This is a genomic window from Paenibacillus sp. EB106-04-04-XG159 (assembly GCF_058791835.1).
In genome coordinates this window covers 301,893-358,696 of the sequence record NZ_JBYTDY010000004.1, presented here as the reverse complement: position 1 = coordinate 358,696, position 56,804 = coordinate 301,893, and the positions used below count along the sequence as shown (strand labels likewise).

The window sequence follows — 56,804 nt, the reverse complement described above, 5'->3', positions numbered from 1 at the left end:
TTGCTCATTTGTATTGCTGACGAGTTTAACTCGTTATTTTCTAACATTCGCTCGTTGTTCAGTTTTCAAAGAACAATATTGATTCTCTGTCGCTTCAGTGCTTCAAACCATTCACTTAGCAACAGGAATTAATGTTATCACATTCAGTTGAAGATTGTCAACATTTTTTTCAAACTTTCTTGAAGCTGTTCAAGCTGACATTCATCGTTTCATCCTGTGTCCGACTCGCTATCTCGCGACCGGATTTATAATATATCACGGCATGTCCTATTCTAGCAACAGGAAATATCAACCACAATAACAATTGATCATTATGGTTGATCGGTTCCTGTTGCGTATCATTTATCTATTAATCCAAGGCGTACTGCTCCGATTCAATCGAGACGCAGTATGACTGCGCACCTTCGCCTTCTTCTTGCCTGTCTTAAAGCCCTTCTTTGACTGTTCTCTCTTCGTTTCCGCCGAAGTTGGTGCCGCGTCAGCATCTGTTTGCTGCAGTTTACTTACTTGAGAACCATCCAAGAGATCCATACTATAGATCCCATGTTCTCGCGGTGTGATCATATTAACTCCATTGTCTTTCGGTTGATTCGAAACAATCGGGGTTGACATTGGCGAATAGCTCATCCCTTTGACATTGCCCATTGCACTATATCCGCTGTTTGATGCTGAATGCATATTTTCATATGGATAAGGAAAGTTTGAATTGTCATATCCCGCACTCGGTGTATAACCAGTGGAAGATGGTTGGATCAAAGGCGGCGCAGGAACGACTGGTGCGTTGTAGGGATTATATTGCGCATACATGGTGTTTGCAGGCATCACGCTCCAATTCCCTATAGGAACAGTACCTGGAGGACAATTGCCTAGATACACCCCATGCCCATGCTTGCAAGGCTTTCCCTTCATATAGCCATAACCGTACATCCCAGTTCCGTGCACAGGGTATTGCATTGATGGCATCATCTGTGAATAGCCCTGCCCCATCAGCATATTCATCGAATATCCGTCGCACGGAACGAGATTATTCATTGGAAATGCGGCAGCCTCTTTGCTCTCATTGCCGCCAGCACCTTTACCAGGAAGAGGTTGAGCCTCAGACATTGCCGTCATATTAGGAACCGCTGTTTGTGCGAAAGGTGTTACTGCCTTGGATAATGGTGCGGGAGCAGATGGTGCAGTCGGCATAACTGGCATATTCATTTTAGGTGCTGGATGTACAGGGAGATTTGGAGCAGCAGATTGAAATGGCATAAATTCAGCATTTAAAGCGGAAGGTTGATTAAACTGTGCAGGGGCGATTGGGGCAGCTGGTTTATATTCCATCATCATTTCAGGCTTCATCTGGGGTTTCATTTCGGGTTTCATCTCATGCTTCATCTCGGGTTTCATTTCTGGCTTCATCCCAGGTTTCATTTCGGGCTTCATTTCCGGCTTCATTTCAGGTTTCATTTCGGGTTTCATCTCTGGTTTCATCTCTGGATTCATCTCTGGTTTCATCTCTGGCTTCATCTCAGGTTTCATTTCGGGCTTAGCTTCTTCCGCTTGCTGAATGATCTCAGTTTTTGGTGGTTTCATTTCCGCTTTCGGCTTCGGTGCAGTCAACTTCTTCTTAATATTCTCCGCGAAGGACTGTTCAACTACTTCCTCTTCCACCTTCTGGCTTCCTAGCTTCGGAATGTTGATGACCTGCCCGACCAGCAGCACGTTAGGATTTTTCAATTGAGGATTCGCCGCGATCATAACATTCAATGGCACGCCCCAAGCCCTGGACAGCTTCCATAACGTATCGCCTTCTTTGACGACATGCTTATGGATGATTTCGTAACCGCCCGTCGGGTAAGTAGAAGAAGGCACTTTAATCTTCATGCCGACAGACAACTGATTAGGATCCTTCAATTGTGGATTCATAGCGATAAGCTGGTCTAATGAGACACCATATTTTTTCGATAAAGAGTAGAGGGTGTCTCCTTTTTTGACAATATGAATTTTCACGTGTTGTTACCTCCTAAGCATTCGTCGTGAATGCCGTTTATTCCATCCAATAATGACAGCTTTTCAAACGAACTCCCGGATATAGTGAATATCCGGCTTCCTCCTCGTGGCAGGACATTCGCCCGCCCAATCAATACTACATCGTATGCAGCAACTGGGCATTTGACATCCCTATGTACAAAAAAAGTGCTCTCACAGCACCTAAACACATATTCGATCTGAATACAGCGTCAGTGTTAATGAGCAAAATAACAAAGGGACTGGCCCCTAGGAAAACATCCCTAAAGAACAGTCCCTTTATATTCGATCAACTCTGTAGTGCTAATAACCGTTAACGGCAATCACCATTCTCACCCTATAACTTGAGCTGGTGCGGTCTCCCTTGTACCCAATTGTCGCTGGAATAGCTTGGGTAAGAGCCCAATACACGCACCTGACAACCGAGTGCTTCGATCTCTTCAAGAGCGGATGGCAGCAGTACGGAGTCGAGCGACATTTCGATATCCATGTAAAAATAATAGCTTCCAAGCTTAAGCTTCGTCGGACGCGACTCAATCCGCGACAAGTTGATGCGTCTCCATGAAAATGCGGACAGCACTTGATGCAGCGCACCCGGAAAGTCTTCCGGCAGCGTCACCAGAATGGTCGTCTTCATCGTCGCTGAAGGTGCCGCTGCAATCGGCTCCTTGCCTATCAGCACGAAGCGTGTAAAGTTGTTATTATGATCCGTAACAGCTGATTCGAGAACATCCAGCTGGTGTGTCTTGGCGCCTAAGATCGTGCCGATGGCAACCCAGCCTTTGTCTGGATTGTTCTTCACAATTCGAATCGCTTCTGACGTGCTGCTGACATGCTCCTGCTCAGCATGGGGCAGATGTGTTCGCAGAAACTGCGTACACTGCGCCATTGCCACCGGATGCGACAGCACCTTCGTCACACGGGACCAGTCACCCTCCAATTCATCGCGGCGGCCGACCAGATTCTGAATCGATGGATAGACCCATTCCGCTCGGAACGGCAGATCCACCTCGTGCACGATCCAATCCATATGCAAGTTGACAGAGCCTTCAATTGTATTCTCAATCGGAATAACACTGTAATCGGTTAAACCATTAACCGTAGATATAAATACATCCGATATCAGCTTGCTGTGCACATATTCATGCTCTTCTCCAAGCAAGTGCACAGCCGCTTCATGCGATACGGATCCTTCTGGAAGCAAAGCAATACGCGCCATGAGAAGTGAAGCTCCTTTATGTCTTAGTCATCTTCATACAATAAGACTTCATAACCCTTTAGTTTATGTTTATCGAGCACTCTCCGACATAGAAGGAATAACTGAAGAAATGTCCTCTCCTTCGATATACACAGCGCCCTCCATACAAGGATTTAATTCGTATACATCCGCTTCAACACCATGATCAGCCAATGTTCGCTGCATGAATTCGATCAATTCAGCCGATGGCTTGCTCTTATCGATCAAGGCAAGCAATGTTGGGCCAGCACCGCTCAATGCCGCTCCCAAAGCGCCATGCTGATTCGCTTCAGCAAGCAGATTGCTCATTCCAGGAATGAGCGGCGCACGATATGGCTGGTGCACACAGTCCTTCATCGCTTCATGCAGCAAGCCGAATTGTCCCGTGCATAAGGCCGCGACGAGCAAGGATGAGCGGCTTACATTATGGACAACATCGGATAGCTTGTATTGCTTAGGAAGCACGCTTCGCGCTTGCTTCGTCTCCAATTGGAAGCGCGGAATCGCTACTACCGTCCCTAGCTCAGCGCATGGCTCAAGCCGGACATAATGAGCTTTGCTTCCATCCCATGATGCAACGACAATACCTCCAAGCAGAGAAGCCCCCACATTATCAGGATGCTTCTCAATCGCTGTGGCCATGTCGAACAACTGTTGATCCGAGAATGGCTTGCCCAATAGCCCATTCGCGGCAACCAATGCTCCTACAATAGCGGACGCGCTGCTGCCGAGCCCTCGCGTTAACGGAATTTCACTGTACATATCGACTTCCAACGGAACGGCAGGCACTCCCGCTTCCGCAAACACCCGTTGAGCTACCTTCACGATCAGATTCGTCTCATCCGTTGGAATACCGGACAGTTCCGTTCCATATAGTCGCACAATCGTCTTGGATGCAGGCTTCATCGCAACCCATATATACTGGGATAGTGCCATTCCTATGGTGTCAAAGCCTGGTCCTAGATTGGCTGTGCTGGCCGGCACTTTCACCAGCACGCCTTCCTGCCGCAACATTATTGTCCACCCTCTAATTGACGAATGGCCTCCATAACAGCCTCTTCGTTATCTTCAACGACAACGGGCTCGATTCCCGCTGTTTTAAGCGCAACATTCGGATCTTTCAGACCGTTGCCTGTCAGTACGCAGACAACAGATTCACCGCCTGCGAAGTAACCTTCACCATGCAGCTTCATTACACCTGCCAACGATGCGGCCGATGCAGGCTCACAGAATACGCCTTCTTGGGAAGCAAGCATCTGATAAGCAGCAAGTATCTGCTCGTCCGTCACATAGTTGATCTGACCGCCAGATTGGTCTGCCGCTTCAACCGCGGTCTTCCAGCTTGCCGGATTGCCGATACGAATCGCTGTTGCGATCGTCTCCGGCTCCAGAATCGGCTCGCCTTTCACAATCGCCATAGCACCTTCCGCTTCGAAGCCAATCATCTTCGGCAATTTCTTCGACTTGCCCGCTTCGTGGAACTCCTTGAATCCTTTCCAGTAGGCAGTGATGTTTCCGGCATTGCCGACAGGAATCGCCAGCACGTCCGGCGCATCTCCAAGTTGGTCGCACACTTCGAATGCAGCCGTCTTCTGACCTTCGATTCGATAAGGGTTAACAGAGTTCACTAATGTGATCGGATGCTTCGCCGTAATCTCGCGCACAATCTCAAGCGCGCGGTCAAAGTTACCCTCGATCGCGATCACCTTTGCACCGTAGATCATCGCTTGAGCCAGCTTGCCAAGCGCGATGTTATTGTTCGGAATGAGGACGATGCAGTTCAATCCGCCGCGCGCTGCATATGCGGCTGCCGCTGCCGAAGTATTGCCAGTTGAAGCGCACATGATCGTCTGGCTGCCCTCTTCCATCGCTTTGGCAACTGCCATGACCATTCCCCGATCCTTGAAGGAACCGGTCGGATTTAACCCCTCGTACTTCAAGTATACATTCAAGCCGAGCTCAGCAGAGATCCGCTCTGCGCGGATAAGAGGCGTATTGCCTTCATGCAGTGTAAGCTTCGGCGTAGCTTCAGTTATTGGTAAATAAGAACGGTATGTTTCGAGTAATCCCATGTATCTCATCGTGGTTTCTCCTTCCGGACCAAATCGGCCGTGCTCTTTATCCTTCTACGCGATAAACGCTCTTAATCATCTTGATTACTTCGAGGCTCTCAAAGTAATCAAGTACTCGATTCATATTCGCTTGGCTTGCATGATGAGTAACGATGACGATCTCCGCGTCAGGATTGTATGGATTCGGCTGTTGAACTACAGACTCCAAGCTGACATTGTACTTCGCAAATGCCTGTGTAATCTGCGCCAACACTCCCGCTTTATCATGTACATGCAGCAATATAAAGTTCTTAGAAGTGATATTCTCTTCCGTCTTAAGCTTCTTCTCATTATAGGCTTGATGCGCTTGTTTGCCGTTTACGCCAAGACGCATATTTTTGATAACAGCTACCAGGTCCGCTACAACAGATGTTGCCGTCGGCATTTCCCCTGCGCCAGGACCGTAGAACATCGTCTCGCCGACTGCCTCGCCGTATACATATACTGCATTGAATACCCCGTTAACAGAGGCAAGCGGATGAGAAGTACTCACCATGGTAGGCTGAACGACGACGCTGATCTGATCATCCTGACGTTCTGCGATACCGAGAAGCTTCATTTCATAGCCAAGACGCTTGGCATATAGGATATCTTCTTTCTTTACACAAGAGATACCGCGGACATCTACATCTTCAAGGCTCACGTTCGTATGGAAGCCTAGTGTAGCTAGAATCGTCATCTTGCGAGCGGCATCCAGCCCCTCTACATCAGAAGTCGGATCCGCTTCAGCGTAGCCGAGTTCCTGCGCTTCCTTCAGCACATCTTCGTAAGCTGCGCCTTCCTTGCTCATTTTCGTCAAGATGTAATTCGTTGTACCGTTCACAATCCCCATAATCTTCGTGATCCGATCCGAAGAGAAGCCTTCAGTCAGCGTGCGAATGATCGGAATGCCTCCGGCCACACTCGCTTCAAAGAGCACGTCGCAGTTGTTGGCATGCGCTTTAGCCATTATTTCTTGACCGTGCAGAGCCATCAGATCCTTGTTCGCTGTCACGATATGCTTGCCCTGCTCGAGTGCCGCCAGCATGTATTCCTTGGTCGGATCGATACCGCCCATCACTTCAATAATAATATCGATTTCTGGATCATTAATGACTTCCCAAGCATCCTCAGTCATCAGATCCTGATCTATTGGAAGATTGCGCTGCTTATGCGCATCTTTAACGAGCACTTTGCGAATATGAATAGGAGAACCGACTTGACTGCTCAAGTCCTCTTGATGTCCTTCAACTATACGTACCACACCAGTTCCCACAGTCCCCAAACCCAATAACCCCACATTAATCGGTTTCATCCCTATTCCTCCCTTATCTTATGCCCATATATGTCAGCCTTGACCTATTACATTGACGCGCTTAACGCCTGGAATATCTCTTAACATATCCAGCATCCGTCCAAACGGCTCGGCTATAAGCGAAGTTTCCACTGACAGCACGACGTTTGCAATTCCTTGAAGCGGAATCGTCTGATGTATAGTCAATACGTTCCCTTCAAAGTTAGCAACAGACCCGAGCACTTTCGATAGAATGCCGGATCGGTGATCCAAGTCAAGCGATATCGTTACAATTCTCTCCCGCTCCAATTGATTCAGAGGGAAGATTCCATCCTTATATTTATAAAATGCGCTCCGGCTCAAGTCCACACGCTCCGCAGCTTCATGTACCGTCTTAACCTCACCTGCTGCAAGCAGCTGCTTAGCTCTAACGGTCTTCACTACCGCTTCTGGCAGGATGTCTTCTCTGACTAAGTAATATCGATCGGTCATGTTTCGTCCTCCGTAAGAATACTTTTGTTTCCTCTAGAAGGACATTATAGCGAATCATGTGAGATTGTGCAATAGGTTGAAGGTAAAGTTGAGTCCATTATACATGAAAAAGTGAACAAGCATTGCGATCGTACAAAAAAAGAAATATTCACCAGATCGAAAACAAAAGAGAGACTAGCCCCTAAGATCGAATGACCTCTTGAGGAACAGCCTCTCGCATCAAAACTATTTTCATACTGCTATCACGCAGCTTGCTCCATACTCAGCCCACGATACCCGTTCGCTCCACACTTTCTACAAAGTACCTTTGCACAAACAGGTACATTATAATTAATGGCGCGGTCATGAGCAGCACCCCTGTATTCAGTAACATCGACTGATACACAGGATCAGGCTCCTTCAGTCCGATGCCCATATTCATAAGCTGAGTCGCGAGTACCTTAACGTCATTTAAGAACAATCCTACATAATAACTATCATTCCACTGCCAGACAAACGAGAACAGCGCAACTGTCACAATGGCCGGGACGGCGTTGGGCAGCATAATGCGCAGAAACGTGCGCGGCACTCCCGCTCCATCCACAAGCGATGCTTCCTCTAATTCCTTCGGTATCCCGCGAAAGAACTGCCTGAATATATAGATGTACAATCCATTCTTCAAGCCCATCGCCGTTGAGGATGAAATGATAAACGGCCAGAAGGTGTCGATTAAGTTAAAGTTTGCTTTACCGGTCAGCAGCGGCACTAATCCGAACAGATCGAAGTACCGATACGTCAAGTACAATGGAATCATAATCGTTTGCGGCGGTACGATGATCGTAAAAATAACGACTGCGAACAAGAGCCCGCTCCCTCTGAATTTCAATCTTGCAAAGGCATACGCCCCCAATGCGCAGGACATAAGCTGAATGACTGTCGTTCCGCCAGATATCAATATCGTATTGAGCATGGCGCCGAAGTAGTCGGTCGTCTCAATCGCGATGCGAAGATTATCCCAAGTGAAATTTCGGGGAATCCACAGCACAGTCGGATCATAGATATCGGCACGGTCACGAAATGCTACGGACAAACGAAGAAAGAGCGGGAATAAGATGATGAAGCAGAAGCCCGCGACGAGCAAGCCTCTCAGCCATACCCATACCCACTTCTTCCCTTTCTCTACTGGATTGAAGCGAATAACGATGGCATCCGCTCGATCTGACAGCGAGGTTCTCACAGCAATCCGCCTCCTTAGTCGTAATAGAACACTTTTCGCGACAGAATTCCCGCAGCTACGGAGAGCAATACAGCGACTACTATAAAGTATATCCACGCCATCGCTGCACTCAATCCGAAGTCAAACACCTTGAATGCGGTTTCCGAGACGAGCTTATTGATCTTATCCCCGCTGAATGAATCGATGATCGAGTAGACCATATTCGTCAAGATGAGCGGCGTCATCATCGGAAAGGTGACTTTCCAGAACGTCTCGTATCCTGTAGCGCCTTCTATCTTGGACGCTTCATACAGAGAAGGCGAGATCGACTGCAGGCCAGCTAGGAAGATCAGCATCTGCACGCCAGATGAGCTGATAATCTCATAGATGCGATCCACAGCACCCGTTAAATAATCGACAAATATTTGCCCCATCCCCGCTTCGAGCATCATTTTCTTCAATTCAAAGCTCTCCAATATCGTTCCGCTCTCTCCAGCATTACTCCCAGAGATTGAGCCGCCGACGAAGGAACTGATGTCCATACCAGCGATAGCGCTGGATGCCAATATAACAGGCAGGAAGAATACCGCGCGCGCGAAGGCGCGGCCTCTAAACTTTTGATTAAGCAGCACTGCGGCAAACAAGCTGAAAATAATGATGATCGGAACATTAATGATCATATTCACGACCGACTCCGTTAATTGGCGCACATAATCCGGATTCGATACCAATAAGCTGCGGTAGTTGTCAAACCCTTCAGGTATGAGCTCGAAGCCTCCTTCTACTAGCTCCAGACTGCTCAAGCTGTATCTGAAGGATTGGATAAGCGGCAGGATAAAGAGCATGATCAGCCCGATGATTAGCGGCAGCGCGAACAAAACTCCCCACCAGGCCTTTCGCTGACTCAACGACATCATTCTCTTCATCTCGTTTCACCGCCTGTTCCGATTGCGAAGCTGAGCCCCTCAATAGTTATGTTATCAATCTGTACGGCGGAGTCGTTGTAATTAACGACTACCGTTATCCCGTTCGCATACTGAGTCCAGGTCACACCCTCTGCCAGCTTGCGATGCCCTGTAATCGGCTGCTCGCGTGTTAAAGTGCTTAATTCGTACAGCTCCTTATATTGGGAAACGGCCTGTTCGAACCAGATCTGATAATGATTCGACATGTATTGGTCATAATCCGTCTCCTTAACAGTCGCCGCGTCGGCATAGAACCAGTCTACGAACACGTTCATACCTGTTTCGGCGGCCCGCAGCAGTGCTGAACGATCATGGTCCGCGCCGCCTTGATTGAACGGCGTACCAGCCAGATCCACATATCCATGCAGCACAATCTGATACAGGGGAACATCTTCATCCGTCAGGTTCATACGGCTGCTGCGCTCAGGAGCGTTAACAATCGCGGCTGCATATGGCAGACTATAAGCATTGCCTCCATTGAACATCAGCTTAGGCACCTGCTTATGAAGTTCCTCCGCAGCAGTTGTCGCTTGAAGAAGCGCCTCCTGTCTAGAGACAGCTTGTGACGGATCAAAGTCTGAGTACACCATCTCGCCGAGGTCACGGAGCGATAGAGCTCCCGTATTCCATTCCTTATATTCATCCAGAAAGGCAGAGGTAGTATTCATAAGCCTACTTGGCGTTAAGAGCAGATAGTCCCGCTCCGCATCATCCTGCTGCTTCATCACCGAATCATATTTATAGATTCGCGCTTTATCCTGAGTTAAGAAGAATGCGGCATCTCGGGATCGATAGTACTGCTGCATCAAGGCTGTATCGGGATATAAAGTAACCCCCTTGCTGCTGTAATCTATCAACTGCCTGAATCCGCTCGCTCCGCCCAACACAGAATCAATCCGGATGGAATCAGGCGATTTATGACGAATTCCTCCATTAAACCAACCTACATAACGCAGATCGATCCTGCTGATCCCGTTATCCTGCAGCAAGCCAACAATCTGTTCCGCCTCTGAAAATGAAGTAAGCGCAGTATCTGACTCATACGGAATGCCTAGTAACGATCGCTGAATCGGTATGGCTCCCTTGAGCTCCAGCATGAAAGGCGCTTCCGCCTTCTCCAGCAGGCGCATTCCTTTCTTATCTTCTAGGAATGACCTGTACACTTCGCCCATGCCAACATAATTCGCGCGATCACCTGTCGTGAATCCGTAACGTATAGCAAGATCACCTCGATACGGATTCTCTTCAAACATCGGCACTGAGCTCGATTTCGTTCCAGATGTCAACGTATAGTAGTCCATCGCCACAATACGAAACCGTGAAGCTGCGCTGTTATAATTATGGTTGCGGCCGCTTATATCCGCCATTACGCTGGCCAGCGCATCTCCCTGCTCGATCATGCCGATCCAAGCTCTCTGATCCGCCATCAAGCCGAATATAGGCAGCCTCGCCTTCTCGTTCTGCTGCCACTTCTCTTTCACGTTAAAGGCATCATCCTCGCCGTATATCGATATGACATAGGGCTCGGCATTCCATTTGCGATTATTCAGATGAATGAGAGCGCCAGAGCCGTCGGGCACGAGCATGTAGCCCTTTGAATCGAGCCCAGCCGCACCGAAGTGCGGCAGCACGTCAATATATGCCGCGGGATAGGCTTCTGTATAGGACAGTTCCGCAAGCGGAACCGACACCGTCAGCTGCTCGCCGTCCAAGCGATAGATGAGCGGCACCGTAAACTGGACACGCTCCTTCTCCGCTGCCGCCTCGCCTTGTTCAATCCCTTCATCGCTTCTTGCATCCTCGGCTGTATAGCCGATGGTTTGCAGCAGCTCTCTCATTTCCACCATCACATAATCCTGCAGCTTCCGCACTCGATACACCTGTGCCGCTTCATCCAGCTTATAGCGCGCCGCAAAGCGCTCACGCTCTGCTGAATCGGCAATCTTGCTGAGAATTGCTGCCTCCATACGCTCCTTGCTAATCACCTTCGGAATGGAGTCATCTCCTTTAGGAGCTTCGCCAAACGTATACGTGATCTTCAGCTGTTCAGCAGAAGCATCGATGACAAACTGCTTCTTCGCCGTACTCTCCGTGTAGCTGTTCATTCGATTCAGCTGACCCTTATCATTGTAATAGGATAGGATGATCTGAGATGACAGCTCTGACTTATAGAGCGGGGACGCCAACGCATCCTGCTCTCTGCCCTGAGGATTGGAGAACCAGGTATACTTCTGCTCCTTAATCGTTACAGCCGTTTCCGCCGTTTCTCGGTTGATATACAGCGCTAATTTCTCATTCTCCAGCACCTTCTCCATTTTCCCGAGCGATTGCAGCTCCTCAGCCGTATTGTCCCGCGGTTTCAACTCTTCTCGCTTCACAGCATCAGGGAGCAAGGAATCATTCACTTTCAGCACTTCCCTTACGGAAGCTGACTTCGGAACTGTGTTTACTTGTGTAGTCGATGACAAAGATCCTGCAGCCTGCTTGATATCGCTCCATAGGAACACGATGAGGAGAAGAGAGATTGCGATCACCATGAGGCTGACGACCCGCTTAATCCTATTCGATCGTAATATCACGTTAACACCTCACAATCGGAACGATAGTTCGTGGTAGATGGATATAGCAAAGTTAATCATTTGCTGCATCATACTGAAGAACAATATACCGATAAACAGGATAATGCCGATAACGATAAGCGTGAGCAGCATCGTTGCAACCGTCTTCCCCGGGCTGTATTGATGAACGGTCATGGTCCCGACGAACAGCAGCCAGAGCGACCAACCATAAGCAATAACATCCAGCAAGTAATAGAAGGGACTCTCTCCGTTGGTCATCAACGTACTGATTAGCGTCTGAGGCAGGAAGATGATAACGAGCGGCAGCATCGCATACCCTGTTGCCATCAGGATATCCTTGAACTTGCCTTCGCCGTCCATCAGTGTAGTCAACGACCAATTCGCAACGCACCACAGCAGAAACGGAAGTACGATATACATCAGCTCTTCCAGACTGTTCAGCTCGGAAGACTGGTTATAATTCACGACAAAGCCGCTGAACTGCTGTTTAATGATCGTGAATATCGTCAGCAGCGCCAATAAGAGAAATGCGATAGATAGGCGACCCTTCTGTTCGTACTTCATCTCCCAGAAACCGTTGAACGGATGGATCATCGTATAGAAGGGATTGCGGGCGATTCCCACATTGTCATAATGTCTAACCGCGATTTGCTGCCGGCTCATGCGAATAGCCGTCACGCATGCTGCTGCGCCCAGCATGACCATGAGCACAATCGTACCGAAATGATCGATGACAATCTCTTTGCGATATCGCTTGAACGCTTCGGAGTAGTTCTCCCGATGATTGCCCAGCTTGAAGTATTTCATCGCGGCTTCATTATCGCCCTTCTTCATCAGTGTCTTGCCGATGCCGATATAGGCGACATCGAAGTTGCTGTTCATGGCTAATACTCTCTGCCAATCAAGCGTAGCTTCATCCACTCGGCCTTCGTACATGTGCTGCACAGCGCCTCGTATCGCACGGCCGTACTCGGTAGGAGCCAGCTCCGTTATTCGCGCTAGATCCTTATCCAATACGAGCATACGATCATCCTTCATCGCCACAGCAATAGGCGTGCGGAACTTTCCTTGTTGGCTTCCGCGTCCGCCGGAAACATACAGCAGATTGCCATCCTTGTCATACGAGAATATTCGCCCCCGCTTCGAATCCAGTGCATGGTAGATGCCCCCTTTATCGGAGGCGACGTCTACGAAGATCGAGCTGCCAGGCGCAGAGCTCGTCTGCGAGACCGACAGATCTCCCTTGGGAACGGAATACCCTTTGCTGCGCAAGATGTCTACACCCGAAGGATTCAACCGCTTAATCGGCTTATCTGATGTTTCTTCCGAAGTAGTCGTAAACAGGAAGCCTTCCGAATCAAGATCGATGTTGTTAAATTCGAGCGGTATGAACTGCTGCATCTGATCACGCTGTTCTTTCGTGGATATGCGCTTCCACAATAGATCAATAGGATCGAACCTTACGCGGTTCGTTCCAATAAAGCCTTCAAACATTCCATCCGCATTAAACTCCATGACCCCTTCATAGGAACCTCTGCTGATCACGTATACCTGTCCTTCAGCATCCGCAGCCACCTTGATCGGCGTATAGTCGAAACCTGCACGGATCAGACTTGAATCCGGAGCTTCAATCGCCTTCACAAATTGCCCATCGGCGTTCAGCTGGACGATGCGGCGATTGTTCGTATCCGCTACATACAGCTGACCTACGGAATCAACGAACACACCTTCAGGTTGATTAAAGACATCCGTCTGACCATCATGATCAAACGACTCAATCACGCGCTGAACTTTCCACTGTTCATCCGCAATAATGATTCGATTGTTGCCGGTATCCGCGATCACGACTTGGCCTTGCGGACTGACGAACAGATCCTGCGGCACGTTCAGATCACCCACAAGGAGATCATTCCCATACCGTATGCTTGCAGCTGTATACGGAGCTGGAGCCGGTACAGGTTCCCCCCAGTAAGAATACGTATAACTTTCATCAGGATCGGCATAAGCGGCTGATGCCGTCGCGAGGCCGATGAAGAACGCGCAGCACAAGGCAATGGCTTTCTTGATTATCATCTCGATGCCTCCCTGTTATTCCTTCAGTCCCGACGTCGACATCGTCTTGATGACATTGCTTTGCGTTATGATGAATACCGTAATCGGGACGAGCATCATTAATAAGGTAACGGCAGCAACAGCTCCGGTTCGGGCAATACCGCCGTTCGCGATCTGGCCGAAGACAGCATCAACCGTCTTTAATTGCTCGCTATAGATGTATCGAGTCCCTGCTACATTTCCCGACCATAGACCCTGAAGTGAGAATATGATCAGCGTCAGCCAAGCCGGCCTCACGATCGGCATCACGATCTGCCAGAAGATGCGGTATTCGCTCGCTCCATCTACCTTCGCCGCTTCAATGAGCGCGTCTGGAATCTGCTCCATAAATTGCTTCATAAGATACAGCCCTAGCGCCATTCCGAATGCAGGCACAATAACAGCCCATTGTGTATCAACCAAGCCTAGGAATGTCATCGTCATATAGTTCGGCACTTGCGTTACATAGGGCGTAAACATCAAGGCCATAACGACAATACTAAACAGCAGCTTCCTGCCTCTAAACCGCACCTTGGCAAGCGGATATGCAGCCGCAGACGCGATCAGCACATGTCCAACCGTACCTAAGATCGCAATAAAGAACGTGTTGAATAAGTACCTTGAGAACGGAATCCATGAATCGGAAAACAAACTCCCAAGCATCCTAAAATTATCAAGCGTCGGATTGCGCACAAAAAACTTGGGCGGAAATATGAGAATCTCATCCAATGGTTTAAAAGCATTGCTGATCGTAAACACGAGCGGCGCCGCCATAAATGTGGCAATTGCCCCAAGGAACATCATCAATAGAAGGTCAGCAAGCCATGAGCGATTCTCTCGTTTACTGCGCAGCCTCCATATCTTCATTTGCGTTATTCACCTACTTTGCGCAGCATCTTCTGCGTGATCAAGTTGGTCGTCAGCATTAATGTGAACAGCACCGTCGCAATTGCAGAGGCGTAGCCCATCTCATAGCGGATCATACCGTAGTCGATCAGATGCGTCACAATCGTATGCGCCGCATAATCTACACTTGGGAATCCAATCAGATAGATCGAGATTTCCGCTACGGTAAAGGCGTTCGTAATCTGAATGACAGCGCCGAACATCAGCTGCGGGCGCATAGCGGGCAGAGTGATAAACCATAGCTCCTGCCAGCGATTGCGAATTCCGTCGATCGCTCCTGCTTCATATAAGGAGGGGTCTACATTTTGCAATCCCGCGATAAAGGCCAGAAATGAAGTTCCTAAGCTGAGCCATAGTTGAACAAGAATGAGAATAGCAAGCATGTATCGCGGATCCTGCAACCATTGAATCGGCTCAAGAATAGCTCCATATTTCATCAAAAAGGAGTTGATAAAGCCATAGGAATCGCTACTGAACAGCAGATTCCAGATCAGATAGGTGTTGCCCGCAATTGACGGGGCGTACAGGATAAGCGTCAGCACAGCCCGCAGCTTAGGAGGCAGACCATTGATCAACCAGGCAAAGAAGAAGCAAGCCATGTAGCTCAACGGACCGGTAATGGCTGCGAACAGCAGCGTGTTCTTTAAGGCGATGAGGAATACATCGTCTTGGGCAAACAATCGCGCATAATTGTACCATCCTACCCATCTGGGAGCCTCCAGCATATTAAAGTAGGTAAAGCTAAGCACGAGCGATATAACGACCGGAAGCACCGTAAACGTACCGAAAATTATGAAGTACGGCGCCATTAGCACATATGCCTGGCGATTATTCTTCCATTCGCGCTTCAACGCATTCTTCATCCTGCGGAGCCATCCCGCTGTGATTCCTTGCTTCGTTCGGATACCCGCTTCAGGCGCAAGCTCCGATTCTGGACTAGCATTCATGAATGATCCCCTCATTCCTTATAGGGAAGATTGAATTCTTTGCGTTTTAGCGTTATTTCTTCATTAATATAGCGGACGTAGTAGTCAAGGGACTCTCTGGCATCTTCCCCCTGCACCACTACTCTGCGAAATGCATTATCCAGATGCCGGCCTGTAAAGTACCCTCCTGGTACTTCAGGAACTCCTTTCACCCACTGCATCTGACTTTGCAGCTTCTTCAATTCACTAGACTGCCATGGCAGCTCGGCGAAGGCTTCCTGATTCGCTGTCGGATACCGCGCTGCGGCGCCCATGCGAATCTCCATCTCCCGTCCAAACTGCAGCTGCGCGTCTTTACTCGTCCACCACTTGATAAATTCCCATGCAGACGCTTGATCTGACGTCGAGTTGAAGATCATCGCCGCGGTACCTCCGCTGCCTGTTTCGCGTCGGATAGTCCCGTCAGGTTGACGAACACCCGGCACTGGCGCGAAATCCCACAAGCCTTTCAGCTCTGGAGCGAATACATTCAACTTGTTGAATAAGGTGTAATCTTCAATCCCAATCGGCATTTCGCCCGTGCGGAATCGATTGCCGAAGTCCGCTCTGATAGGCAGCTTATAGTTGATGTACATATCCGTCCAACTCTTAAACATCTGGATAGCTATTTCCGACTCCAGACCGCTCATTAACCCTTCATCCTGATAATAGCTGCCCCCATTCTGGTATAAGAGCATCGTATAAGCAGGATTAGGAGCAATGCTGACGATATCCGTATTCGCAGATTCGTTGCCTAGGGCATTCAGCGTCCGTTCAGGCAAACTAATCTGCAGGTGCTGCCTCTGCAGCTTCGGAATGAGAGCTTTCAGCTCATCCCAAGTCTCCGGCACTCCCAGCTTGAGCTCATCAATCAGAATATCCTTGCGATAGAACATGACTGGAAATGTCTGTGTCTCAGGCAGCGCATAGACTTTGCCGTTGAATTCAAATGGAACGATCGCGCTTGGCAGGAACCGCTTCGTGACTTCCTCAAAGTCCGGGAATTGTGACAAATCCAGCATTGCGTTGCGACTCGCATAATTAACCGGAAGATCATTGCCGACTTGAATCGCGACGTCAGGACCCTTGCCTGAGAACGTTGACGGCAGCAGTACGTTAGAAGGCACCAACTTAAGCCGCACCTGTATTCCTGTCTCGCTTGTAAAGCGGTCATCAATAAGCCGCTTCAGGATTAGCGCTTGGTCGCGAGCTGAAGTCAACCACACATCTATTACCTTTTGCTGAGCTTCTCCAGTTGTGCCGAATTGATCGTAGTTTTCAATAAAGGATGCTCCAAACGATTGTGCCCCTGCCCACCCTTGCTCCAACCTAGAGGCTTCCGCCTCAGGAAGCGTGACATCCGGCGATGCGAGAACCAGATAATCAATGACTAGAGGCTGTTCATTCATCGATGGGAGCCATGCACCAAGTGCACCCACATTGGACTTGAAGCTCTCTACTCGTGAAGGAACTGTTTCAGGTCGCTCCGCCATGTCTTTAAGCTGATAGGCAAGTGTATTCAGGATCGCCGTTCGATCCTTGCTTCCGCTTGGCCCTTCAATCATCTGCGCAATTTCAGTGAGCAGCTTGTACTGTTCAGCGAAGGTCTCCGCCATCTCAGGAATGCGCGTTTCCAATTGATAATCGCGGAATGTATCTGGCACAGTTCCTGTAAAGCTGATGATCTTCCGGTACATCCCGTTCAGCTCTAGAATGCTTGATTCCACCGCACGAATGATTGGCGCAAGCTCACCTAAGGTTACTTCCAGCCGAATCGTATGCTTGCCTTGTGACAATGGAAGCAAATACGGCTCACCATCACTTCCACCAACCGTCTTCATCTGCCATTCCGTACTATAAGGAAACCCAATTCGGTCCGCCTCTTGATACGGCAACTCTCCGTCTATGGTGAGTGTTCGCAGTGAGGACATACCCGGTAAGTAATTTTGCAAATGCTTGAAAGATAACGTATATAGTCCTGATTCAGGCACATCGACTTCCCATTCGAGCCACTGTCCCGGAATTCGCCACGCATACGCGCCCATGATATTGTTGCGCAGCTTGGACACATGATACGGCTCAACCGCAGGGCTCGCGCGATGATTGGCAGGCAGCAGGGTCGGGGATGATTTGTATCGCGCATCTTCACCCTGCACCTTGATGAACACGCCGCTTGTCGGCTTCATGCCTTCTTCCTTGTATAGGTTCGCCAACTCCTCATAGGTCGGCGCTGCTTGCGGATTATAGAGCTTGATACCAGCAATAGCCATTGGCTCCCTCACAGAAGTAAGGCTAAGCGTATGAGTACCCTCGCTAAAATAAAAAAGGAACGGCTTCGGCTCATATCCCGTTGCATCTTCCAGCAGCACCTTTTGCCATACTTGATGCTCTATTTGCCGCGGTGTCAGATCATTGCCATTCGCATCTCGCTCCACTTGCACTTGTTCATTCATCCATATTCGCTGAAACATGATGCTTCTCGCTTCTGCGAAAGGCACCATACCGTCAATCTGCAGCTCGCGCTCAATATCTGAATCCTTGCCCTTCATAGGCATCACATTCATCTCGATATGATATAAGCCCGATTCCGGGACCTGAAAGCTCCATGATATTGACCCTTCTGCCCCAGTGATGATAGCATGATCCACTGAACCTTTTGGCCGCTCCAGCCTAGGTTCCGGCATTCCAGCAGCATGGTCATAGCTATCCGCCTGAATAATCACTTCCTTATCAGGAAGCGTCATACTCTTATACTGCTGAATATACGACTGATAACCGCCCTTCTTCGCTGCGTTGGTGATCTGCATTAATCTCGAGCTATCAATGGGGTAATCTATTCCTGATGAGGCACTACTTCCACCCATCAACAGGAAAGCCCCGGAGACTACCACAACCGTAATCACCAGTACGGATATCGCTCTACGGTATCGCTGCCGCATGGACTCCCCCCTCACATACCGCTCCGTCCCTGTCTTGATACTGAATGAACAGGGACGGAGTATCAGTGTGTACTACTTTCACTTACTATCGTTAGCTATTGCATGTTATTTCTTGGTATCTTCCTGGAGCTTCTTAAGATTAGCTTCGAACTGTGGCTTTACCTTTTCTATCGCCGTTGCTGGAGTCACTTTGCCTGTCGTAATATCGGTAACAACCGATTCAAACAGCTTGCCGGAGTCTGGGATCGCGTAGTAGCCGCCGAGATAGCCGATCTTGTCATACATCTGCTTGCGTGTATCAAGCATTTCTTTCGTAGGATATGAAGTTTCCCATGCTTGGAACGAAATCTCGCGGCCCTTTTCGTGGAGGTTAATTTCATCAAAGATATGGATAGCTGCTTCCGCATGCTTGGAATGCTTTGCTACCATGTACATATTGCCGAATGGAGTATAGGACTTATAGTCAGTTGCATTAGGCGCTTTCGGGAAAAACACCCAGCCAAGCGTCTTGTCTGGCATTTTCTCAATGAGGCCGCCGAGCTCCCAGCTGAAGCCTGCATATATGGCACCCTTGCCGGAAATGAACTCTTTCGTAGCATCTTCCGGTATTGGCTGCATAATGGATTTGTCTACATTGTAGAGGTCAGACACGAACTGCAAAGCGTCTAACGCATTCTTGCTACCCAGTGAGTAATTCAGTTCACCCTTCTCGTCTCGATCCACAGAGCCATTATTCGTATAAATGAATTGCTCCGTCACAGCGTTCATCTTGCCGTAGCTGCCGGCAAATCCATATACATCAACTTGACCGTCGCCGTTCGTATCCTTTGTTGCTTTCTTGGTGAATTCACGGAATTTATCCCAGGTCCATTCTCCCTTTTGCTGCAATTCATAAGGATCTTCAAGTCCCATCTCCTGAACGAGCGTCTTGTTATAGAACATGCCATAAGGTGACGGAGCGGAGTCATAGAAGCCGTATTGCTTGCCATTGAAAGAACCGCCAGTCTTCATCCAGTTGTTATACTTCGGATCCTTCATGTCGAGCCATTCATCAATCGGAGCGATAAAGCCTTTGTTCACAAGCTGCGGGAATGCCCAGAACAACTCAAGCACAACGATGTCGGCGAATGGTTCGCCAGCTAGCGATGTCGTCGTAAAGTTCTCTACATACTTTTCGTAATCCGCGAACTTCACGAACTCAATTGTGGTATTGTACTTCTTCTCAGCGGCATCGATGAGCTTAATCTGCTCCTCAACACCGATGTCGCGGTCCGCTTCTGGCACACTGCGCGGGTCGGCGCCGTCCCACCACAAGCCGATCTTGATCTTTTCGCCTTTCAGATCAAACTTGGCTGCGTTCGGGTCGGGCTGAGCTGGAGGCGGGTCCTTCTTCTCTTCAGCAGGCGGTGTAGGCGTGGTTGTCTTAGGCGTATCCGTGTTCTTAGGAGGTTCACTTGCATTGTTACCGCTAGCACAAGCGACCAAAGAGGCGAGAAAAAAGAAGGATACAAGCATCAACTTAAGCGCTTTCATAAAAATCCCCCATCCGATTCATTTTTGAAGCACTACTCGTGAAATGATATAACCGCATCATTCATTTTGCCGAGTCCCTGCTACGAATCGTGCTGCCATATGGACAAAACTTCTAATTTGGTATACCAAAAAGTGGTTACACGATGTATTATAACTGCTCATTTTTCAATTGTAAATAATGGATATTCGACTAATAATCTGTTCATTTTACATAAAACTGCCCAAAGTTCATCTCAGATGTACCCTAGGCAGCTTCGTTCGACAAAATCGATATTAAACTATCACCGTTCGCCAATAGCATTATCTATAGACGCGGAAGAAAGCCTTCTCTTCATCTCAACGGGAATCATAGCTAAGTTCGTGTTAGGGTTTGTAGTAGACGGATCGTTAAACTGGTTAATCAATAGCTGCGCCGCGCATTTGCCTATTTCATAATAATTCTGGGTGACAGTCGAAAGAGGAATTTCATAGTGGGAGGCCATATCGATATCATCAAATCCGACAAAGGATAGCTGCTCAGGAATTCGTATTCCACCTTTCAGACACGCGCTCATCATCGTCAGCGCCAGCTGGTCATGCTCAGTCACGACCGCAGTTGCTCCACTAACAATCAAGGCTCTCGCCATATTCTGATAGAAGCTCATCTCGTTATCGCTTGACAGTTGGCGGTAGAAATCACAGATGACCAGCTCTGGGACAAACCTTACGCTATGTTCCTTAAGCGCCTGACAATAGCCGAAGTAGCGGTCGCGCACAGAGGTGCGATATTCGATGCCAATGCTGGATACATAAGCAATGCGACGATGGCCCAGCTCGATTAAGTGCTGAGCGGCGAGATAGCCGCCTTGGCGATTATCTGAGACTACGCTTGGCAAAGGGATGCCGTTATAATATTGGTCGATCGTCACCAGCGGGTACCCGTTCAAGTAGTGCATATGAACGATATCAAGATTATACATAGACCCTAACGGATACAGAATAATACCGTCAAAGCCATGCTTCGGAAGGCGGATAAGCAGTTCCCTCTCTTTCTCCGCATCCCAATCGCTGGAATGAAGGCTGAGGTAATAGCCCTTAGATTCCAACAGATCGGAGATACCCTTTAAGTATCCAACATGGCCGTTCTCCACCATATAAGGCAAGATGATCGAAATAATTCGCTTGGAGGGCAGCATCTCTGCCGAGCGCTGAATGTATGGTTGCTCGGATTGCTGACGCTCTTTCACATAGCTCCCGCTGCCGCGTTTGCGGTAGATCAAGCCGCTTCGTTCAAGCTCTACCAGTGCGCGCTTGGTCGTAATGCGGCTGACGCCAAACTGCTCTGCCAGCTCCATCTCAGTCGGAATCTGTTCATGTGGAAGAAACTTGCCTTCTTCGATCTGACGTTGAATATGTTCAATGATGAGGGCGTACAATGGTTTGTTTGGGGTGTCCAATACGCACAACTCCAATTCGTTCGCTTATTTGGATGCCGTTTCTTATGTTTATAAATTCCATATTATAGCATTTTTGGGCACTCGACAAGAAGAAGATATACCTAATTATTAAAATATTTTACTAGTAAATATACCAAATGATAAACAAAACTTATAATCGTCTCTATCAACTTGCGTTCATTGCCAGCTTGACTTGTTATGAGCACTTTGATATATTGTGGACGATAGTTAAAATATGGTTCGCTTACGATGGTAGCACCCGTAAGATATGGTCGATATCGACCTGTCTTGCGGGTGCTTTTGTCGTTGTAGCGACGATGAGGGAGGTACGTTCATGATCAAGAGGAGTATTATGATGTTCATGGCTTGCGTAATGTTCCTGCTGGCTCCGCTTAGTGCGGCGGCAGCATCAGTCGAACTGTCAGCCACGATGAAGAAAGCGTTCGACAAGCTTATGGAGGATGCAGAGCCCACTCAGGCTAAGTCCATGCAAGCACTCTATCAGCAAGCGCTCGATTATCAGCGCCAGATCACGCAGCTTGATCAGAGCATCAAGTCGCTTAGCAGCGAGAATGATGCTGCGGAAAGCAAGCTACGAAAGGAGATCATGCAGATCGACGCCGCTAAGCTGGCTGCACTTGATGCCAAGCTGCAGCAGACGAAGGAGCGCTACAAGCCGCTGTTCAATTCCTACACCTTAATCAACCAACAGCTGGCAGCCGCCCGCAAGCTGAAGGATAAAGATTTGACCGCGATCCTTAGCCTTCAGGCGGAACAGGTCAAGCTGCTGGTTCAGCTCGCGCGCGAGGATATCAAGTCGAAGGAAGCCTCGCTTAAGACAGCCAAGGATCAGGCAGCGAGCCTCATGAAGCGAATCCGCGACACGCTGACAGGAATCGACAAGCTTGAAGCGCGTATCTCAAGTGAACGAAGCTCCGTCACAGCGCTTAATAAGCTGACGTCCGCGATGAAGAACAATGTGTATCAGTCCATTAAGCTGAAGGACGTCAAGCTGTTGAATAAGTCGCTCTCCACATTAGCCGCGCATGTTCGCACTATTGTCACGCATAAAGAAGCGGTCATCAAGCTCGAGCAAGAAATTAAGGGCGTCATCTCGAGAGCGAGAGCGATGCTGCCACCTGGTTCCGCTGCATAAGTAAAAAAACAGTAGCCCAAGGACATACTCTGGGCTACTGTTTTTGCGTTGCAGCACGCTTATCTCATCAATAATAGCTGCTGCCTTCGACGAATTCGAATTCAAAGTCGGCAATTCGGATGATCGTGCCGTCCTTCGCTCCGCGCTTGCGCAATGCATCATCAACACCCATACGGCGCAATGTGCGCGCAAAGAGCAGGATCGCGTCATGCGAATTCATCTGCATGCGTTTCAGCATATTCTCGATCGCCACGCTCTCTACAACGAAGATATCGTTCTCCCGGCGAATCGTGAACTCCGTCTCTTCCTTCTTCTCGAGACGGTAGATCTTCCGTTCTTCCACCTCAGCTACTTCCTCAACCTCTGGCGCCACTGGGAGCTGTTCCAGCGTGCTCATCGCTTTATACAGCAGCTCCTGCACACCCTTCTTCGTTAAGGACGAGATTGGCATAATCTCGATATCTGGGCGAACTTCCTTTAATTGCTCGCGGAAGCTCTCCAAGTATTCTGCCGCTTCCGGCATATCCATCTTGTTCGCGGCAACGATCTGCGGACGTTCAGCCAGCTTCGCATTGTACAGTCTAAGCTCGTCATTAATCTTCTGCCAGTCCTCGAATGGATCGCGCCCTTCCGTACCCGCCATATCCACGACGTGGATGATGACTCGTGTCCGCTCGACGTGGCGCAGGAACTCATGACCGAGCCCAACGCCGGTATGAGCGCCTTCGATCAATCCTGGCAGATCCGCCATCACGAAGCTTCTGCCGTCTCCTACTTCCACCACACCCAAGTTAGGCGTGATCGTTGTGAAGTGGTATGCTCCGATCTTCGGCTGAGCGCTGGATACGACCGACAACAGCGTTGATTTCCCAACGCTTGGGAACCCCACCAGTCCTACATCCGCCATCACCTTCAGCTCAAGCACGATCCAACGCTCTTGTCCTTCTTGACCGTGTTCCGCCAGTTCAGGCGCCGGATTCGTCGGTGTCGCGAAGCGAGTATTGCCTCGTCCGCCTCGTCCGCCCTTCGCAATGACAACCTGTTGGCCGTGACGAGTTAGATCTGCAATAACATCATTCGTATCATCATCAACGATAACGGTTCCAGGTGGAACACGCACGATCATATGCTCTGCATTCGCGCCGTGCTGACTCTTATTGCGTCCTTTCACCCCGCGCTCTGCCTTGAAGTGCTTCTGATATCGAAAGTCTACGAGTGTTCTCAGTCCCTCATCGACTCGGAAGATGACGTCACCGCCATTCCCCCCGTCACCGCCAGCAGGACCGCCATTCGGGACGTATTTCTCACGACGAAACGCAACGAGACCATCGCCTCCGTCGCCGCCTTTAACATATATCTTCGCTTTATCTACAAACATGCTGTCACCTCATTCAGTCATGCAGGGCAACATCCACTGCAATGCAGGGAAATTACCGTTTGCATCCTGTTCCTTGTTCGACAACTGCTCCAGCCGCACGCCGCGTTCAGTTGCCATTTGTTCATATTGATACTTCACATCGTCCGGCCGAAGCAGTTTCCCACCGTATTCATAGCGTATGATGAATTGATCTTCCTGTCTGATCAACGATAGCCTAAGCGGTGCATAACAGTCATAGCTGTCTTGAGGCTTCGGTGCAGTTCGAAATATCATTACGCTTTTCGCAATCATATCCATCAGCTCTTCAGAGCTTAAGCTTAACTTCAGCTTGGAAAGCTCGATCGCTTCAGGGATATGCACTTCAGTCGGCATCGTGCTGCCTGATAGCCGCAGCTGCATCAGAAATAGTATGAGCTCCGAATGCCCAAGCTTAGCGATCCGACTCTCTTCCTCCATGCGTAGCTTGATCTGCTCCACACATTGAGGGAGCTTGTCTAACTTGTTCAACCGCACATAACCATATAACAACTGCAGGTCGTTCATCCAATCATGACGTTGGTGGTTCAAGATGTCCACCGCTTGCCTGGAAGCGGCCTGAATTAGACGCTGCTGCTGCCGCATCTTCTCTTGATCGAAGATTCTAACTCCGGTACCTATGCTTATGATGAGTAGTGCGACAGCGATTATACGCCATAACAGCAGGATATCCCATCCGATTAACGCTGCGGCTGAACCGAGCGCAACGAGAAGGCATAACCCCATCCCAATACGGGTACTGCTTAACATATGCTCACCGCTCCATTTCACGTATACATACCAATTCCAAGCTATAGTATAGCATGTCTGCGCATCCTCGTCATGCAATCCATATACCAAAAAACCCTCGGCGTTAGCCGAGGGTTTCAGAAGACGTCTTATGCTTCCACAGCTGCTGCAACCGGTGCAGCGTCAACTGGGTAGACGCTCACTTTCTTGCGATCGCGACCCCAACGTTCGAATTTAACAACGCCTTCTACTTTAGCGAAAAGCGTGTCGTCTTTACCAATACCAACGTTGTTGCCTGGGTGAATCTTAGTTCCGCGTTGGCGAACCAAGATGCTTCCAGCTGTAACGCCTTGACCGTCTGCACGCTTAACGCCTAGGCGCTTAGAATGAGAGTCACGTCCGTTCTTTGTGGAACCAACACCCTTTTTGGATGCGAATAACTGAAGGTTCAGCTTCAACATGTTGTCTACCTCCTTTATTTATTGTGCTTCTCTTGTATCTGAAGATACGAACCGTATGAATCTTCAATAGACCTTAAGCTAACAATCATGGATTCTAACAGGAGTTGAACCTGCTCTGAAGTCCGTTCATCCTCAAGCTGCGGTACGCCGCCGCTTAGAAATCCATCCTTCATTCGGCTGTCCATAGTTACACCCGTTAGAGCTTCAATCGCGTTTACGACGCCCACGGTTACGGCTGACACACCTGCGCACACAATATCTTCGCCATGCTTGGCATAGTTTGCGTGTCCTTTGACGGAGAAGCTGTCAATCGAACCATCTCGTTTCCGTGTGATAATGACACGAATCATGTCACACCTCTTATGCGTTGATGCTTTCGATTGTTACTTTAGTGAATGGTTGACGGTGACCTTGCTTGCGACGGTAGTTTTTCTTAGCTTTGTACTTGTACACGATAATTTTCGCGCCTTTTCCATGCTTTTCAACTTTCGCCGTAACAGCAGCACCTGCTACCACTGGAGCACCTGTAACAAGACCTCCGTCTTTGGATACTGCCAATACGCGGTCAAATGTTACACTTTCTCCTTCAGCAGCGTTCAGCTTCTCGATGTACAATACATCGCCTTGTTGAACCTTGTATTGCTTACCGCCTGTTTCGATAATTGCGTACATTGTGTTGCACCTCCTCATGTCTCAGACTCGCCATAATCAGGTGATGACCATAAGCCATACTTGTGAACCTGTTCCGAGCGGTTACAGCATGTGTGCAGGTAATTAAACTTGACACATACTCAATGATAATAGCACAAGCCACTTGATAAATCAATAATGAATTACACTTGCCAGCTTGCTTGTGCTTTCTTACCCGTACCTTCACATACAGGACATGCCGAATACAACTGATTCATCACCTGTTCACGCACTTTTTTGCGCGTGATCTCAAGCAAGCCCAGTTTGGTCCATCCTACGACTAGACATTTAGTGCGGTCTTTCTTAATCGTCGTTTCTAGACGTTCCTCAACATGCTGCCGATGCTCTTCTGTATTCATATCGATAAAATCGATAATAATAATGCCGCCGATATCTCTTAAACGAATGAGACGCGCGATTTCTTCCGCCGCTTCCATATTCGTCAAGTAAACGGTATCTTCCAAGTGCGTCGTACCGGTATATTTGCCCGTGTTCACATCTACGACCGTCAGCGCTTCTGTCTGGTCCCATACGAGGTAACCACCGCTCTTAAGCCATGTTTTACGCTGGAAGGCTATTTCCAGCTGCTCTGTTATACCATAGCGTTTGAAGATGGGCACCCGGTCATGATACACACGAACACGTTCACTTAATTCCGGATCAAAGGTGCGAACATACGAAATGACATGTGTAAGCTCACGTTCATCATCAATCAGCAGCTCATCCACATGACGTGAGAAAGCATCTCGTATAAGCCGTTCCACCATGTTAAGGTCATGATGCAGGAGCGAAGGAACTCCAGCAGATAGCGACCGCTGCTTAATCCTTACCCACTGCTTGCGCAATGATTCGATATCCGCTTCCAGCATCTCCGTCGGCACATCCTGCGCTACCGTCCGGATAATGATTCCTTCCTCGTCCTTACGAATACGATCGCCAAGCTGCTTCAATCGTGAACGCTCAGACTCTCGATCGATCTTCTTCGACACACCTACGTAATCTGCTTTAGGCATATAAACTACATATCGCCCCGGCAGCGAGTAATGTGTCGTCACGCGAGCTCCTTTGCCGCCTAGCGGCTCTTTCATCACTTGTACGATTAGTTCTTGTCCGACACGAAGCAAGCTTGATATCGGCGGTTTCTGTTTCGGTTGCTTCTCCAGGTGAGGGTGCAAACAATCGTCAACATATAAGAATGCATTCTTCTTATGCCCGATATCGACGAATGCAGCTTGCATCCCAGGAAGCACATTCACGACGCGTCCTTTGAAAAAGCTGCCCACTAGCATTGTTTTCTCTGCGCGTTCTACTGCATATTCGATCAACTGACCTTGCTCCAGCAACGCCATCTGCGTTATCTGTTCCTCACAGTGAACGATTATCTGATTCATGGCATCACTCCCGTTCAAGCGCGTCAACATTTATTCTATCATGAAGAAGGAAACAGTGAACATGTCGGTTTGTGGAACATAGATGCATTTCAGCCTATATCATAGAAAATGGTTCTGAGTTTCTAATTGGAGATTGCAGGCGGCTTAGGCTTAGGCTGATCCCAACTCGAAGAATCCTGAAAGTAAGCGTCAATTAACTGCTGTTCCGGAATAATTCTCCGTATCTGCCCGTCCTGTCCCATAACATAGATTAGGTGATAGCAGTCACGGCGAAAATTCTTCAAGATATCGGTCATTGGCCTTCCAGCTTGTGCAACGATCGGTGTTCCTAATTGCCCTTGCACTTCCCATTTCCGCAGCCGTTGTGGTCGATTCATCAGAAAGCGCACGAAGCGGTAAGGCACATGACGCCGCTCGATCCAGTTCGACCATAGTAAGAAGATGGCCAATACCAGTACATTCAGGTTGAACAATTGATGCTGCAGCAGCGGAAATAACGAATAAAGGACAAGTGCTAAGCTTGCAGCGATACTCATCCAAGCACCTAGTTGCAATGAGCGATGAAAGCTCATCCATCTGCTGCTTAGCGCCTGTAGAAATCGGCCGCCATCCAGTGGAAGAATCGGCAGCAGGTTAAAGCCGCCAATCAACATGTTCGCTTCGATAAAATAGTCAGCCCACCCCTCGCTCCACACCCCAGTCATTCGGCATACGAGCGCAATTCCAATCAGAATGCCGTTCTGCAGCGGACCCGCTATGGCAACTAGACACTCCTGCCATGCAGGAGATACGGCACCATCTTTCGTTTCCGCTACGCCTCCGAACGGGAGCAGCTTAACTTCCTCTATCGACCAGCCGCACCACCTAGCCGCTGCGACATGGCCAAGCTCATGAATAACGACGATGGTAAACAACGTAATCAATTCAAGCACATGTCCAGTAATGGCTGACACAGCGAGCAGCATCACGAAGAGCGGATGCAGCGAATATCTCGTACCTGCCCAGTTAATCAATATCCATCACGTCCATCGGATTCACAAACTGTCCATTCTGCTGAATAGCAAAATACAAGGAGGAATCCCCTTCCTCGGACACGGAGCCAATCCGATCTCCCGCTTCAACCCAATCATTCACACTTACTTCCGCAGCGGCCAGCTTACCATATATCGTTACTAGACCTTCAGTATGCTGGATGATCACCGTTACGCCTGATTGTACATCCCTCACAACGTCTACAACTCTGCCCTTGGCTGCACTAGCCACTTGAACAGCCCCATGCTTCGGCAGAAACTCAACACCCTTCATGGATATCGTGAATGGCTGCAGCAGCTCGCCCTCAATTGGCTTCAACAGGCGAGTGCCCGCTTGTACAGCTTCCGCCTCACTATCCGGCTGCTTCCATATAGGTATAAACGCTGGTGAACCACCAAAAGTTGCTTTATACCACGAAGCAATTGCATCGAGATTCATTTCCTGCTGGAGAGTAGTGCTCACCCATTGGCTCGCTTGTTGTGTCCCCGGCATCGGAAAGCGGAGCAAAACAGATCCAATCGCGAATACAAGCAACGCTCCGACGATCTGCAGCCTAAACGTATGAATGATCGGTCTGCGACCGCTGTTGTCATTCTGATCTTCCCATCCATATTGGTTGCTCCACTTCCGCCGTGATACATTCCATTCTGTTTCTGGATCACGTTCAACTAATAGAAGCGGCACGTCAACTCGTGAATGAGCATGAAGCTGCTCATCGATTGCCTCATGATGACCATTCGTATCACGCGAATCCCCTTGTTCTCTCTGTTCCGTGAGATGCGGTCGATTTCTTAGAAAATGAGGAATTTCTTCATTCTTATTCGATTGGCGATGAACGTCCGGGTCCGATGATGTCACTGGGGCACTCGCGGTTGTAAGCTGACGTATACGGGCTTCGCGTCGTTTGCGGATATCTTCCTTCATCGATTTCCCACCATCCTTGTCCAATGCTCTCGTAGCTATATGTATGACAAGCCTGTTCACGATATGAGCACGAATATGGACATGACCTGTATGAGACCTACGAAATGATAAAAAGCTGCCTCCCGAAGAAGACAGCTTATCACAACTATAATATATGTTTTTAACAGCACCGTTTATTTTTCCAATTGATATTTCTCTTGATAGATCTTGATACTCAGAACCAATGCAATACATATAAAATTCAGCAGCAAGGAAGTACCGCCATAACTAATAAACGGGAGGTTAATGCCCGTAACAGGCATCAGGCCGATCCACATACCGATGTTCTGGAAGATCTGGTACACGAACATGGACACGACCCCGATAATGACGTAGGCTCCCCTGATGTCATAGCACTGAAAGGCAATGAGAATCATCCTGTAAATAAGCAAGAAATACATCAGAAGCAGGATTGAGCCACCTTGAAACCCGAACTCCTCGCCAACGACGACAAAGATCGCATCCGAGTACGTGTAAGGGATGAAGCTGCGCCGCTTCAATTCACCCTCCATATACCCGTCGCCGCTTAGACCGCCTGATCCGATCGCGATCATCGCATAGTTCGACTGATGCTTGGCATCGTTGGAGGCCTCTTCAGGATTAATGAACGTATTGATTCGTTCATACCAATGTTCCTGTCCTAGTGTATTTACGAAGAAATCCTTCGTTTGATCATTAAATGCGGTAAACATCGTCACAACCAGCGCGATGCAGCCCCCAATGATGACCGCACCTGTGAATATGTGGCGATATTTAATTCCTCCGATCCACAGCATGCCTATTAAAATAACCAGGTAGATAAGCGCATTCCCCAAGTCTGGCTGCACGACTACGAGACCAAACGGAATTAGCGTCAGCAATCCTATGGGCAAAAGATCACGAGTAAACGTAAGAGGATCTCCCTCGCGGCGGCCTAGCATATAAGCCAAGGCGATAATAAGCGTAATCTTCGCAACCTCTGCTGGTTGAAACGACATTGATCCAGGAAGATCGTACCACCCTGTTGCGCCGTTTCGATCGGAGCCGAAGAAGAAGATACCCACGAGCAAAATCGTCGTTATTCCGAATGGAATGTACCAATATTTTAACAGGATACGATAGTCAAAGAGTGATAGCAGAAACATGAGTCCGAATCCCGCAACGAAGAATATGACGGTCTTGAGCGGATAACCGGAGTACTGCGGATCACCTGCTGTTGCGCTATGAATGAGCATCGGGCTAATGACCATAAAGCATAGAAGGATGGCGACAATGATCCAATCAATTCTTTTAAGTTTATTCAGCAACTTGCAATCATCCCATTCCCAAAAACTTCTTCATCTTCGTCAGCATGCCCTTCTTCTGGTGAAGCGGCATGAGCGGGACCGTATCCCCTAGAATCCGACGGGCGATATTGCGGTATGCGATCGCAGCTTTCGAATCCGGGTTCATAACCGTTGGCTCACCGAGATTAGCCGCTTTTATGACATACTCATCATCGGGTACGATACCGATCAGATCAATGTTAAGCACCTGCATGATATCATCAATATCAAGCATCTCGCCGCTCTTGACCATATTGGGACGTATACGGTTAACGACTAGTTTAGGCGAGTTCAAATTATTGCTCTCCAACAAACCGACGATGCGGTCCGCATCACGCACGGCTGCATTCTCAGGTGTAGTCACAACAATCGCACGGTCCGCGCCTGCGATAGCGTTCTTGAAGCCCTGCTCAATACCTGCAGGACAATCAATAATAATATATTCGTATTCTTTCTTTAATTCTAGAATAATATCTTCCACTTGCTTAGGCGAAATGGCCAGCTTATCCTTTGTCTGCGCGGCAGGAAGCATGTACAGCTCGTCAAAACGTTTGTCCTTTACGAGTGCTTGATTCAGACGGCAGCGGCCATCAACAACGTCGCATATATCATAGACGATGCGATTCTCCAGACCCATAACAACGTCCAGATTGCGCAACCCGATATCTGTATCGACCATACATACCTTTTTTCCAAGCAGAGCAAGCGCTGTGCCTAGATTCGCGGAGGTCGTCGTTTTACCGACTCCGCCCTTTCCAGAAGTAACGACAATTGCCTCTCCCATGCTACTTACACTCCTTTGAACATTTTGAGGTCCTGTCGAATGCGGTGAAGCTGTGATACTTTATCAATCTGCATCTGTTCATCATGGACATATGCAAACTCCATCTGCGTCTGAGCAACACCCCATTCATCCGGTGGACGACTGATTACATCTGCAATACGCAGCTGAGTAGGTGCGAACAAAGATGCGACGATAACGGCGCGATCATTTCCTTCATAACCCGCATGTGCCGTACCTCGCAAGGCACCGCTGACTACAATATCACCACTGCACTGAATGATGCCGCCTGGGTTCACATCGCCAAGAAACAGCAGGTTCCCTTCATGACGCAGAACTTGTCCAGAACGCACGATTCCTGTAAGCGTCTGAATGATATAGCCTTGGTCTTTCTGCTTCGATTCGTCATCCGATTGCAAGGATCGAATAAGCAAATTACCTCGCTGTCTTAATATATCTAGTATTTTTGTTTTTTGCTCATCTTGAACGTTACGGGCTCCAAGCTTGACATCAACATACACAATAGGCCCACTGAAAAAATGGGGCGTATGCTCAAGTTTGTTGCGCAATTCCTGCAACAAATCATCAAATTCGCATTGATCATCAAGCAAGAACACAAGACCGTCCTTGACTCCCTTTATCGTAACCATTGAATTGGCTGTCATCACGAAGCGTCCCTCCCAACGTTATCTTTTTCGTTATGAATGAGACAAGTTCCTGCATTACTTCACAAATTTCACAAGGAAATAAATAACAGGAAGAGCCGTACGGCATACCGCACCGTAACGGCTCTTATACTTCTTCTTCATCGGCAGAGTTGTTCGCGGGAGATGCGTCAAACCATTTGCGCATAGGAACGTAAACGATCAAGGCAAATAGCAATTGGATCAACAAGCTTGGAAGCATGTATTCCATCAACGCATATTGGAACGTATATTGATGCAGATTGAACAAAGAATAGATACCGAATTGAATCGATTGATATGCAAAGGATCCCATTATCGAGATGACCATCATCGTAAACATCGACACATTGCGAGTATTGAACAACAAGCCAATTAGATAGCCAAGCAGACCCATGCTGAACGCATGAGGTCCAATCATATGTCCGTAATAAACTATATCCTGCAGAAATCCAAAGCCCAGTCCCATTAGAAGCGCTGTATGTCGATGCTTGTAAACAGCATGGTACAGCACAATGATAAAGACGAACTGCGGAACAATTCTGCCCATCCAATCATCAGGTATGAAAAATGGAAGCAGCGCACCTTCGATCAGAAACAATAGAAACATGAATACGATCATCCAGTTACGATTCATTATGGAGTCTCCTGCGTTTCTGCCTCAGCCTTATCCACTACGACGAACAACTCGCGCCAGTCCTGATACGAAGCAGCTGGCTTGACTTGCGCCGTATGCGTCAGCCCAATGTCACCCACTTGTCTCGATACAACTTCTCCAATAATAAGACCGCGAGGGAACGTGCCTCCAAGACCGGAGGAAACGATGATATCCCCTTCCTTCAAGGGATCGCTTTCTTCAATTCTTGTCATCGTGAACGTGCCAGTACTCTGATCATAGGATTCGATCATACCGAAGGACTGGTTCTCTTTGCCAAGAACTGTAGCTGAGATCGCGCGAGAATTCGGATCCTTATCATCCATGTTCGTCAATAGCTGTACAGTAGAAGAGAACTCGTAAACTCGACCGATGACACCTACCACACCATCAACTGCGATGACAGGCATGCCTTCCTTTATGCCGTCTTTCTCACCTAGGTTAATATTAATCGTCTGATTGAAAGGGTCAGCCACATTAATGGAGGTTACCTGTGCGATTCGATAATCATAAGGAAGATTCAGCTGCTTCTGACGCTCTGTAAATTCGAGCAATTCCTTATAACGTTCATTCTCTGCTGCAACCGCATTATACCAAGCCTTATCACGAGTGTACTGAGCGACCGTTACCTTTAACATCTCATTCTCTTCGTATGTTTCTTGAAGATTGGATACGTCACGGAAAAATTCAGCAACAGCAGAAGCTGGCTTATAGAAGATCTGCTGAACGAACGTGACTGTATCGTGTACGATCTTCTCAGGCCAGGACAGCTTGCCGCGCGCACCAAGAGTAAATCCCATTACCGTAATGAATAGTATAAGTCCTACCATTAGTATAAATAATCGCTTGTTGCCTAACAGTTTAAACAGGATAAACACCTTCTCGTCGTAATGCAGTTATCGTACTCGTCCGAAATAGTTGGACCGCGCCGAACTTTAGATCCGACGCGGAGCCATATTGTTGTACTTGCGTATATTACCACTTAGAACGAAGTGCGGAACTGCTACGAGTTTTAAAGAGATGAATGTTATCAAGAGCGCGTCCCGTACCAATCGCTACACAATCAAGCGGATTCTCAGCCACAATGACTGGCATGCCTGTCTCGCGAGCAAGCAGCTTATCCAGGTTGCGGAGCAGCGCTCCTCCCCCTGTTAATACAATGCCGCGATCCATGATGTCAGCTGCGAGCTCTGGAGGACACTTCTCCAATGTAACTCGAACAGCTTCTACAATCGCACTCACAGTGTCTGCAAGCGCGTCAGTGATCTCATCGGAAGTAATGCTAAGCGTCTTCGGCAAGCCTGTCAGCAAGTCGCGGCCGCGAATCTCCATCGATTCCTTCTCATCAAGCGGCAGCGCGGATGCGATGTCCATCTTCATCTGTTCTGCTGTACGCTCACCAATCATCAGATTATATTGACGTTTGATGTATTGGATAATAGATTCATCCATCTCATCGCCTGCTACGCGCACAGAGCGGCTCGTTACGATACCACCAAGCGAGATGACCGCTACTTCAGTTGTACCGCCGCCGATATCGACAACCATGCTGCCTGTCGGCTCCCATACCGGAAGGTCAGCGCCGATAGCTGCTGCGAACGGCTCTTCAATCGTATAAGCTTCACGAGCTCCCGCTTGCTTCGTCGCATCTTCAACAGCGCGCTGCTCAACAGCTGTAATGCCGGAAGGCACGCATACCATCACATTCGGATGGCGCGGGAACAGAGAGCGCTGCTTCTGTGCCTGACGTATGAAATATTTGATCATCGTTGCAGTCGTATCGAAATCGGCAATAACGCCGTCCTTCATCGGACGAATAGCTCGAATATTGCCTGGTGTACGGCCGATCATCTTCTTAGCTGATTCACCTACTGCTTCAATCGTCTTCGTATCTGTGCGAATCGCGACAACAGAAGGCTCGCGCACAACGACACCTTTGCCACGTAAATATACCAATGTATTTGCAGTTCCCAAGTCAATTCCTAGATCTTTCGTTAAACCACCAAACATGTTGTCAATCTCCTTTATAGTTCCTTCAATCTTATCTATTATATTACACTAGGCCTAGTTCCTTCAAACTCACATATTGGTTATCGCCAATAACGATGTGATCCAGGACTTCGATGCCTACCAACTCTCCAACTTCCATTAATCGCTTCGTAATATTTACGTCCTCGCGGCTCGGTTCTGGGTCGCCGCTTGGATGATTGTGTACACAGATCATTGAGGCTGCGCCATGCTTCATCGCCGCGCGAAACACTTCCCTCGGGTGCACCAGCGATGCATCAAGCGTGCCGATCGATATCGTTTCCTGTGCAAGCACTCGATTCTTCGTGTTCAGAAACAAGCACACGAAATGCTCCTTGCGCAGATGACGCATCGATTCCATGACGAGATCTGCCGCATCTTCAGGGCGCCGTACCGAGAATGCGTCTGTAAGCTTAACTCGCGCCATCCGCCTCCCAAGCTCCAGGCCCGCAATTAATTGCAGCGCCTTAGCTGGGCCGATGCCGCGTACCTGCGTCAATTCCGTCATGGACGCGTCAGCAAGCTTGTCCAAGCCTCCAACACGGTTCAGTACACGCTGTGCCAACAGTAAAGCTGATTCATCCTTCGTACCGGTTCTAAGCAGAATTGCCAATAGTTCCGCATGGCTTAATGACTGCGCTCCGGACTGCATCATGCGCTCTCTCGGTCGTTCATCTTGAGGAAGGTCTCGCAGCATAGGGTATGATGCCATATCAATCACTCCTCTCCAACTATTCATGCCGCACCTAGTACGGCTCTAATGAATGTGCAGAACGCCGATCCATACGCATGGATACAGGCAAGGCGTTAGGGTGTCTCCACCCCATATTCGGTCAACATCTCTGCCAAGAGAGATACTGGCAAACCGACAACATTATAGTAGCAGCCATCGATTCGATCGATCATCGCGGCACCGACACCTTGAATGCCGTATGCCCCCGCTTTATCGTGAGGTTCCCCAGTCGCAATATAGCGCTCGATCTGAGCATTCGACAGGCTTCTCATCCACACGCGAGTCAGGCGATGTCTAATCATCGTATGACCCGAACGAAGATTGATACACGCGACACCCGTATATACTTCATGCGAGCGTCCTTGCAGCTTCGACAGCATGCGGAAAGCATCCGCGTCATCTTTCGGTTTCCCTAAAATCATATGATCCAGCACAACAATCGTATCTGATCCGATGACAATCTCATCGTTCTGCGTTCGTCCTCGACGATTCGCCACGTCAGTTGCCTTGTGCAGCGCGAGTTGTTCCACGGCTTGTGCGGGAGTCCAATGCTCTTCTATAATTTCATCGGCTCCGCTAGGTATGATCTCCACGGGCAGTCCCAGCGTATGAATCAATTCTTTCCGACGAGGGGAGGATGAAGCGAGTATGAGAAGCGGCATAAATCGATCGTTGGCTTGTGTGTTCTCCATTTTTTTACACCTTCTTCATTATACGTTCTATTGGACGGGTTGACAAACTTAATATTAGGCTAATTGACCATCCAAATTATGCAAGTACGGACAAAGAATGCGAAAACTCCATACGCAAAAAAGTCACAATGTTAAATATACCCCATATACATATAAAAAGTTACTTTATACGACAAAAAATTTGAAATTCGCCATGTTGTTACGCCGATTGTGAAATGATTAATAATAGAGCCGGTCTCTGTATAGTAGCAGAAACCGGCACATATATCGCTGGAAGAAATGTGATTATATCTTCATATCGTTCAACCACTCTTGTTCCAGCAGCATATATTGCATGCATGCCTGCTGGATATTCCATAGATGTGAAGCAGCGGGCTTCTTGTTGTATTCATTTACGGCAGTAATCGCTGTATTCATAGATTGAACGAGCTTAAGCCATTGAGCAGATTTATCTTTCGTCATATTTTGCTGCAGTTTCTGTCCCCATTGTGTCCAGCGCAAATGCTCTGTTCGCAGCTCGTCCATCAGCTTCACCTCGAACGCTTCCTGCTTCGACTGCCGCAGCATGCGTGAGGAGTTCTGAATGAGCCACTCGCGTACGACATCGCTCTGCTTGATGAAGCTGTTCAGCGTCTCCGGTTCTCCTTCGAAGGCAAGCTCCGTCATCGAAGGGCGATCCATCGAGCGCACGTAAAGCGTGATTTGCTTCGCTTGCAGTGCTTCGCCCAAGAGCATCGCATCATCTCGCTGCAGAGCAATCGCGGTATAAACGCGCTGATTGCCATCAGCGTTGGAGAGCACAGCTCCTAGTCCAAGCTCCCGCAATTCAGCGATTGCCTTCTCCGCGCCTTCCGGCATCGAGAATACGCCGTATTGCAGTACATAAGCTGTCGAAGCTGGAATATTAACCTTCGAAGCAGCCTTATTGTCAGGATTAATCGTCCCCGCGGCGTTAGAGCCGCCTGTCACCGAGCTGCCGTCTTCGGTCAGCGGTTGCGTTCCCGCTTGTGCGTTTGGCTTCTCTTGCTTCTGCACAATCGCTGGAACCGTCTGATTGACGCTAGGCAAATCTACTTCACCGCGAAGCAAGGACAAGGCAAGGAAACCGAACAATAGGCCAGTTGCAATCGCACCCATCACAGAACCCGCAACCTTTATGATCGAAGGTGATCGTTTTCGGGTATGTGCTGGTCCTATAACTTCATAATCTTGTACTTCATGAGCGGAACCATTCTCCCAAGCCCATTGCCCCCGCTGATGATCGGTCTCCAGATCACGCATATCCTGCGGCGGTTCTTCCTCATGGAGACTATTTACTGCTGAATCATTCATTTCCGTCTCCCGAATCCAACGTTCCACCCGTTCCGCTTCGGACTCTTCTACCTGTTTGGGATCAAGCGTGTTCCACTCACTCCATAAGACGTCACTTTTAGGGATATGCTCTTCAATTTGGGATTCAGAATTTATCTTATGATCATTTCCACCACGCTCTTGGAAGCGAAATGTCATCTTTGTCGGCTTCGATTGCATCTTAGACCCACCATCCTTGTCCACTAGGTTACTATAAGCTATATGATAGATTCATATGCTATAGAACTAGAGTGCGGCATGATGCGCATATATTCTATTCATGAATGGTATATCTTCCGTTATGAAGTCTCGTACCTACTGGCAAAGGATAGTCCCGCCAACGATCGACAGGCGCTTTAAACCATCCCCATACACGCTGCAAGCAGCTTATTAAGCTCCGCAATTCCTCCTCTCACTTAGCTCCAGCATATATCATGCTGAACTGTAAAGCGGTTGTTGATAGAATAACGCAAATAAAGTCCGGAGCCAACCTCGATAGGAGGAAACTCCGGACTTTATAGATAATGAATTAGAGATATGCTCAGCCCTTAAGATGTGTTGCTAGATCATATGCCACACGCCAGATATCGCCCGCACCCATCGTCAACACCAGATCGCCAGAACGCACCTGGTCCTTCAATTGTGCAAGCACTTCTTCCTTCGTCGGCACATAATGAACATTCTCGTTGCTGTTCACACGAATTCGCTCAACCAGCTTGGAAGCGTGCACGCCTTCAATCGGCTGCTCGCCGGCAGGTGAATAGATATCCGTGATGAACACCTTATCCGCCTCACGAAAAGCTTGGCTGAACTGCTCGAACAAGAAGTATGTTCGAGAATACCGCTGCGGCTGGAACACAGCCACGATTCGCTTGCCAGTCGCTTTCGCCGCTGTGAGTGTCGCCTCGATCTCAGTCGGATGATGCGCGTAGTCATCAATGACGAGTATATCGTTAACATCGCCGATCACTTGATAACGGCGCTTCGCTCCTGTGAAGCCAGCGATCGCTTCCGCTGCATCAGCGAAAGCAACACCCGCGTGCATCGCCACGATCAACGTCGCCATCGCGTTCAGCACATTATGCTTGCCTGGTATGGACAACTCGACCGAGCCCAGCACTTCCGCGCCGTGCTTCATCGTAAATTTCATGTGACGGTCAATTGACTCGATATCGCACGCCGTATAATCAGCTGCTTGATCGATCCCGTAGGTGATAACGGAGTTGGTCAGAGCAGGCAGCATCTCGCGGAGGATGGGATCATCTCCGCACAGCACGGCTGTTCCTTCCGAGTCGACTTGACTTAAGAATTGAACATAAGCCTGCTTCAGATTATTAAAGTCTCCGCCGTAATTCTCGAGATGGTCAGCCTCGATATTCGTCACGACAGCCATGTACGGATGATACGCCAGGAATGATCCGTCACTCTCATCCGCTTCAGCTACAACATAATCACTTGTGCCTGCCTTCGCATTGGTCCCCAGGTTAGTTACCTCACCGCCGATAATGAATGTCGGATCCACATTGCAGCGGTCCAACACATAAGCAATCATGGACGAGGTCGTAGTCTTGCCGTGCGCGCCGGCTACCGCAACGCCCTTCTTCGCGTTCAACAAACGCGCCAGCATCTCCGAACGATGAAGCACTGGAATTCCGCGCGCTTCTGCCGCAACTCGCTCCACATTGTCCTTCGGAAGCGCAGTTGAATAGACGACAACATCGGCTTCCTGTACATAATCAGCGTGATGACCGATATGTATCGTCGCTCCTTTGGCACTGAGCTTTTTCGTCAACTCTTGAAGAGCTACATCTGATCCAGTGACCGTGTATCCCATTTCTAGCATGACACGAGCGATCGCGCTCATGCCATAGCCTCCGATGCCTATAAAGTGAATGTGTTCCATCTTGTTCAACACGAACTCACCAGCCTTTTTCAGAATCCTTTTGGTACAACAAATATGAACGAACATCTGCGATCATGTACAGGGTGCCTGTTACGACCCCCAAGTCTTCCGCAGACGTCATAGATTGAAGCTTATCTAGTGCAATACGCCAATTCGGCTCTATCACGATCTCGGGACGATCTTCTTGATCCCCGAGTACTTCTTCCGCTATTGCGGCTAGCTTATCCGCATCAAGCTTCTTCCGAAAGTCAGGCTCGGAGAAGATGACCGTATCCGCTAAAGGTAGTATATGACGCAGCGCGTCGAGATGATGCTTGGTGGAGAGCATCCCCATCATGATGTGACAGCGTTTAAATCGATACGTGTCCTTGAGAGCTTGCGCCAGTGTTTCCATGCCTTCAGGATTGTGAGCGCCGTCCAGCAATATGCGCGGATCACGCTTCACCATCTCCAGCCGACCTGGCCAAGCCGCCTTGCGCATACCTTCAAGCAGCACCTCATCATCGACCACGAACGCCATATAGTTGCGCAGCACTTCCAAGGTCATAATCGAAACAGCCGCATTCTTCAGCTGATGGGCGCCATTCATCGTAATCGTCACGGATTCCAAGGAACGAAACGGACCTTGGAACGAGAACGTCTGCGCGTCTTCTATCCGATTCTCCGATTCATAACGGAACTGCTCACCCATCACATATAGCCCTGATCGGCGCTGATCCGCCGTACGACGAATAACCTCCAATGCTTCCGGCTGTTCAACAGCTGTCACGACAGGGACGCCGTCCTTAATGATGCCTGCTTTCTCAGCAGCTATCGCTTCGATGGAATCTCCGAGAATATCCATATGATCATGGCCGATATTCGTGATAACGGATACGATCGGCGTCACAATATTCGTTACGTCGAGACGACCGCCTAATCCTGTTTCCAATACGACGATATCAGGATAAGCAACAGTGGCGTAATAGAGAATCGCCAATGCCACAGACACTTCAAACATAGTAGGCGAGCCTAGTGGAGTAGCAGCGATCTGCTCGACAATCGGACGCAGTCGATTCGCAAGATCAACGAGAATATCGTCTGGAATATCTTCGTTGTTATATTTCAAACGGTTTTGATACTTTTCAATGTATGGCGATGTGAAAGTACCTACGTCAAAACCCGCCTCCATGAGCACACTAGTCAGCATCGCGCAGGTCGAACCTTTACCGTTCGTGCCTGCCACGTGAATAAACTTGAGCCTGCGCTCCGGATGTCCAAACTGCTCCATCATCTGTTCAATACGTTCAAGACCTGGACGTATTCCAAATGGAATCAATGAGGTTATCCATTCCACTGCTTCGTCTACATGTGTAAATAGGGCGCTGTTGCCCAATCCCATCGTCTCTGACATCTCACTCATCCCTCTGTCCCATAGTCATGAGGCGACCGAATCCCGCAGCGCGGAGATTCGGCCGTCTAAAAACACTGCATAATGAAAGAAACGGTCTCTTACTTGATCATACTCCGATTTATACTTCTTGCAACTCTTGAATGCGTACAAGCACTTTGTCGCGTTTGTCGCTGTAATCCTGCATCTTCGCGCGCTCTTCCTCTACCACTTTAGCAGGAGCCTTCGCCATGAAGCCTTCATTTGCAAGCTTCTTCTCTACACGCTCTACTTCTTTGGTCAGCGTCTCAAACTCTTTCTGAAGACGTTGAATCTCCTGCTCGATATCGATGAGCCCAGCAAGCGGTAAATACATCTCGGCGCCTGTTACGATCGATGTCATCGCCTTATCCGGAGCAGCGGCATTCATATCGATATCAAGCTTGGATGTGCCGCAGAAGCGTTCAATCGCAATCAGATTGCGCTTCACGATCTCCTGTGCGCGGGCATCTGTCGGCTTCACGATCATCTCAACCTTCTTGCTCATCGGAACGTTGACTTCGGCGCGGATATTGCGTACCGCGCGAACCATATCCATCAGCAGGTTCATTTCTTGGACCGCTTCAGGAGCTTCGAACTTCTCGTCGTATGTCGGCCAAGCAGCAAGCGTAATCGTCTCGCCTTCACGTGGAAGATGCTGCCATATTTCCTCGGAAATGAATGGCATGAACGGATGGATCATGCGCATCGTACGATCGAGCACATAAGCGAGGACGGATTGCGTATTCTTCTTCTTAACGTCGTCTTGACCGTACAAGTTGAGCTTCGCAATCTCAATATACCAATCGCACAGATCATCCCAGATAAAGTTGTTCAACAGTCGTCCTGTTTCGCCAAACTCATATGCATCCATAAGACGAGTGATCTCACGAGCCGTCTCATTCATGCGATGCAGTATCCAGCGGTCCGCTGTTCCCAGATCACCGCTGATGTCTATGTCATCATACGCAAAGCCTTCCAGATTCATCAACGCGAAGCGAGACGCGTTCCAGATCTTGTTCGCAAAGTTGCGCGCCTGTTCAACGCGTTCGTAGCGGAAGCGAAGATCCTGACCCGGCGTACTGCTGGTTGAGATCATATAGCGCAATGCATCCGCGCCGTATTGATCAATCACATCGATCGGATCTACACCGTTGCCGAGCGACTTCGACATCTTGCGTCCTTCGGGGTCACGTACCAAGCCGTGCATAAGCACATCCTTGAACGGCGCTTCATCTGTAAATTCAAGCGCAGTGAAGACCATGCGAGCAACCCAGAAGTAGATAATGTCATAGCCCGTTACAAGCACATTGGTTGGATAGTAGCGCTTCAGATCTTCGCTGTTCAGATCCGGCCAGCCCAGCGTGGAGAACGGCCACAATGCGGAGCTGAACCAGGTATCCAGAACGTCTGAATCCTGTTCCAGATTCGTGCTGTTACAGGAAGAGCAGCTGTGAACTTCGTTATGTGCAACATTGATATGTCCGCAATCTTGGCAGTGCCATGCTGGAATGCGGTGTCCCCACCACAACTGACGGGAGATAACCCAGTCGCGAACATTTTCAATCCAATTGTAAAATACTTTCTCGAAACGGTCAGGGACGAAGTTAACGCCCTTGCCCGCCTTCTGTGCAGCGATCGCGCGTTCAGCGAGCGGCTTCATCTTCACGAACCATTGTGTCGACAGATACGGCTCAACAACTACGCCTGTGCGCTCGCTGTGACCAACCTGATGCACATGCTCCTCGATCCGAATGAGAACGCCTTGCTCCTGAAGATCCTTAACGATCTGCTTGCGGCATTCGAAGCGATCCATACCTTCGTACGGTCCTGCCAGCTCATTCATCTTCGCCGTTTCATCCATAACGTTGATCTGCGGAAGATTGTGACGGAGACCCAATTCAAAGTCGTTCGGATCATGAGCAGGCGTAATCTTAACAGCGCCGCTTCCGAATTCTTTATCTACATAATCGTCCGCAACGATCGGAATCTCGCGATTCATGATCGGCAGCATCAACGTCTTGCCGATCAGATGGCTGTAGCGCTCATCCTTCGGATGAACCGCAACCGCTGTATCGCCAAGCATCGTCTCTGGACGTGTCGTAGCGACTGTGATAGTGCCGCTGCCGTCTGTCAATGGATATTGCAGATGATACAGGGCGCCTTGCAATTCTTTGTACTCAACCTCGATATCAGACAGCGCCGTGCGAGCGGCCGGATCCCAGTTGATAATGTATTTGCCGCGGTAAATAAGCCCCTTCTCATACAGCTTTACGAATACTTCCTTAACCGCGTCGGACAAGCCTTGATCCAATGTGAAACGCTCGCGGGAGAAGTCCAGCGACAGTCCCAACTGCTCCCATTGGCTGCGAATGTTCGCTGCGTAAGTATCCTTCCACTCCCATACCTTCTCCAGGAACTTCTCACGACCGAGGTCGTAGCGAGTGATTCCCTCTTCGCGCAGCTTCGCTTCCACTCTTGTCTGTGTCGCGATACCCGCATGGTCAGAGCCTGGAAGCCATAGAGCGTCATAGCCCTGCATACGCTTCGAACGGATAATAATATCCTGCAGCGTAAAGTCGAGCGCATGACCGATATGAAGCATACCAGTAACGTTCGGTGGAGGAATCACGATCGTGAACGGCTCCGCGTCTTTGTTGCGTCCTGCTTGGAAGTAGCCGCCTTCCATCCAATATTTGTACCATTTCTGTTCCGCTGACTTCGGATCGTAAGTCGTCGGCATCGACAGTTGCTGTTCGTTCGTTTCAGCCATCTATATCCCTCCAAATTAAAATAATCTCATCCATCAGCAATCGGTGGGGCTTGATTAGACGCAAAAAAACCTTTCGTCACAAAGGACGAAAGGCTAGCTTCCGTGGTACCACCTTCATTCCGCAGCTTCAGCGAGTCGCCATTAACGGCTTCCCTGGCAAGTTGCTCCTGCCTGCTTGAACTGCAGCACTTCCAAGCAAATAACGGCTGCTACCGTCCTCATCTAGTTGATGAACTCCACGCCATATCATGTGAAGGCAGCAATTCAATAAGGCGACTCCCGGGTGACTTCAACGACGATTGTCCTGCAGGCGTTACACCGCATCGCTCTGCTCTCTGTAAGGATTCCTTCGCTTACTGGTCCCGTTCACGGTCTTTATCAATTGGTGAAATAATTACACTTCATTTTACATTCTCATATCAGCGTAGTCAATAGACGGTTTATGTCCGTTAAACATAATCATTACCCATTTGCGACTGTTTCATAACTCATGCTGCAAGATTTCCATATCGACAAGCTTAGTCTTAACCCTCGACACTTACGTCCATTAGATCTCCAGCCGTACAATAATTTCAAATACACTGCTAACTGCATTTCATACCGTTAATTGGGTTCAAAGACTCTAATTTACGAGAAACAACTGTATTATGCACAGCTATTTCGAGCATATCTTGGCTAGTATCGCTCTCGTATCTGAATTAACTGTAGGAAATACATTTAGATCATCAGCGGATCTTCTGAGGTCGATTTAACTGTACAGAATACAGTTAGTACAAAGAGACTGTCTCCGCAGAGACAGCCTCTTCTTTAATTACACTGCGGTTATCGGAATATACAATACTTGACCCTCTGAGATAGATGACTCCGATAAACGATTATGCATCGCAATTTCCCGAGGATTCATCTGATAGCGAGTCGCGATCTGATCCAACGTATCATCGCGCTGAACGATACACATCCGAACCTTGCTGAAGTGTCGATCCTCATTCACACGGTTTAGGAATATGGATTGCCAATTGACGTCATCACTTGCGGTATCACGCTCGGGAACCGTCTCAGGCTTCTCTTCCTTAACCGGCTGCTGCACTGCTTCCGCCTGCGATGTGGAGCGCAGCAGCGAGCCGAAGCCCAGCTTCCCCTTCTCACTTACAGGTTCCGACTTCGAGCTGCCAATCGCAATCTTCATTGCACCCTTCTCAGGCACAGTCTCCACTGCGGCAGACACTGGTTCCGACTGTACGCGCTCACGTTCCTGATCATCCTCAGCTGCGTTGACGACAGCTTCGATCGATGATTCTACATCAGCTTCATCGCGAGAAGCTTCCACCTCCTCGATCTTAGTCCCCGCCTGCTGACGAGCAGGCTCTGATTCTGAGGCGTTTGTGGAGGCGGCAGTATCCCAAGGTGAATTCGCCCACTTCCATGAAGTGGAGGCTGGTGGCTGCGGCACTTCCTGTTGGTTGAACGCTGGAGCTTGACGCTCCACTTGCGTTAACGATTGCTGCAGCTGATGCGAAGCGTCGAAGCTTGACAGCCAGCTTCCAGCATGATCATCATGATCATCATGAACAGCTTCCTCTTGCGGCTCATCGTCTGCGGAAGCTGCGTGAACAACACGTTCTACATCAGTCTGAGCGTTAAACGATACTGCCAAGCCGTCTGCACCAGTTGTATATCCAGCTTGCTGCGCTTGCATGAATATTGGCGCATGGCCAGCGACCTCATCGCTCTCAACCTGCTCGCCTTCTTCACGAAATGTCGCTTCCGCACCTGCTTCAGCTTGAGCGTCGGCAGCTTCTGACGTTTCCTCAGCCGCGCCAAAGCTAGGTTGACCATAATCACGCAGCCAAGAGGGCTCCGTCGACGATACATTCGGTTCTCTTGCTTCACTTGATTCAGGCGCTTCATGAATGACGGTGAATTGCTCCGACTCCCATGCAGGCTGCTCCGGCTGTTCCATATGAATACCTCTAAGAGACAGCACTCCCGTAATGTTAAGTGAACGAGTAGATAATAGATCCACATCAAAATTTTCAATATCCACCCGTATCTCATCCAAGCTGCGAACACGATTCAACGGCAGTGTGATCTCAACAGGAATCCAATGTTCGAGTGTCTGGCTTCGACGGTCTTCCGATGTTCCAATATACGCTCCAGCGAGCAGCAAGCTGCCTCTGACGGTAACCTGCTCGCCGGCTGGCAGCACTTGAATGTGAGGAGTTAATTCTACCTCCTCCAGCTGATCAATGCCGACATGCTCGTCAGATAAATGCACGCGTTCATAAATATCAAATCTTAAACCATAAGATTCATCATACACCGACTGCTCCTCCTCCCGCAGTTCCAACCTGCTATCCATGCATTGCTCAAAGTAATGACACAGCGATTGCCCGCTTCATGGCCAACCTATCGCAAAGTCAGACTATGTTCATTACTTCATCATATGGACGTTTTGGAGGGAGCATGACTATATTTTTTCACAACAATGCGCCATATCCGATGGCATCGGTGCTTGTACTTGGATCACTTGTCCACTAAACGGATGCGGGAAGCATAGTTCAACCCCATGCAGCGCCTGACGCTGCAGCAGCTTCGTTACTCCGCCATACAGTTCATCTCCGACAAGCGGATGACCGATGTGACTCATATGTACGCGAATTTGATGGGTCCTGCCGGTTTCAAGCTCGAGCTGAACCAAAGAGTATTGATCCCCTGCTCGCAGCACTTCATAATGTGTCACCGCTCGGTCACCGTTAGGCGATACACGTCTTCGTCCGCTGTGATGACGATCCTTGCCGATCGGCGCATCGACTACGCCGTTTATCTGCGTCATCCGCCCATGGACAAGCGCCGCATAGGTACGTCGAATCCGTTTCTCGCGCATCGCTTCATCCAGAATCGCATGCGCGAGCGCATTTTTGGCGTACAGGACAGGTCCTGTCGTATCCGCATCCAGCCGATGAATATGCCGAATGCGAACTTCTTGACCTGTCCACACATAATGACAGGCGACAGCATTCGCAAGCGCCGCCCGCGCTGCTTCCTGCTCACTCGAAGCAGCGTGCACCGGCATGCCCGCCGGTTTATAAGCAACGAGACAAGCATCATCCTCATACAGGATGTCGGCAGGCTGATCCGCGGCTTCGATCCCAACTGATTCCGGCTCAAATACATGCAAGCGAAGTCGATCGCCCGCGATCTTGATGCCTTCATTCGCTTTCCAGCTGCGAAGCAGATGCTGCGGAACATGTATCGTCTCCTTTAACCACTGTTCGACATGTTCTTGATCCTGCAGTATCGCACGCCCAGGTGTAAGCTCCAGCCATTCGCCTCTTCGAGCCCAATTTCGTGTACTCATATATGGAATACATTCCTTTCCCTATGAAAACATAAAGGACGGACTTTAAGCAGTCCGTCCCCTCGCAATCGCAATTATAGCTGCTTCAATGCATTATAATGCGCTTCTATCGTCATATCAATGTCAGCATCCGTATGGGCGTTGGAAACAAACATGCCCTCGAACTGAGATGGAGCAACGCTCACTCCATAATCCAGCATAGCTTTAAAATAGCTGCGGAAATGATCCAGATTCGACTTCTTCGCTGTCTCGAAGTTAATTACAGCCTCACCTGTGAAGAATGGGCATACCATGGAGCCAACTCGGTTCACTACGCTTGGGATACCCAGCTCTTTGGCATTGCTCTCTAGTCCAGCTTGCAGTCTTGCGGACTTCGCTTCCAGATTGTCGTACACTTCAGGTGTCAGCAAGGACAGCGTCGTATAGCCCGCAACCATCGCGAGCGGATTGCCGCTGAGCGTACCTGCCTGATAGATTGGACCGCTTGGCGCGATCTGCTCCATATACTCGCGTTTACCGCCGTACGCGCCGACTGGCAGTCCGCCGCCGATTACTTTGCCGAAGCAGGTAAGATCAGGCGTAACGCCAAAGCGGCCTTGCGCACAGTTAATATGCACACGGAAGCCTGTCATCACTTCATCAAATATGAGCAGGCTGCCATACTGCTCCGTCAAACTGCGCAATCCTTCAAGGAAGCCAGGCAGAGGAGGCACGACGCCCATGTTGCCCGCAATCGGCTCAACGATTACACATGCGATATCTTCGCCATATTGCTCGAACGCGAGTTTCGTCGCTTCCAGATCATTATACGGAACCGTTATCGTGTTGCTGGCTACACTTTGTGGAACCCCAGGGCTGTCAGGCAGCCCTAACGTCGCGATCCCGGACCCTGCCTTGATAAGCAGGCTGTCCGAATGACCGTGGTAAGAGCCTTCAAACTTTACGATCTTGTTTCGCTTCGTTATGCCTCGTGCTAAACGAATAACACTCAGCGTCGCTTCTGTACCGGAATTGACCATCCGCACGATGTCAACGGAAGGTACCCGCTCCACAACAAGTTTAGCCATCGCCGTTTCCAGCTCAGTCGGAGAGCCGAAGCTTGTCCCTTTCGCAGCCGTTTCCTGGATCGCACGAATGACTTCCGGATGGGTGTGCCCAAGAATAAGCGGTCCCCAAGATGCTACATAGTCGAGAAATACGTTGCCGTCGATATCATACACGCGAGCACCTTCTCCGCGCTCTATGTACAACGGTGTCAGCCCGACTGATTTAAACGCGCGAACAGGGCTGTTCACACCGCCAGGAATATATTTCTTAGCTTCTTCAAACGCTGCATACGAACGTTCATCACGACGTCTCTGTGAATTATTCGTCAACTTCAACAACTCCCATCTATAATCATCCAGTTGATTGTGCTACACTAGTTAAAAACATACTTGGAACAAAGAGGTTATATTCATGATTGAGCTTCTTAAGCAGGTTCCGTTGTTTTCAGGCTTGACGGATGACCAGCTTATTATCGCATCCTCTATTATGTCCCGCCTCGAATTCAACCCTAATACCGTGTTGTTTGAACAGGGAGACTCTATTCAATCCTTTTGTATTATCATTCGCGGATCCGTCAAGATTTACATCTCCAATCGTGAAGGACAGCAAATCATATTAACTACTTTGCACGCCGGCGACAGCTTTAACGCATTAGCGCTAATCGCTGGGCAGCCTCGCTCCTCTACGATCGAGACGATGGAAGATACAATCCTGCTGACGATTACGAATGACAATTTTCAACTGCTGCTGCGAACGCATTTTGATATTGTCCAGAAACTCATGCTGCAGCTAAACAATCACCTCAGAGCGAGAGATTCTCAGGTGTACGACCTGACGTTTCTAGAACCATCCGCGCGGGTCGTTAAACACATCGTGCGACTTGCTCAACAGTTGGGCAAACGTGTCGGAGACAGCATTCTCGTCGAGACCCCATTCGACCGCGAATATATATCAGGGCTGGCAGGCGTTCATCAAGCAGAACTGGACAACATACTGCAACAGCTGGAGCAAGAACAAGTTATTCTACTAAGCCCGAACCAATATACGCTTGATGTATCTCGCCTCTATGCAAGTCAATATGTGAATTAATTCAATACGACGAACTAACGAGCAGGTCGGTGAACCGCGGAATTTCAATTCCCAGTTACCGGCCTGCTGCTTTACTATTACACAATTAAGCTTGAAGCCAACGTGCCGCGTCCTTCGCATAATAAGTCAAGATCATATCAGCGCCCGCCCGCTTCATTCCTGTCAGCATCTCCAGCGCGATTGCACGTTCATCCACCCAGCCAAATTGCGCCGCCGCTTTCACCATCGAATATTCTCCACTCACATTATAAGCAACAACCGGCAGGTCAAACTGCTCCTTGAGTGAACGAATTATGTCCATATAAGCCAGCGCGGGCTTAACCATCAGCATATCAGCACCTTCGAGCACATCCGCTTCCGCTTCGCGCAGCGCTTCACGAGCATTGGCCGGATCCATCTGATACGTCTTCCGGTCTCCAAACTGCGGAGCTGAATGCGCCGCGTCGCGGAATGGTCCGTAGAACGCAGATGCGTATTTGACTGAGTAAGACATGATCGGCACATCGGAATAGCCCGCTTCATCAAGCCCAGCGCGAATCGCATGCACGAATCCGTCCATCATGTTTGAAGGCGCGATAATGTCCGCACCCGCTTCCGCTTGCGATACAGCAGTCTTCACGAGATATTCAAGCGAGGAATCATTATCTACATCGCCCACTTGACGCCCATTCACTTCATGCACATGCACCATGCCGCAATGACCATGATCTGTGAACTGACACAAGCAAGTATCCGCAATAACGACAAGATCCGGGAAATGAGCTTTAATTTGACGAGTCGCCTGCTGCACAATTCCGTTTGCATCGAATGCCGAGCTTCCTACAGCATCCTTGGTCTCTGGAAGACCAAATAGGATAACCGCTGGAATGCCAAGCGATACAATCTCTTCTACTTCTTGATTAAGCAAGTCTAACGAAAAATGATAGACCCCAGGCATAGAAGCGATTTCTTCCTTCACTTGCGTGCCGCCGGTAACGAATATTGGCATGATGAAGTCATGGACATGAAGCACAGTCTCACGCACCATGCTGCGGATTCCTGCCGTCTTCCGGAGTCGGCGCAATCTTGTAACGGGGTAAGTCATAGGGGTGTTCCTCCTTGAGCATCTAATCTGTCATATCTTCTAAGTATATAAAATGCTGAATCAGCTTGTAAGCAGTTGTTTAATCTATTGAGTTACGGTTTAGTATCGTCTGCAGCAGCCCCTCCATCGTGGAATGCTCCGCGACAGCATCAACACGAAGCCCTGCTTCACGCGCTGTGCGCGCTGTTATCTCGCCGATACATACGATTCGAGCCCTATTCAAGAGCTCAATGCCATCATCCGCGCCTTGGCAGCGAAGAAGCTCCAATAGATTCGTTACCGTTGAGGAACTGGTAAACGGAATGCAATGGATCGCGCCTTCGCGCAGAAGCTCCAGCATATGCGGGTCATCCTGCTCCGGCAGCACAGTCTCGTAGATGTCTATTTCATCTACTTCTATACCCGAAGCACGCAGCTTCTGCCCTAACCACGGGCGAGCCAGATCTCCTCTTGCCATCAATACACGCTGTCCAGGTGATAGTTCCTTTTCTAACAGGGTCCATAATCCTTCTTGGCTGAATTGCTCCGCTACCAGATCTGGAATCAAACCATAATCTCTCATCGCCTCTGACGTCTTAGGACCGACCGAGACAATTCGCAGTCTACTAAGCTTACGAACATCCGTTTCTAAGCGGCGCATATGCTCCATCCAATAGTGAACCCCGTTAGCGCTCGTTAGAATCAGCCAGTCATACTGACTGAGCTGATTGATTCGCAGCTCTACTTCTTCTAGCGCAGCGGTGGATTTCGGCAGCCTCGTTTCAATAACCGGATATTCATAAGGCTCGCCGCCCAGATCCTCTATCGCTCGCACGAAGGAGGCGGATTGAGCGCGAGCTCTTGTCACTAATATGCGCTGTCCGAATAACGGACGCAGCTCAGCCCACTGCAGCTGTTCCCGCTCCAGAACAACGTCGCCGATCACGATCACTGCCGGAGAACTGAAGCCGGCTCGTTCCACTTCATCCGCAATTGTCGACAACGTGCCTGTTAACGTCGATTGCTCAGCATAAGTCCCCCAACGTACAAGCGCGACTGGCGTATTCGGATCACGACCGAAGCTGATAAGCTGCTCAGCGATAAATCGCAGATTGCCTACCCCCATCAAGAAGATAACTGTGCCGACCGCCTTCGCCAGTCCTTCCCATGAGACCAGATCCGCAAGCCGATCCTGCTTCTCATGGCCTGTAATGACGGTGAAGGAAGTAGAGCGGTCACGGTGAGTGACAGGTATGCCCGCATATGCAGGCGCGGCCACTGCCGAAGTGACGCCAGGCACAATCTCATACGTGATGCCATGCTGCTTCAGCAAGGCGGCCTCTTCGCCCACCCGCCCGAATACGCACGGATCTCCGCCTTTCAGCCTGACGACCGTCTGGCCCGCTGACGCCAGCTCTACGAGCAGCAAGTTAATCTGCCGCTGCTCCATTGCATGGCGTTCCGGCAGCTTGCCGACATATATCTTGCGCGCCCCCGGCTTCGCCATCTGAACTAAGCGTGGCCCAGCCAAGCGGTCGTATACGACGACATCCGCTTCCTGCAAGCAGCGAAGTCCCTTGACGGTGATGAGGCCGGCCTCTCCCGGCCCTGCACCGACTAGAAACACCTTGCCGCGCTTGACTGCTTCGGATAAACGATCCGCATGATCTGAATGATCTGGATGGTCTGTGCGGTCTGGATGATCTATACGATCTGAACGATCTGCTTCGCCTACATTTCCTGTCGCTCCAGCTATGCCGACATCCCGCTCTCCCACACGCTTCATCCTCTCCACTGGGACAATATGTGATCGGCTCCTCGCTCGATCAGTTGTTCAGCCACCGCTGTACCGAGCTTCTCTGGTTGATCTAGCGCTAGTGTTGCGCTGAGAATTGTGCTTCCATCCGGAGTGCCTACGAGACCAGTGAGACGGATCATACCGTCGCTGCCTTCCTGTTCCGCATAGGCACCAATAGGAACTTGACAGCCGCCGTTCAGCTTGCCGAGGAACGCCCGCTCCGCACTAACCGTTTCGGCTGTTTCCTGACAATGGTAACGCTCCAGCAGCCGCAGCAGTTGGTCATCATTCGCTCTGCATTCGATAGATAGTGCGCCTTGGCCAACCGCAGGCAAGCAGACATCGGTTGGAATATACGCCGTTATCTTGTCATGCCAACCCATGCGGTGAAGTCCGGCAGCGGCAAGAACGATGGCATCGAACCCTTCCGTCTCCAGCTTCTTTAATCGGGTATCGATATTACCGCGCAGCGGCTCGATCTGAAGATCAGGGCGCTGAGCTTGAAGCTGGGCAGCTCGACGCAGGCTGCTTGTTCCCACCTTAGCACCATGTGGCAGATCGTCAAGAGATGAGCCAGTACGCATAATTAGACAATCACGCGGGTCCTCGCGCTTCGGAATCGCACCGATGCACAGACCTTCAGGAAGCTCCCATGGCATATCTTTCATACTATGAACAGCCATATCGATCTCTTCGTCCAGCAGCGCTTGCTCAATCTCTTTCACAAACAGCCCCTTGCCGCCAACCTTGGACAGTGTAACATCCAAGATCCGATCTCCCTTCGTCACAATCTTATGGGTCTCAAACTTAAAGGGCAATTGCTCTTCTCGACATATCGCTTCCAGCGCAGCAATCACATGCCCCGTTTGAGTCAATGCCAATGCGCTCTGTCTCGTACCTACTCGAATCGTTCTCATCCTGTTTCCTCCCCGGATTGTCCTAGCTGCGATATCTGATTCCATTGCAGTTGTACCCATAGCGACCACTCCGGAAGCGGCTCTTTCCGCTCCCATGCCTCCCAACATAGATCACTATAAAGGCGCAGCCATTCCATGCGCTGCTCATCATGCTTGATATGACTCTGTGCTTCGACCCGAGCTCTATGCAGCTTATCCGCTAGCACAGCTATTCGATCATCGATAATATGGTCAACCTTCTCTATGATGTGACGTGTCAGCGTCGGGCTTGCTCCACCTGTCGAAACATTAACTTGTACTGGCCCGTACCGAAGCACGCCGGGATTGGTAAAGTCAGACCTCGTCGATGCATGAGCCACATTAACGAGAACCTTTGCCGCCTGGCAATCGATCGCTGCTCGTTCATTTACGATAGGGTCATCCGTAGCCGCAAATACGAGGCATGCGCCATTGATATCGCGCTCCTCATATTCACGCTCCACGTACTGAACAGCACGCTGCTCAACTAGTTCTGCCAGTTCAGCAGATAGAACTGGGCTGATGATCTTAATCTCAGCTCCACACTCCAGCAGCTGCCTAGTCTTTCTCGTTGCTACTTGACCTCCGCCTATCACCGTACACAGCTTGCCTCTCAGATTCAACATGATCGCATATTGCGGATAATCGCGTTCTTCGTCAAGCTCCGTTTCATTCCCCATCATTTCTACACCCCTAACCAGCGATGAAATGTGCTCACGGAATTCAAACAGTAATTGATCAGCATGGCTGAAAAGCATATCAAATTAAAACAAGCAACCTGCAGGCCAGTTAGCTTCTGTCTTCGACGCTTGACGATATAAATACCGTACAAGCACAATGAGAAGGCTGTAAGCAGCACCTTAGAGTCAAACAGCACTTCAACTCGACCACCAAGAAATACGGCGCCAACAGCTACCGATAGAGATAGCAGAAAGAAAGCGACGCCGATCGACGCAGCAAGCAGGGATGCATGCTGTATTCGTTCCAGGCTCGGCATGCGGCGCACAGCGTCAGACCACTTTCTCGCTTTAAGCCGATGATGGAGAAATATATACATTCCCGCGTACACGGCGCTTATCGTAAGAACAGCAAAGCCTCCTGCCGCCAAAGCAACATGGAAAGTCAATATATTGTGCATCATCTCCCATTCCATTAAAGCCGAAGGAGCCGTAGGATCAAGCAGCATATTTATTATAATTACGGCAAAGCCGAATAAATTCACAAAAAATACGATAAATTCGATATGAAAAAATCGATTGATGACAAGCGATGCCGTTACCAGCCCCCACGAAATTAAAAACATAAACTCGTAGCTGCTGAACATAGGCATGTCCTGATGGCGAAACAGCCTTACCACTAAAAATGCCGTCTGCATCACCCATACAAAAACAAGAAGCCCTGTGCCCATCCGCTTCGCTCCCCGATTAACACCCACAACATCGGAAAAATAAAACAGAAGGCTCAGGGCATATGTGTAAATGATCGCATCATATATCCACGTACTGGTTACCATGTAACCCCGTCGCCTCCCGTCGTCAACCACTCACCACGTGACGGTCGCCCACGACAAAGCAGGTCTGATTCGATCTGAATCATGAACCTCTTCATTCGCTTGAGACGCTAAATTGCGCTTCTGCGCACCGCTTCGGTCGGCATCGTTATTCTTCATATCATGTTCCACTTCTTGATTCAGCTCATGGCTCAATGCAAACAGCTCAGTGAAATATTTCAACGCATCATCCCTATTATTATCCGAGGCAAGCTCTTTCAACTGCAAAATAGGGTCATGCATGAGTTGATTCAGCATACTCTTGGAAAGCCTGCGTATGATCTGGGCTTCTCGCTCCGTAAGATCGGGAAGCTTATTGAACATGCTGATCATCGTTTCTTGATGAATTCGATCCGCCTTCGCTTGAAGAGCGCGGATAAGCGGAGACACGCCTAGCATATTAAGCCATTGATGATATTGTTGTATCTCTCCGCGAATCATCGCCTCAATCTTGACCGCTTCTTTATTGCGCTGCGCCAGATTGCTTTCTACGATGCCTTCCAGATCATCAATGTCATATAGAAATACATTCGACAGATCCGATATCGCCGAGTCCAGATCTCGAGGAACAGCAATATCGATCAGGAATATTGGACGAGCGCGTCTATCCTTCATGGCGCGTTCAACATCCTCTTTATGAAGCACATAGCCCGGTGAACCCGTCGAGCTGATCACGATGTCTGCGTCCATAAGCAATTGATCCACTTGCTCCAGTGTGCAAGATCTGCCGTTATATTGTTTAGCCAATTGCTCCGCCCGCTCAAGCGTACGATTGGCGACCATAACTTCCGCTGCACCATTTGCGTACAAATGCTTAACCGTTAATTCGCTCATCTTGCCCGCTCCCAGGATCAGTACCTTTTTACCTGCGAATGAGCCGAATATCCGTTTGCCCAGCTCAACTGCCGCATAGCTGACGGATACTGCATTATCGTTTATATTCGTTTCCGCATGCGCACGCTTCGCCAACGTTATCGCTTGCTTGAACAAATGGTTAAAGCAGGTGCCTGTTGTACCCTGCTGCTGCGCGAATAAGAAAGCTTGTCGAATTTGTCCTAAAATTTGCGTTTCACCTACGACCATTGAATCTAAGCCGGCAGCGACTCGGAACAAGTGCTCAACTGCCTGATCACCTTCGTGGATATACAAGTATGGAGTAAACTCCTGTCTAGGCATACCATACCATTGCTCCATGAATCCACGTATGAAATGCCCGCACATATGCAGCCGATCCACGACAACATACATTTCCGTACGGTTGCAGGTAGATACGATGACGCATTCTAGTACACTCTTCACTTCTCTAAGATGATGAACGGCATCGGCCCACTGGGCCTCAGGCAGCGCAAATTTCTCACGAATTTCGACTGGAGCCGTTCGATAGTTCATGCCGACGACGACTACATGCATCGATGTTCACCTGCTTTATACGTAATTAGAACATTATTGTAATAATAATAATTCTCATTATAACACAGTTCACCAAATTGACTTCCGACAATTTTGAATAAACATTGAAAATCATTCCAATTCTAGTGTCTCAGTCGGGTCTCCTCCTTATACATAAACTGGAGGATAAATCTTCTATCCAGGTTGGAGGGGTAAGCGCCCAAGCACCTTATATTGTAAAAAGACCCATCGAGCATAACTCGACGGGTCTTTTTGACGCTGCGGCTATCATACCGCTGTTAAACATATCCTACGTTCTTTGTACCGGTGCTGTTCACGCTGGACGTATTACACAAGCTCCGTAACTTTCATCTCTGGCGTTACTACTTCCATCTCACCAAGTCCGCGAACCAATTTTTTTGCATAAGTCTTCTCTGGTTTCAACACTGATACCAGGTAATCAATGGCCAGTTGCGGATCAACTGTTTCTCCGCAGGTATAACAGTCGATTGCAGCAAATTTCCGCTCAGGATAAGTGTGGATGGACAAATGACTCTCCGACAGCAATACGAGCACTGTAGCTCCTTGAGGTTCAAATTGCTTAGATTGGACCGACAACACCGTCGCTCCGCAAGCTTCTGCAGCCTCAACCAGTTGAGACTGGAGGAAATCAGCATCATTAAGTAAGTCAAAAT

General features: G+C 49.2%; 47 protein-coding genes and 2 other annotated features (1 of these 49 only partly in view). Of the genes, 2 read left to right on the top strand and 45 right to left on the bottom strand.

Annotation, left to right across the window (positions count from 1 at the left end; translation table 11 throughout):
* Positions 1-342: 342 nt before the first annotated feature.
* From AC3WTP_RS07530 to AC3WTP_RS07460, 15 genes are all read right to left on the bottom strand, one after another.
* Entirely contained in the window at positions 343-1,995 is a 1,653-nt protein-coding gene (locus tag AC3WTP_RS07530; RefSeq protein WP_492393958.1) for a LysM peptidoglycan-binding domain-containing protein, read from the bottom strand.
* A gap of 355 nt (positions 1,996-2,350) precedes the next feature.
* Entirely contained in the window at positions 2,351-3,232 is an 882-nt protein-coding gene (gene pheA / locus AC3WTP_RS07525) for a prephenate dehydratase (protein WP_492393957.1), read from the bottom strand.
* Between the two features lie 69 nt (positions 3,233-3,301).
* On the bottom strand, positions 3,302-4,264 hold the full coding sequence (gene thrB, locus AC3WTP_RS07520; protein ID WP_492393956.1) for a homoserine kinase: 963 nt from the start codon (positions 4,262-4,264) through the stop codon (positions 3,302-3,304).
* Entirely contained in the window at positions 4,264-5,331 is a 1,068-nt protein-coding gene (gene thrC, locus AC3WTP_RS07515) for a threonine synthase (RefSeq protein WP_492393955.1), read from the bottom strand. Before thrC ends, thrB begins: the two co-directional genes overlap by 1 nt.
* A 37-nt stretch (positions 5,332-5,368) precedes the next feature.
* Positions 5,369-6,655, bottom strand: a complete 1,287-nt coding sequence (locus tag AC3WTP_RS07510; protein WP_492393954.1) for a homoserine dehydrogenase — start codon at positions 6,653-6,655, stop codon at positions 5,369-5,371.
* A gap of 33 nt (positions 6,656-6,688) precedes the next feature.
* Complete coding sequence (locus AC3WTP_RS07505) at positions 6,689-7,126, bottom strand: ACT domain-containing protein (protein ID WP_492393953.1); 438 nt, start codon at positions 7,124-7,126, stop codon at positions 6,689-6,691.
* Between the two features lie 262 nt (positions 7,127-7,388).
* Positions 7,389-8,342 carry a carbohydrate ABC transporter permease gene (locus AC3WTP_RS07500; protein WP_492393952.1) on the bottom strand — a complete coding sequence of 318 codons (954 nt, stop codon included), beginning with the start codon at positions 8,340-8,342 and terminating at the stop codon, positions 7,389-7,391.
* Positions 8,343-8,356: 14 nt separating this feature from the next.
* The gene (locus tag AC3WTP_RS07495) at positions 8,357-9,247 is read right to left on the bottom strand and encodes a carbohydrate ABC transporter permease (RefSeq protein ID WP_492393951.1); all 891 of its coding nucleotides are present in this window, start codon (positions 9,245-9,247) and stop codon (positions 8,357-8,359) included.
* On the bottom strand, positions 9,244-11,865 hold the full coding sequence (locus AC3WTP_RS07490) for a DUF5696 domain-containing protein (RefSeq protein WP_492393950.1): 2,622 nt from the start codon (positions 11,863-11,865) through the stop codon (positions 9,244-9,246). Before AC3WTP_RS07490 ends, AC3WTP_RS07495 begins: the two co-directional genes overlap by 4 nt.
* Before the next feature lie 9 nt (positions 11,866-11,874).
* A complete protein-coding gene (locus AC3WTP_RS07485; protein ID WP_492393949.1) occupies positions 11,875-13,938 on the bottom strand; it encodes a YIP1 family protein in 2,064 nt (687 codons plus the stop codon).
* 15 nt (positions 13,939-13,953) lie between these two features.
* The gene (locus AC3WTP_RS07480; protein WP_492393948.1) at positions 13,954-14,823 is read right to left on the bottom strand and encodes a carbohydrate ABC transporter permease; all 870 of its coding nucleotides are present in this window, start codon (positions 14,821-14,823) and stop codon (positions 13,954-13,956) included.
* A gap of 5 nt (positions 14,824-14,828) precedes the next feature.
* Complete coding sequence (locus AC3WTP_RS07475) at positions 14,829-15,725, bottom strand: carbohydrate ABC transporter permease (protein WP_492393984.1); 897 nt, start codon at positions 15,723-15,725, stop codon at positions 14,829-14,831.
* Between the two features lie 95 nt (positions 15,726-15,820).
* Positions 15,821-18,766, bottom strand: coding sequence for an extracellular solute-binding protein (locus AC3WTP_RS07470; RefSeq protein ID WP_492393947.1), 2,946 nt, complete (start codon positions 18,764-18,766; stop codon positions 15,821-15,823).
* Positions 18,767-18,871: 105 nt separating this feature from the next.
* Complete coding sequence (locus tag AC3WTP_RS07465) at positions 18,872-20,299, bottom strand: ABC transporter substrate-binding protein (RefSeq protein ID WP_492393946.1); 1,428 nt, start codon at positions 20,297-20,299, stop codon at positions 18,872-18,874.
* 281 nt (positions 20,300-20,580) lie between these two features.
* Entirely contained in the window at positions 20,581-21,735 is a 1,155-nt protein-coding gene (locus AC3WTP_RS07460; protein ID WP_492393945.1) for a GntR family transcriptional regulator, read from the bottom strand.
* A 334-nt stretch (positions 21,736-22,069) separates the two neighbouring features.
* Here AC3WTP_RS07460 and AC3WTP_RS07455 point away from each other — a divergent pair, with 334 nt between their 5' ends.
* Entirely contained in the window at positions 22,070-22,891 is an 822-nt protein-coding gene (locus AC3WTP_RS07455) for a hypothetical protein (protein ID WP_492393944.1), read from the top strand.
* Positions 22,892-22,958: 67 nt separating this feature from the next.
* On the opposite strand, the gene obgE is transcribed toward AC3WTP_RS07455, so the two are convergent.
* From obgE to hemL, 23 genes are all read right to left on the bottom strand, one after another.
* Positions 22,959-24,269, bottom strand: coding sequence for a GTPase ObgE (gene obgE / locus AC3WTP_RS07450; protein ID WP_492393943.1), 1,311 nt, complete (start codon positions 24,267-24,269; stop codon positions 22,959-22,961).
* Positions 24,270-24,278: 9 nt separating this feature from the next.
* Complete coding sequence (locus AC3WTP_RS07445) at positions 24,279-25,055, bottom strand: Spo0B domain-containing protein (protein WP_492393942.1); 777 nt, start codon at positions 25,053-25,055, stop codon at positions 24,279-24,281.
* 128 nt (positions 25,056-25,183) lie between these two features.
* A complete protein-coding gene (rpmA, locus tag AC3WTP_RS07440) occupies positions 25,184-25,495 on the bottom strand; it encodes a 50S ribosomal protein L27 (protein ID WP_492393941.1) in 312 nt (103 codons plus the stop codon).
* A gap of 14 nt (positions 25,496-25,509) precedes the next feature.
* Positions 25,510-25,845, bottom strand: a complete 336-nt coding sequence (locus AC3WTP_RS07435) for a ribosomal-processing cysteine protease Prp (protein WP_492393940.1) — start codon at positions 25,843-25,845, stop codon at positions 25,510-25,512.
* 10 nt (positions 25,846-25,855) lie between these two features.
* Positions 25,856-26,167, bottom strand: a complete 312-nt coding sequence (rplU, locus tag AC3WTP_RS07430) for a 50S ribosomal protein L21 (RefSeq protein WP_492393939.1) — start codon at positions 26,165-26,167, stop codon at positions 25,856-25,858.
* A gap of 13 nt (positions 26,168-26,180) precedes the next feature.
* Positions 26,181-26,260 (bottom strand) — a sequence feature (ribosomal protein L21 leader region).
* Positions 26,261-26,328: 68 nt separating this feature from the next.
* Positions 26,329-27,576, bottom strand: coding sequence for an Rne/Rng family ribonuclease (locus tag AC3WTP_RS07425; RefSeq protein WP_492393938.1), 1,248 nt, complete (start codon positions 27,574-27,576; stop codon positions 26,329-26,331).
* Between the two features lie 122 nt (positions 27,577-27,698).
* Complete coding sequence (locus tag AC3WTP_RS07420; RefSeq protein ID WP_492393937.1) at positions 27,699-28,589, bottom strand: M50 family metallopeptidase; 891 nt, start codon at positions 28,587-28,589, stop codon at positions 27,699-27,701.
* Positions 28,582-29,532 (bottom strand): peptidoglycan DD-metalloendopeptidase family protein, encoded by a 951-nt coding sequence (locus AC3WTP_RS07415; RefSeq protein ID WP_492393936.1) that lies wholly within the window; start codon positions 29,530-29,532, stop codon positions 28,582-28,584. The genes AC3WTP_RS07420 and AC3WTP_RS07415 overlap by 8 nt, the downstream gene beginning before the upstream one ends.
* 173 nt (positions 29,533-29,705) lie before the next feature.
* Positions 29,706-30,857 (bottom strand): FtsW/RodA/SpoVE family cell cycle protein, encoded by a 1,152-nt coding sequence (locus tag AC3WTP_RS07410; RefSeq protein ID WP_492393935.1) that lies wholly within the window; start codon positions 30,855-30,857, stop codon positions 29,706-29,708.
* 7 nt (positions 30,858-30,864) lie between these two features.
* On the bottom strand, positions 30,865-31,659 hold the full coding sequence (minD, locus tag AC3WTP_RS07405; protein WP_492393934.1) for a septum site-determining protein MinD: 795 nt from the start codon (positions 31,657-31,659) through the stop codon (positions 30,865-30,867).
* 5 nt (positions 31,660-31,664) lie between these two features.
* Entirely contained in the window at positions 31,665-32,324 is a 660-nt protein-coding gene (minC, locus tag AC3WTP_RS07400; RefSeq protein WP_492393933.1) for a septum site-determining protein MinC, read from the bottom strand.
* Positions 32,325-32,448: 124 nt separating this feature from the next.
* Complete coding sequence (gene mreD / locus AC3WTP_RS07395) at positions 32,449-32,976, bottom strand: rod shape-determining protein MreD (protein WP_492393932.1); 528 nt, start codon at positions 32,974-32,976, stop codon at positions 32,449-32,451.
* Positions 32,976-33,872, bottom strand: a complete 897-nt coding sequence (gene mreC, locus AC3WTP_RS07390) for a rod shape-determining protein MreC (RefSeq protein WP_492393931.1) — start codon at positions 33,870-33,872, stop codon at positions 32,976-32,978. Before mreC ends, mreD begins: the two co-directional genes overlap by 1 nt.
* A gap of 97 nt (positions 33,873-33,969) precedes the next feature.
* Entirely contained in the window at positions 33,970-35,004 is a 1,035-nt protein-coding gene (locus tag AC3WTP_RS07385; protein WP_492393930.1) for a rod shape-determining protein, read from the bottom strand.
* A gap of 43 nt (positions 35,005-35,047) precedes the next feature.
* Positions 35,048-35,734, bottom strand: a complete 687-nt coding sequence (gene radC, locus AC3WTP_RS07380) for a RadC family protein (RefSeq protein WP_492393929.1) — start codon at positions 35,732-35,734, stop codon at positions 35,048-35,050.
* Positions 35,735-35,829: 95 nt separating this feature from the next.
* Positions 35,830-36,447, bottom strand: coding sequence for a Maf family protein (locus tag AC3WTP_RS07375; RefSeq protein WP_492393928.1), 618 nt, complete (start codon positions 36,445-36,447; stop codon positions 35,830-35,832).
* Positions 36,448-36,732: 285 nt separating this feature from the next.
* Entirely contained in the window at positions 36,733-37,977 is a 1,245-nt protein-coding gene (locus AC3WTP_RS07370) for an SPOR domain-containing protein (protein ID WP_492393927.1), read from the bottom strand.
* A 361-nt stretch (positions 37,978-38,338) separates the two neighbouring features.
* The gene (gene murC, locus AC3WTP_RS07365; protein ID WP_492393926.1) at positions 38,339-39,712 is read right to left on the bottom strand and encodes a UDP-N-acetylmuramate--L-alanine ligase; all 1,374 of its coding nucleotides are present in this window, start codon (positions 39,710-39,712) and stop codon (positions 38,339-38,341) included.
* Between the two features lie 4 nt (positions 39,713-39,716).
* Positions 39,717-41,093, bottom strand: a complete 1,377-nt coding sequence (locus AC3WTP_RS07360; RefSeq protein ID WP_492393983.1) for a bifunctional folylpolyglutamate synthase/dihydrofolate synthase — start codon at positions 41,091-41,093, stop codon at positions 39,717-39,719.
* A gap of 118 nt (positions 41,094-41,211) precedes the next feature.
* Entirely contained in the window at positions 41,212-43,881 is a 2,670-nt protein-coding gene (locus AC3WTP_RS07355; RefSeq protein ID WP_492393925.1) for a valine--tRNA ligase, read from the bottom strand.
* A gap of 78 nt (positions 43,882-43,959) precedes the next feature.
* Positions 43,960-44,260: a binding site (T-box leader), on the bottom strand.
* Between the two features lie 432 nt (positions 44,261-44,692).
* The gene (locus tag AC3WTP_RS07350) at positions 44,693-46,201 is read right to left on the bottom strand and encodes a LysM peptidoglycan-binding domain-containing protein (protein WP_492393924.1); all 1,509 of its coding nucleotides are present in this window, start codon (positions 46,199-46,201) and stop codon (positions 44,693-44,695) included.
* Positions 46,202-46,348: 147 nt separating this feature from the next.
* Positions 46,349-47,239 carry an RluA family pseudouridine synthase gene (locus tag AC3WTP_RS07345; RefSeq protein ID WP_492393923.1) on the bottom strand — a complete coding sequence of 297 codons (891 nt, stop codon included), beginning with the start codon at positions 47,237-47,239 and terminating at the stop codon, positions 46,349-46,351.
* Positions 47,240-47,313: 74 nt separating this feature from the next.
* The gene (hemL, locus tag AC3WTP_RS07340) at positions 47,314-48,615 is read right to left on the bottom strand and encodes a glutamate-1-semialdehyde 2,1-aminomutase (protein ID WP_492393922.1); all 1,302 of its coding nucleotides are present in this window, start codon (positions 48,613-48,615) and stop codon (positions 47,314-47,316) included.
* An 82-nt stretch (positions 48,616-48,697) separates the two neighbouring features.
* Here hemL and AC3WTP_RS07335 point away from each other — a divergent pair, with 82 nt between their 5' ends.
* Positions 48,698-49,375 (top strand): Crp/Fnr family transcriptional regulator, encoded by a 678-nt coding sequence (locus AC3WTP_RS07335; RefSeq protein ID WP_492393921.1) that lies wholly within the window; start codon positions 48,698-48,700, stop codon positions 49,373-49,375.
* 85 nt (positions 49,376-49,460) lie between these two features.
* On the opposite strand, the gene hemB is transcribed toward AC3WTP_RS07335, so the two are convergent.
* The 7 genes from hemB to speD all read right to left on the bottom strand — a co-directional run.
* Complete coding sequence (gene hemB, locus AC3WTP_RS07330; protein WP_492393920.1) at positions 49,461-50,459, bottom strand: porphobilinogen synthase; 999 nt, start codon at positions 50,457-50,459, stop codon at positions 49,461-49,463.
* A gap of 79 nt (positions 50,460-50,538) precedes the next feature.
* Positions 50,539-52,065 carry a uroporphyrinogen-III C-methyltransferase gene (gene cobA / locus AC3WTP_RS07325; protein ID WP_492393982.1) on the bottom strand — a complete coding sequence of 509 codons (1,527 nt, stop codon included), beginning with the start codon at positions 52,063-52,065 and terminating at the stop codon, positions 50,539-50,541.
* Between the two features lie 155 nt (positions 52,066-52,220).
* On the bottom strand, positions 52,221-53,153 hold the full coding sequence (hemC, locus tag AC3WTP_RS07320) for a hydroxymethylbilane synthase (protein WP_492393919.1): 933 nt from the start codon (positions 53,151-53,153) through the stop codon (positions 52,221-52,223).
* The gene (locus AC3WTP_RS07315) at positions 53,150-53,854 is read right to left on the bottom strand and encodes a precorrin-2 dehydrogenase/sirohydrochlorin ferrochelatase family protein (RefSeq protein ID WP_492393918.1); all 705 of its coding nucleotides are present in this window, start codon (positions 53,852-53,854) and stop codon (positions 53,150-53,152) included. The genes hemC and AC3WTP_RS07315 overlap by 4 nt, the downstream gene beginning before the upstream one ends.
* Before the next feature lie 2 nt (positions 53,855-53,856).
* Positions 53,857-54,684 (bottom strand): cytochrome C assembly family protein, encoded by an 828-nt coding sequence (locus AC3WTP_RS07310; protein WP_492393917.1) that lies wholly within the window; start codon positions 54,682-54,684, stop codon positions 53,857-53,859.
* Between the two features lie 30 nt (positions 54,685-54,714).
* On the bottom strand, positions 54,715-56,130 hold the full coding sequence (gene hemA, locus AC3WTP_RS07305; RefSeq protein ID WP_492393916.1) for a glutamyl-tRNA reductase: 1,416 nt from the start codon (positions 56,128-56,130) through the stop codon (positions 54,715-54,717).
* Between the two features lie 327 nt (positions 56,131-56,457).
* Positions 56,458-56,804, bottom strand: the 3' portion of a protein-coding gene (speD, locus tag AC3WTP_RS07300) for an adenosylmethionine decarboxylase (RefSeq protein WP_492393915.1). It continues 52 nt past the right edge of the window; only the last 347 of its 399 coding nucleotides appear in the window; its start codon lies off the right edge, out of view; it ends in the stop codon at positions 56,458-56,460.

Bases quoted from the DNA above. Each gene is read 5' to 3' on its own strand.
- AC3WTP_RS07475 (WP_492393984.1), bottom strand. From the start codon at position 15,725: ATGAAGAATGCGTTGAAGCGCGAATGGAAGAATAATCGCCAGGCATAT.
- hemC (WP_492393919.1), bottom strand. From the start codon at position 53,153: ATGAGAACGATTCGAGTAGGTACGAGACAGAGCGCATTGGCATTGACT.
- pheA (WP_492393957.1), bottom strand. From the start codon at position 3,232: ATGGCGCGTATTGCTTTGCTTCCAGAAGGATCCGTATCGCATGAAGCG.
- AC3WTP_RS07315 (WP_492393918.1), bottom strand. From the start codon at position 53,854: ATGATGGGGAATGAAACGGAGCTTGACGAAGAACGCGATTATCCGCAA.
- obgE (WP_492393943.1), bottom strand. From the start codon at position 24,269: ATGTTTGTAGATAAAGCGAAGATATATGTTAAAGGCGGCGACGGAGGC.
- AC3WTP_RS07425 (WP_492393938.1), bottom strand. From the start codon at position 27,576: ATGAATCAGATAATCGTTCACTGTGAGGAACAGATAACGCAGATGGCG.
- AC3WTP_RS07360 (WP_492393983.1), bottom strand. From the start codon at position 41,093: ATGTCAGAGACGATGGGATTGGGCAACAGCGCCCTATTTACACATGTA.
- AC3WTP_RS07310 (WP_492393917.1), bottom strand. From the start codon at position 54,684: ATGGTAACCAGTACGTGGATATATGATGCGATCATTTACACATATGCC.
- AC3WTP_RS07485 (WP_492393949.1), bottom strand. From the start codon at position 13,938: ATGATAATCAAGAAAGCCATTGCCTTGTGCTGCGCGTTCTTCATCGGC.
- radC (WP_492393929.1), bottom strand. From the start codon at position 35,734: ATGGCATCATACCCTATGCTGCGAGACCTTCCTCAAGATGAACGACCG.
- AC3WTP_RS07510 (WP_492393954.1), bottom strand. From the start codon at position 6,655: ATGAAACCGATTAATGTGGGGTTATTGGGTTTGGGGACTGTGGGAACT.
- rpmA (WP_492393941.1), bottom strand. From the start codon at position 25,495: ATGTTGAAGCTGAACCTTCAGTTATTCGCATCCAAAAAGGGTGTTGGT.
- AC3WTP_RS07495 (WP_492393951.1), bottom strand. From the start codon at position 9,247: ATGAAGAGAATGATGTCGTTGAGTCAGCGAAAGGCCTGGTGGGGAGTT.
- AC3WTP_RS07355 (WP_492393925.1), bottom strand. From the start codon at position 43,881: ATGGCTGAAACGAACGAACAGCAACTGTCGATGCCGACGACTTACGAT.
- AC3WTP_RS07335 (WP_492393921.1), top strand. From the start codon at position 48,698: ATGATTGAGCTTCTTAAGCAGGTTCCGTTGTTTTCAGGCTTGACGGAT.
- AC3WTP_RS07505 (WP_492393953.1), bottom strand. From the start codon at position 7,126: ATGACCGATCGATATTACTTAGTCAGAGAAGACATCCTGCCAGAAGCG.
- mreD (WP_492393932.1), bottom strand. From the start codon at position 32,976: ATGAATCGTAACTGGATGATCGTATTCATGTTTCTATTGTTTCTGATC.
- rplU (WP_492393939.1), bottom strand. From the start codon at position 26,167: ATGTACGCAATTATCGAAACAGGCGGTAAGCAATACAAGGTTCAACAA.
- thrB (WP_492393956.1), bottom strand. From the start codon at position 4,264: ATGTTGCGGCAGGAAGGCGTGCTGGTGAAAGTGCCGGCCAGCACAGCC.
- thrC (WP_492393955.1), bottom strand. From the start codon at position 5,331: ATGAGATACATGGGATTACTCGAAACATACCGTTCTTATTTACCAATA.
- AC3WTP_RS07375 (WP_492393928.1), bottom strand. From the start codon at position 36,447: ATGGAGAACACACAAGCCAACGATCGATTTATGCCGCTTCTCATACTC.
- hemA (WP_492393916.1), bottom strand. From the start codon at position 56,130: ATGCATGTAGTCGTCGTCGGCATGAACTATCGAACGGCTCCAGTCGAA.
- AC3WTP_RS07435 (WP_492393940.1), bottom strand. From the start codon at position 25,845: ATGATTCGTGTCATTATCACACGGAAACGAGATGGTTCGATTGACAGC.
- AC3WTP_RS07455 (WP_492393944.1), top strand. From the start codon at position 22,070: ATGATCAAGAGGAGTATTATGATGTTCATGGCTTGCGTAATGTTCCTG.
- AC3WTP_RS07445 (WP_492393942.1), bottom strand. From the start codon at position 25,055: ATGTTAAGCAGTACCCGTATTGGGATGGGGTTATGCCTTCTCGTTGCG.
- AC3WTP_RS07465 (WP_492393946.1), bottom strand. From the start codon at position 20,299: ATGAAAGCGCTTAAGTTGATGCTTGTATCCTTCTTTTTTCTCGCCTCT.
- AC3WTP_RS07480 (WP_492393948.1), bottom strand. From the start codon at position 14,823: ATGAAGATATGGAGGCTGCGCAGTAAACGAGAGAATCGCTCATGGCTT.
- AC3WTP_RS07415 (WP_492393936.1), bottom strand. From the start codon at position 29,532: ATGAAGGAAGATATCCGCAAACGACGCGAAGCCCGTATACGTCAGCTT.
- AC3WTP_RS07385 (WP_492393930.1), bottom strand. From the start codon at position 35,004: ATGTTTGGTGGTTTAACGAAAGATCTAGGAATTGACTTGGGAACTGCA.
- hemB (WP_492393920.1), bottom strand. From the start codon at position 50,459: ATGACTTACCCCGTTACAAGATTGCGCCGACTCCGGAAGACGGCAGGA.
- AC3WTP_RS07470 (WP_492393947.1), bottom strand. From the start codon at position 18,766: ATGCGGCAGCGATACCGTAGAGCGATATCCGTACTGGTGATTACGGTT.
- minD (WP_492393934.1), bottom strand. From the start codon at position 31,659: ATGGGAGAGGCAATTGTCGTTACTTCTGGAAAGGGCGGAGTCGGTAAA.
- AC3WTP_RS07370 (WP_492393927.1), bottom strand. From the start codon at position 37,977: ATGCAATCGAAGCCGACAAAGATGACATTTCGCTTCCAAGAGCGTGGT.
- AC3WTP_RS07345 (WP_492393923.1), bottom strand. From the start codon at position 47,239: ATGAGTACACGAAATTGGGCTCGAAGAGGCGAATGGCTGGAGCTTACA.